This window comes from Mesorhizobium sp. M0047 (assembly GCF_040323315.1).
Classification (GTDB): Bacteria; Pseudomonadota; Alphaproteobacteria; order Rhizobiales; family Rhizobiaceae; genus Mesorhizobium.
In genome coordinates this window covers 1-57,065 of record NZ_JAMYUW010000016.1, presented here as the reverse complement: position 1 = coordinate 57,065, position 57,065 = coordinate 1, and the positions used below count along the sequence as shown (strand labels likewise).

The 57,065-nt window shown below is 63.5% G+C and carries 50 protein-coding genes and 1 other RNA gene (1 of these 51 running past the window's edge); 39 read left to right on the top strand and 12 right to left on the bottom strand.

The window, feature by feature from the left end; all coding sequences use genetic code 11:
* Both NKJ89_RS17370 and NKJ89_RS17365 read right to left on the bottom strand, forming a co-directional pair.
* Positions 1–637 carry the 5' portion of a BtaA family protein gene (locus tag NKJ89_RS17370; protein ID WP_352604201.1) on the bottom strand. 611 nt of this gene lie to the left of the window's left edge, so 637 of the gene's 1,248 nt are visible here — the first part of the coding sequence; its start codon is at positions 635–637; its stop codon lies off the left edge, out of view.
* A gap of 83 nt (positions 638–720) precedes the next feature.
* Positions 721–4,551 (bottom strand): hydantoinase B/oxoprolinase family protein, encoded by a 3,831-nt coding sequence (locus NKJ89_RS17365; protein ID WP_352604199.1) that lies wholly within the window; start codon positions 4,549–4,551, stop codon positions 721–723.
* A 193-nt stretch (positions 4,552–4,744) separates the two neighbouring features.
* Here NKJ89_RS17365 and NKJ89_RS17360 point away from each other — a divergent pair, with 193 nt between their 5' ends.
* From NKJ89_RS17360 to NKJ89_RS17335, 6 genes are all read left to right on the top strand, one after another.
* Positions 4,745–4,990, top strand: a complete 246-nt coding sequence (locus NKJ89_RS17360; protein ID WP_084025055.1) for a hypothetical protein — start codon at positions 4,745–4,747, stop codon at positions 4,988–4,990.
* A 174-nt stretch (positions 4,991–5,164) separates the two neighbouring features.
* Positions 5,165–5,884 carry a TerB family tellurite resistance protein gene (locus NKJ89_RS17355; RefSeq protein ID WP_352604197.1) on the top strand — a complete coding sequence of 240 codons (720 nt, stop codon included), beginning with the start codon at positions 5,165–5,167 and terminating at the stop codon, positions 5,882–5,884.
* Positions 5,881–6,636, top strand: a complete 756-nt coding sequence (locus NKJ89_RS17350) for an N-acetylmuramoyl-L-alanine amidase (RefSeq protein ID WP_352604195.1) — start codon at positions 5,881–5,883, stop codon at positions 6,634–6,636. The genes NKJ89_RS17355 and NKJ89_RS17350 overlap by 4 nt, the downstream gene beginning before the upstream one ends.
* A gap of 209 nt (positions 6,637–6,845) precedes the next feature.
* Positions 6,846–7,574 (top strand): lytic transglycosylase domain-containing protein, encoded by a 729-nt coding sequence (locus tag NKJ89_RS17345; RefSeq protein ID WP_352604193.1) that lies wholly within the window; start codon positions 6,846–6,848, stop codon positions 7,572–7,574.
* Between the two features lie 50 nt (positions 7,575–7,624).
* Positions 7,625–8,035, top strand: an RNA gene (rnpB, locus tag NKJ89_RS17340) — RNase P RNA component class A.
* Positions 8,036–8,203: 168 nt separating this feature from the next.
* Entirely contained in the window at positions 8,204–8,437 is a 234-nt protein-coding gene (locus tag NKJ89_RS17335) for a type II toxin-antitoxin system ParD family antitoxin (RefSeq protein ID WP_352604191.1), read from the top strand.
* A 54-nt stretch (positions 8,438–8,491) separates the two neighbouring features.
* On the opposite strand, the gene NKJ89_RS17330 is transcribed toward NKJ89_RS17335, so the two are convergent.
* On the bottom strand, positions 8,492–9,607 hold the full coding sequence (locus tag NKJ89_RS17330) for a cystathionine gamma-lyase (protein WP_352604189.1): 1,116 nt from the start codon (positions 9,605–9,607) through the stop codon (positions 8,492–8,494).
* Between the two features lie 407 nt (positions 9,608–10,014).
* Between NKJ89_RS17330 and mraZ the strand changes: the two genes are divergently transcribed.
* From mraZ to NKJ89_RS17215, 23 genes are all read left to right on the top strand, one after another.
* Entirely contained in the window at positions 10,015–10,473 is a 459-nt protein-coding gene (gene mraZ, locus NKJ89_RS17325) for a division/cell wall cluster transcriptional repressor MraZ (RefSeq protein WP_352604187.1), read from the top strand.
* Positions 10,470–11,504: a 16S rRNA (cytosine(1402)-N(4))-methyltransferase RsmH gene (rsmH, locus tag NKJ89_RS17320; RefSeq protein ID WP_352604185.1), complete on the top strand. Its 1,035-nt coding sequence runs from the start codon at positions 10,470–10,472 to the stop codon at positions 11,502–11,504. Before mraZ ends, rsmH begins: the two co-directional genes overlap by 4 nt.
* Before the next feature lie 4 nt (positions 11,505–11,508).
* Positions 11,509–11,904, top strand: a complete 396-nt coding sequence (ftsL, locus tag NKJ89_RS17315) for a cell division protein FtsL (protein ID WP_352604183.1) — start codon at positions 11,509–11,511, stop codon at positions 11,902–11,904.
* Entirely contained in the window at positions 11,901–13,610 is a 1,710-nt protein-coding gene (locus NKJ89_RS17310) for a peptidoglycan D,D-transpeptidase FtsI family protein (RefSeq protein ID WP_023757004.1), read from the top strand. The genes ftsL and NKJ89_RS17310 overlap by 4 nt, the downstream gene beginning before the upstream one ends.
* A gap of 54 nt (positions 13,611–13,664) precedes the next feature.
* Entirely contained in the window at positions 13,665–15,119 is a 1,455-nt protein-coding gene (locus tag NKJ89_RS17305; protein WP_352604181.1) for a UDP-N-acetylmuramoyl-L-alanyl-D-glutamate--2,6-diaminopimelate ligase, read from the top strand.
* On the top strand, positions 15,116–16,588 hold the full coding sequence (locus tag NKJ89_RS17300) for a UDP-N-acetylmuramoylalanyl-D-glutamyl-2,6-diaminopimelate--D-alanyl-D-alanine ligase (RefSeq protein WP_352604179.1): 1,473 nt from the start codon (positions 15,116–15,118) through the stop codon (positions 16,586–16,588). The genes NKJ89_RS17305 and NKJ89_RS17300 overlap by 4 nt, the downstream gene beginning before the upstream one ends.
* Before the next feature lie 3 nt (positions 16,589–16,591).
* The gene (mraY, locus tag NKJ89_RS17295; RefSeq protein ID WP_023757007.1) at positions 16,592–17,674 is read left to right on the top strand and encodes a phospho-N-acetylmuramoyl-pentapeptide-transferase; all 1,083 of its coding nucleotides are present in this window, start codon (positions 16,592–16,594) and stop codon (positions 17,672–17,674) included.
* Between the two features lie 8 nt (positions 17,675–17,682).
* Positions 17,683–19,083: a UDP-N-acetylmuramoyl-L-alanine--D-glutamate ligase gene (gene murD / locus NKJ89_RS17290; protein WP_352604177.1), complete on the top strand. Its 1,401-nt coding sequence runs from the start codon at positions 17,683–17,685 to the stop codon at positions 19,081–19,083.
* Entirely contained in the window at positions 19,083–20,234 is a 1,152-nt protein-coding gene (gene ftsW / locus NKJ89_RS17285) for a putative lipid II flippase FtsW (protein WP_023757009.1), read from the top strand. Before murD ends, ftsW begins: the two co-directional genes overlap by 1 nt.
* A 1-nt stretch (position 20,235) precedes the next feature.
* Positions 20,236–21,363: an undecaprenyldiphospho-muramoylpentapeptide beta-N-acetylglucosaminyltransferase gene (murG, locus tag NKJ89_RS17280; protein WP_352604175.1), complete on the top strand. Its 1,128-nt coding sequence runs from the start codon at positions 20,236–20,238 to the stop codon at positions 21,361–21,363.
* Positions 21,360–22,766 carry a UDP-N-acetylmuramate--L-alanine ligase gene (murC, locus tag NKJ89_RS17275; protein ID WP_352604173.1) on the top strand — a complete coding sequence of 469 codons (1,407 nt, stop codon included), beginning with the start codon at positions 21,360–21,362 and terminating at the stop codon, positions 22,764–22,766. The genes murG and murC overlap by 4 nt, the downstream gene beginning before the upstream one ends.
* Positions 22,763–23,728, top strand: coding sequence for a UDP-N-acetylmuramate dehydrogenase (murB, locus tag NKJ89_RS17270; RefSeq protein WP_352604171.1), 966 nt, complete (start codon positions 22,763–22,765; stop codon positions 23,726–23,728). Before murC ends, murB begins: the two co-directional genes overlap by 4 nt.
* A 445-nt stretch (positions 23,729–24,173) precedes the next feature.
* Positions 24,174–25,100, top strand: a complete 927-nt coding sequence (locus tag NKJ89_RS17265) for a D-alanine--D-alanine ligase (RefSeq protein WP_023757013.1) — start codon at positions 24,174–24,176, stop codon at positions 25,098–25,100.
* On the top strand, positions 25,088–26,029 hold the full coding sequence (locus NKJ89_RS17260; protein WP_352604169.1) for a cell division protein FtsQ/DivIB: 942 nt from the start codon (positions 25,088–25,090) through the stop codon (positions 26,027–26,029). Before NKJ89_RS17265 ends, NKJ89_RS17260 begins: the two co-directional genes overlap by 13 nt.
* Entirely contained in the window at positions 26,026–27,333 is a 1,308-nt protein-coding gene (gene ftsA / locus NKJ89_RS17255) for a cell division protein FtsA (RefSeq protein ID WP_023757015.1), read from the top strand. The genes NKJ89_RS17260 and ftsA overlap by 4 nt, the downstream gene beginning before the upstream one ends.
* A 66-nt stretch (positions 27,334–27,399) precedes the next feature.
* Complete coding sequence (gene ftsZ, locus NKJ89_RS17250) at positions 27,400–29,079, top strand: cell division protein FtsZ (protein ID WP_023757016.1); 1,680 nt, start codon at positions 27,400–27,402, stop codon at positions 29,077–29,079.
* A gap of 281 nt (positions 29,080–29,360) precedes the next feature.
* Positions 29,361–30,311 carry a UDP-3-O-acyl-N-acetylglucosamine deacetylase gene (lpxC, locus tag NKJ89_RS17245; protein ID WP_352604167.1) on the top strand — a complete coding sequence of 317 codons (951 nt, stop codon included), beginning with the start codon at positions 29,361–29,363 and terminating at the stop codon, positions 30,309–30,311.
* A gap of 264 nt (positions 30,312–30,575) precedes the next feature.
* Complete coding sequence (locus NKJ89_RS17240) at positions 30,576–31,445, top strand: outer membrane protein assembly factor BamD (RefSeq protein ID WP_023757017.1); 870 nt, start codon at positions 30,576–30,578, stop codon at positions 31,443–31,445.
* Positions 31,446–31,662: 217 nt separating this feature from the next.
* On the top strand, positions 31,663–33,336 hold the full coding sequence (gene recN, locus NKJ89_RS17235; protein ID WP_352604165.1) for a DNA repair protein RecN: 1,674 nt from the start codon (positions 31,663–31,665) through the stop codon (positions 33,334–33,336).
* A 172-nt stretch (positions 33,337–33,508) separates the two neighbouring features.
* Complete coding sequence (gene ligA / locus NKJ89_RS17230) at positions 33,509–35,713, top strand: NAD-dependent DNA ligase LigA (protein ID WP_352604163.1); 2,205 nt, start codon at positions 33,509–33,511, stop codon at positions 35,711–35,713.
* Positions 35,710–36,414, top strand: coding sequence for a DUF2461 domain-containing protein (locus NKJ89_RS17225; RefSeq protein WP_352604161.1), 705 nt, complete (start codon positions 35,710–35,712; stop codon positions 36,412–36,414). Before ligA ends, NKJ89_RS17225 begins: the two co-directional genes overlap by 4 nt.
* Before the next feature lie 333 nt (positions 36,415–36,747).
* Positions 36,748–37,476, top strand: a complete 729-nt coding sequence (locus NKJ89_RS17220) for an AzlC family ABC transporter permease (RefSeq protein WP_352604159.1) — start codon at positions 36,748–36,750, stop codon at positions 37,474–37,476.
* Positions 37,473–37,769: an AzlD family protein gene (locus NKJ89_RS17215; RefSeq protein ID WP_023757022.1), complete on the top strand. Its 297-nt coding sequence runs from the start codon at positions 37,473–37,475 to the stop codon at positions 37,767–37,769. The genes NKJ89_RS17220 and NKJ89_RS17215 overlap by 4 nt, the downstream gene beginning before the upstream one ends.
* Positions 37,770–38,009: 240 nt before the next feature.
* Here the strand turns inward: NKJ89_RS17215 and NKJ89_RS17210 are convergent, their stop codons facing one another.
* From NKJ89_RS17210 to NKJ89_RS17200, 3 genes are all read right to left on the bottom strand, one after another.
* Positions 38,010–39,854 (bottom strand): aminopeptidase P family protein, encoded by a 1,845-nt coding sequence (locus NKJ89_RS17210; RefSeq protein ID WP_352604157.1) that lies wholly within the window; start codon positions 39,852–39,854, stop codon positions 38,010–38,012.
* A 132-nt stretch (positions 39,855–39,986) separates the two neighbouring features.
* Positions 39,987–40,859, bottom strand: coding sequence for a 50S ribosomal protein L11 methyltransferase (locus NKJ89_RS17205; RefSeq protein WP_023757024.1), 873 nt, complete (start codon positions 40,857–40,859; stop codon positions 39,987–39,989).
* A gap of 10 nt (positions 40,860–40,869) precedes the next feature.
* The gene (locus NKJ89_RS17200; protein WP_352604155.1) at positions 40,870–41,448 is read right to left on the bottom strand and encodes an SCO family protein; all 579 of its coding nucleotides are present in this window, start codon (positions 41,446–41,448) and stop codon (positions 40,870–40,872) included.
* A gap of 219 nt (positions 41,449–41,667) precedes the next feature.
* Here NKJ89_RS17200 and NKJ89_RS17195 point away from each other — a divergent pair, with 219 nt between their 5' ends.
* Both NKJ89_RS17195 and NKJ89_RS17190 read left to right on the top strand, forming a co-directional pair.
* The gene (locus NKJ89_RS17195) at positions 41,668–42,171 is read left to right on the top strand and encodes a CreA family protein (RefSeq protein WP_352604153.1); all 504 of its coding nucleotides are present in this window, start codon (positions 41,668–41,670) and stop codon (positions 42,169–42,171) included.
* A gap of 83 nt (positions 42,172–42,254) precedes the next feature.
* The gene (locus NKJ89_RS17190; protein ID WP_352604151.1) at positions 42,255–42,896 is read left to right on the top strand and encodes a DapH/DapD/GlmU-related protein; all 642 of its coding nucleotides are present in this window, start codon (positions 42,255–42,257) and stop codon (positions 42,894–42,896) included.
* Positions 42,897–42,942: 46 nt separating this feature from the next.
* On the opposite strand, the gene NKJ89_RS17185 is transcribed toward NKJ89_RS17190, so the two are convergent.
* Complete coding sequence (locus tag NKJ89_RS17185) at positions 42,943–43,812, bottom strand: LysR family transcriptional regulator (protein WP_352604149.1); 870 nt, start codon at positions 43,810–43,812, stop codon at positions 42,943–42,945.
* A gap of 63 nt (positions 43,813–43,875) precedes the next feature.
* Here NKJ89_RS17185 and NKJ89_RS17180 point away from each other — a divergent pair, with 63 nt between their 5' ends.
* Positions 43,876–44,202 carry a DUF1127 domain-containing protein gene (locus tag NKJ89_RS17180; RefSeq protein WP_352604147.1) on the top strand — a complete coding sequence of 109 codons (327 nt, stop codon included), beginning with the start codon at positions 43,876–43,878 and terminating at the stop codon, positions 44,200–44,202.
* Positions 44,203–44,542: 340 nt separating this feature from the next.
* On the top strand, positions 44,543–44,968 hold the full coding sequence (locus tag NKJ89_RS17175) for a low affinity iron permease family protein (RefSeq protein WP_352604145.1): 426 nt from the start codon (positions 44,543–44,545) through the stop codon (positions 44,966–44,968).
* Positions 44,969–44,971: 3 nt separating this feature from the next.
* Here the strand turns inward: NKJ89_RS17175 and NKJ89_RS17170 are convergent, their stop codons facing one another.
* A complete protein-coding gene (locus NKJ89_RS17170) occupies positions 44,972–45,838 on the bottom strand; it encodes an SDR family NAD(P)-dependent oxidoreductase (protein WP_352604143.1) in 867 nt (288 codons plus the stop codon).
* Positions 45,839–45,996: 158 nt separating this feature from the next.
* Between NKJ89_RS17170 and NKJ89_RS17165 the strand changes: the two genes are divergently transcribed.
* Positions 45,997–46,278, top strand: a complete 282-nt coding sequence (locus tag NKJ89_RS17165; protein ID WP_352604141.1) for a hypothetical protein — start codon at positions 45,997–45,999, stop codon at positions 46,276–46,278.
* 3 nt (positions 46,279–46,281) lie between these two features.
* Here the strand turns inward: NKJ89_RS17165 and NKJ89_RS17160 are convergent, their stop codons facing one another.
* Positions 46,282–46,857, bottom strand: a complete 576-nt coding sequence (locus tag NKJ89_RS17160) for a TMEM175 family protein (RefSeq protein ID WP_352604140.1) — start codon at positions 46,855–46,857, stop codon at positions 46,282–46,284.
* A 193-nt stretch (positions 46,858–47,050) separates the two neighbouring features.
* On the opposite strand from NKJ89_RS17160, the gene NKJ89_RS17155 reads away from it, so the two are divergent.
* The gene (locus NKJ89_RS17155) at positions 47,051–48,259 is read left to right on the top strand and encodes an MFS transporter (RefSeq protein ID WP_352604138.1); all 1,209 of its coding nucleotides are present in this window, start codon (positions 47,051–47,053) and stop codon (positions 48,257–48,259) included.
* Between the two features lie 19 nt (positions 48,260–48,278).
* Here NKJ89_RS17155 and NKJ89_RS17150 read toward each other — a convergent pair whose 3' ends face one another.
* Complete coding sequence (locus NKJ89_RS17150) at positions 48,279–49,751, bottom strand: MATE family efflux transporter (protein WP_352604136.1); 1,473 nt, start codon at positions 49,749–49,751, stop codon at positions 48,279–48,281.
* A 269-nt stretch (positions 49,752–50,020) separates the two neighbouring features.
* On the opposite strand from NKJ89_RS17150, the gene NKJ89_RS17145 reads away from it, so the two are divergent.
* Positions 50,021–50,809, top strand: a complete 789-nt coding sequence (locus NKJ89_RS17145; protein WP_352604135.1) for a L,D-transpeptidase — start codon at positions 50,021–50,023, stop codon at positions 50,807–50,809.
* 54 nt (positions 50,810–50,863) lie between these two features.
* Here NKJ89_RS17145 and NKJ89_RS17140 read toward each other — a convergent pair whose 3' ends face one another.
* A complete protein-coding gene (locus NKJ89_RS17140) occupies positions 50,864–52,339 on the bottom strand; it encodes an esterase-like activity of phytase family protein (protein WP_352604133.1) in 1,476 nt (491 codons plus the stop codon).
* 337 nt (positions 52,340–52,676) lie between these two features.
* Positions 52,677–53,702 (bottom strand): LacI family DNA-binding transcriptional regulator, encoded by a 1,026-nt coding sequence (locus NKJ89_RS17135; protein WP_352604131.1) that lies wholly within the window; start codon positions 53,700–53,702, stop codon positions 52,677–52,679.
* 195 nt (positions 53,703–53,897) lie between these two features.
* On the opposite strand from NKJ89_RS17135, the gene NKJ89_RS17130 reads away from it, so the two are divergent.
* From NKJ89_RS17130 to NKJ89_RS17120, 3 genes are all read left to right on the top strand, one after another.
* Positions 53,898–54,929: a Gfo/Idh/MocA family protein gene (locus NKJ89_RS17130; protein ID WP_352604129.1), complete on the top strand. Its 1,032-nt coding sequence runs from the start codon at positions 53,898–53,900 to the stop codon at positions 54,927–54,929.
* The gene (locus NKJ89_RS17125) at positions 54,926–55,834 is read left to right on the top strand and encodes a sugar phosphate isomerase/epimerase family protein (RefSeq protein WP_352604127.1); all 909 of its coding nucleotides are present in this window, start codon (positions 54,926–54,928) and stop codon (positions 55,832–55,834) included. The genes NKJ89_RS17130 and NKJ89_RS17125 overlap by 4 nt, the downstream gene beginning before the upstream one ends.
* 99 nt (positions 55,835–55,933) lie before the next feature.
* A complete protein-coding gene (locus NKJ89_RS17120) occupies positions 55,934–56,947 on the top strand; it encodes a substrate-binding domain-containing protein (RefSeq protein WP_023757039.1) in 1,014 nt (337 codons plus the stop codon).
* The last annotated feature ends 118 nt before the right edge of the window (positions 56,948–57,065 follow it).

Sequence of the window (57,065 nt, the reverse complement as noted above, 5' to 3'; positions counted from 1 at the left end):
GTGCCAACTCCTCTTGGAAGAAGCGACGCTGCTCGCCTGGGTTGCGAGCCTGCATAATGCCGGCTGGGTCGACGCCGAAGAACTTTGCCGTGCGATGGCCCATGGCGATGAACAGGCCAAGCAGGCCGGTCTGGTAAAAATTGCGATCGAAGACGGCGATGCGCCTGATGCCGCGCCAGTTGCGGCGCTCCCAATAGTGACGGCTGACCGGGTCGAGATACGGCGCGATGAAGCGGTCGTAGGCTTGCGAATTGTGGCTGGTGTCGGCGGCGCCGAAGAAGCGGAACAGGTCGCCTTGCGAAGGCAGCTGGCGCACTGCCTCCAGCTTCATGCGATTCAACGCGACATGGGCGGCATTGAGATCTACGGCATCGATCTGTGCCGGCGAACGGGTGAGGTAGGCCAGGATATTGCAACCGCCCGAGGCGATGGTGACGACGCGGTGACCCCGGCCAAGCTGCATCGCCTCCATGTCGACGTCGGGGTCTTCCCAGATCTGCGGATAGACGAGGCCGGAAAACAGGAAGGCGAACAGCCGCTCCGAAATGCCTGCCTTCGACAGTGGGCGGTTCTGGTAGACGGCCTTTCCCACTTCCTTGCCGCGGCGAAAGACCAGATCTGCGGAGACGTCCGTCATGGCAAAGATGATTCCCCATTTGCTTTGCCGCAAGCGGGTAACCCAGGGTGATGACAGGCCGGTGACAGCCTGTTGATGCCTGCTTACGTCTTGCCGAACCCGCCCGGCGTCGGCGTCGTCAGGATGACGGCGTCGCCGGCTTGCAGCACCGTCTGGTCGCAGGCTTTCAGCATCTCGATCGTGCCGTCCTTGCGGCGGATCTTGGTCGAGCCGACCTCGCCATCGCCGCCGCCGTTCAGGCCTTGCGGCGGGCGGTTGCGGTGCGAGGACAGGATCGCGCATTCCATCTTTTCGAGGAAGCGGATGGTGCGTTTGGTGCCGTCGCCGGCGCTCCATTTGCCCTTGCCGCCGGAACCTTCCCGGATGTGGAAATCCTCGAGCAGCACGGGAAAACGCAGCTCCAGCACTTCCGGATCGGTGAGGCGCGAATTGGTCATGTGGGTGTGAACCCCGGAGGTGCCGGCAAAGCCGCGGCCGGAGTTCATTTGACCGGCCGGCGAGCCGGAACAGATCGTCTCGTAATATTGGTACGTCTTGTTGCCGAAGGTCAGGTTGTTCATCGTGCCTTGCGCGTTGGCCATGGCGCCCATGGCGCCGAACAGCGCGTTAGTGACGTGCTGCGAGGTCTCGACATTGCCGGCGACGACAGCGGCGGGGTAAGCGGGTTTGAGCATGCAGCCGTCGGGAATGATGATGTTGATTGGCCGTAGGCACCCGGCATTCATCGGGATCATGTCCTCGACCATGACGCGGAACGCGTAGAGCACGGCGGCGCGGGCGACCGGCTCGGGTGCGTTGAAATTGTTCTTCATGACCGGCGATGTGCCGGTGAAGTCGACCGTCGCCTCGCGCTTTTGGCGGTCGACCGTGATCTTGACCTTGATGATCTGGCCGGTGTCGGTCGGGTATTCGTACTGCGAACTGTCGGGCAGCCGCTCCAGCACGCGGCGCACGCTTTCGGCGGCATTGTCCTGGACATGGCCCATATAGGCCTCGACCACATCGAGGCCGAAATGGGTGACCATCTTGCGCAGTTCGGCGACGCCCTTCTCGTTGGCGGCGATCTGCGCCTTGAGGTCGGCGATGTTCTGGTGCGGGTTGCGGGCCGGGTATCGGTGGTCGGTGAGCAGCGTTTCCAGCTCCTTCTCGCGGAAGTGGCCGCGATCGACGATGCGGAAATTGTCGAACAGCACGCCTTCCTCGTCGACGGTGGTGGCAAGCGGCGTCATCGAACCGGGTGCCGTGCCGCCAATATCCGCATGATGGCCGCGCGAGGCGGCCCAGAAAAGGATTTCGTGTTGGGCGTCGTCGAACACCGGCGTCACCACCGTGATGTCGGGCAGGTGCGTGCCGCCATTGTAGGGGGCGTTGAGCGCAAAGACGTCGCCAGGGTGGATATCGCCGGAATTCAGCCGGATGATGGTTTCGACCGAACGGTCCATCGAGCCCAGATGCACCGGCATATGCGGGGCGTTGGCAACCAGCGCGCCCGTGCGGTCGAAGACTGCGCAGGAGAAATCCAGCCTTTCCTTGATGTTGACCGAATAGGCGGTGTTCTGCAGCGTCACGCCCATCTGTTCGGCAATCGACATGAACAGATTGTTGAAGACCTCCAGCATGACCGGGTCGGCCTCGGTGCCGAGTGCGGCCTGCCTGCGCTTTTTCTCGACACGGCGCAGGAGCACATGGTTCCTGGCGGTGATTTCGGCCTGCCAGCCCGGCTCGATGACGATCGTCTGGTTCGGCTCGATGATCAAGGCAGGACCCGCAACCGTGTTTCCCGGCCTCAGCGCCTCGCGGCGGAAGATGCCTGAAGCACGCCACTCTCCCTCGGTGAAGATTTCGCGGGTTTGCGAATGGCTTACGGCGAGGTCTTCGGTTTGCGATTCAGTTTCGTCGCGGCCGTTGCCGCCGGTGTCGATGCCTTCGACGCCGACGGTCTCGACGATCATCGGCTTGTCGTCATAGACGAAACCGAACTGTGCTCTGTGGGCGATTTCGAAATCGCGCTTGGCCTGGAAAATCGAGTCTTCCTCAAAATTCACCGGCAATGTCGTGTCGGTGCCGTCGTAACGGATGTGCAGCACCGGCTTCGCGGCAACCGCGTCCTCGGCGATGCCTTGTGCCGCGAGTTCGGCGATGACGGCTTTTTTCAAGGTGGTAATAAGGTTGTCGATCTCCGTTCTGGACTCTTCGGCAAGCGGCTTCAGCAACGCCTGCTGGCGCGAGGCAAAAACCGAAGACAGGCCAATGCCGTAGGCCGACAGCAGGCCGGAGAAGGGATGGATCAATACCGCCTCCATGCCGAGCGCGTCAGCGACCAGGCAAGCGTGCTGGCCGCCAGCGCCACCGAAGCAGTTCAAGAGATATTCGGTGACATCGTAGCCGCGCTGAACGGAGATTTTCTTGATGGCGTTCGCCATGTTCTCAACGGCGATGGTGACGAACCCTTCGGCGACAGCCTCGGGCGTGCGGCCGTCGCCAATTTCGACTGCCAGCATGGCGAATTTTGCCCGTACCGTCTCGACATCGAGCGGCTGGTCCTGGCCGGGCCCGAAAATGGCGGGAAAGAAATCGGGCTGCAGCTTGCCCAGCATGACATTGGCGTCGGTGACGGCGAGCGGCCCGCCGCGCCGGTAGGCGGCCGGGCCGGGATTGGCGCCAGCCGAGTCCGGTCCGGCACGGAAGCGGCCGGCCTCGTAATGCAGGATCGAGCCGCCACCGGCGGCGACGGTGTGGATGCGCATCATCGGCGCGCGGATGCGCACGCCGGCGACCTCGGTGTCGAAGGCGCGCTCATATTCGCCGTCATAATGGGCGACATCGGTGGAGGTGCCGCCCATGTCGAAGCCGATGACCTTGCCGAAACCGGCGAGCCTGGCCGTCTCGACCATGCCGACGACGCCGCCGGCTGGGCCCGACAGCAGCGCGTCCTTGCCCTGGAACATGTCGGCAGCGGTCAGCCCGCCGGAGGACATCATGAACATGAGGCGAGGGGATTCCCTCCCCCTCAAGGGGAGGGTGGCGGCAAAGCCGCCGGGTGGGGTCGGCTCGACTGGGTTCGACGCATCGGCGGTGCCTTCTGATAGGACCCCCTCTGGCCGCTTTGCCGACTGCCCTTCGCTATGGCTTCGGGCGTTCGTTGCTGAAAAAGCCAAATCGCTGGCTTTTTCTCTACCTTCGGTCGACCGCCCCTCACCCCCCTCGAGGGGGGAGAGGACGCCCAACTCTCCCGCCACCCTTTGCACATACCTCGACAGGATCGGCGACAAATAGGCGTCGACTACAGTGGTGTCGCCACGGCCGACCAACTTGATCAGCGGCGAGACCTCATGGCTGACCGAAACCTGGCTGAAACCAAGTTTGCGGCAGACCTTTGCCACCGCCTTCTCGTGGTCGGGATACTTCCACGCATGCATGAAGACGATAGCCACGGCATCGATGCCATCGGCCCTGGCCTGTTCGATTGCCGGCCGGCAGGCGGCGATGTCGAGCAATTGTTCGACACGGCCATCAGCGCGTACGCGCTCGTTGACCTCGATGACGCGCTCGTAGAGCTGTTCGGGAAGGATGATCTCCTTGGCGAAGATGTCCGGGCGCGCCTGATAGGCGATCCTCAGCGCATCGCGAAAACCCTTGGTGATGAGCAAAAGAACGCGGTCGCCCTTGCGCTCCAGCAGCGCATTGGTGGCGACCGTGGTGCCCATCTTGATGTCGCCGATCAGGCCGGGCGGGATGGCATCGCCGGAGGATAGACCGAGAAGGCCGCGAATGCCCTGGATGGCGGCATCGGCATAGGCCTCGGGATTTTCGGAGAGAAGCTTGCGGGGATGCAGCCCGCCTTCCGGATCCTTGCCGATGACGTCGGTGAATGTGCCGCCGCGGTCGATCCAGAAATCCCATTTTTCGGTCATGACAGCCCTGGTACTTTTCTGTTCGATCTGTGGTTCAGCACATTCTGTTAGTTCGCCATCGTTCGACCGGCAATCGCAAATGGACCAGACGATGTTACATGCGGAAACGCAACGTTACGAAACTCATGGCTATCTGATGCATTTCCCTTCGACCGTTCACGGCAACGTGAGCGTGTATCGAAGGAGAGATAATATGAAAAAGCTCATTCTTGCGTCCGTTTCCGCTTTGGCCTTGCTTGGCGTTGCCGCCTGCAGTGACAACGGTACGGATAACACCACCACCCAGAGCACCCCACCGCCGGCCGAACAGCCGATGAAGCCGGCTACGCCGCCGGCCGCGACGCCTCCGGCTACCGACAACTCGACTACGAAGAGCATCACACCCGAGAAGCCTGCCGAGCCGGCTCCGGCAAAACCAGCTCCTGCGCCCGCGCAGTAGTCGGGAACGCGGTACTTTCGCGTGAAGGCTGAGAAAGGCCGTCTGGTATCGGCCTTTCTCGTTAGTCCGACCGCCGCGGCCACATCCCGCGCCAAAGTCGGGCCGATTGTCGTGCGGAGCCTGCGGCACTGTCCCGGCTTGATAGCAAGGGGCGGTGGCACTAAGAAGCAGGCTATGTCCATTTGGGATCGCCTCGGCGAGTTCATCACCCGCGTTTCATCTTCAACCTCGTCGGGTGTTGCCGACGTCGTCGAGGCCGTGCGTACGGTTTTTTCGGGCGATGCGGATCTGCGCCGGCGTGTCGCCTTTTCGGTGGCGATGATCGCGCTGTCGGCCAAGATGGCCAAGGCCGATGGCATCGTCACCCAAGACGAGGTGCGCGCCTTCCAGGAAATCTTCGACGTGCCGCCGAAGGAGACGCGCAATGTGGCGCGGCTGTTCGATCTCGCCCAGCGCGACGTGGCCGGTTTCGAGACCTATGCCGAGCGGATGGCGCAGCTATGCGGCTCGGGGCATTCCAACTGCGTGATGCTGGAAGACATACTCGACGGCCTGTTCCACATCGCCAAGGCCGACGGGCTGGTGCATGAGCGCGAAGGCCACTTTCTGCACCGCATCGCCGAGATTTTCCGCATCGAGGAGGCACATTACGAAAGCATCATGGCGCGGCACGTCAATCTGGGCGCCGGGGATCCCTATGTCGTGCTCGGCATCGAGCGCGGCAAGCCGTTCGAAGAGGTCAGGAAGCGCTATCGAAAGCTGGTTTCCGACAATCATCCGGACCGGCTGATCGCGCGCGGCCTGCCGCAGGAATTCATCAAGATCGCAACGACCAGGGTGGCGGCGATCAATGCCGCCTATGAGATGATCGAGCGGGGTCTGCGCCACGCATGAGCGGTTTCCTGCCCGACGAGCCATGTGCCGAGGTCAGGGTATCGCCGAATTTCGGCCCGCGGCGCGAGACACTCAAGCCTGACATGATCGTGCTGCACTACACCGGCATGGCGACTGGCATTGGCGCCGAGGCGTGGCTGTGCGATCCGGCCAGCGAGGTGTCGTCGCATTATCTCGTCCATGAGAATGGCCACACCGTGCAAATGGTCAGGGAAAGCGACCGCGCTTGGCACGCCGGCAAGAGTTCGTGGTTCGGACGCGCCGACATCAATTCCTGTTCCGTCGGCATCGAGATCGTCAATCCGGGACATACGTTGGGCTATCCCGGTTTTCCCAAGCGGCAGATCGATGCGGTAATCGGGCTGTGCAGGGGGATCGCCGGGCGGCATTCGATTGCCGCCGAGCGGGTGCTCGCACATTCCGATGTGGCGCCGGGACGCAAAATCGATCCGGGCGAGAAGTTCCCCTGGAAGACGCTGTTCGAGGCCGGAGTCGGCCATCTCGTGGCGGCCGCACCGATCCGGCGAGGAGCCGTGCTCAGGCTCGGCGATGCCGGCGGTGACGTCGAGGCGTTGCAGTCGATGCTGGCGCTCTACGGCTATGGCGTCGAAATAACGAGCATTTTCGACCGACAGACGGAGTTCGTCGTCGAGGCGTTTCAGAGGCATTTCCGGCCGCGCAGGGTGGACGGCATTGCCGATGGCTCGACACTGCGGACACTGCAAAAGCTGCTTGCCTCCGTGAGACGCTGACCTGAGGGAAGCCTCTTCCAAGCAACCCCTTCCAATCTTTAAATTACAAGCTGTCACTCAAAGTGACTTGCCTGGCCTTGTTTGACACCAAATCGAGCGTCAAACGGCTGGCGTGCAGATGTCGGACCCCCAGCCCCCCGGGTTGTTCCGATATTGATTAGGCGTTGCTGCGTGAACATCTTCACGCGGTCCAGACAGAACAGGATCACATGCAGAAATTGACCGTTTTAACGGCAGCTCTTGCTGCCGGCGTAATGACTTTTGCCTTCGGTACGGCGCAAGCCGCGCCACTCAGCCCGCGGGCCGATCAAGGGCTTTCCGCCGTACCCGCAAAAAGCGGCAAGGCCACGCTGGCCACAAGCGACAAGGCAAGCCACGGCGCCGAGGCGACGAAGCGGGTTTCCGCCAAAGTGGAAAAGGCAAGCTGGTCCAAGCCCAAGAAGTCTACCGCCAAAAGGCAGACGAAGCGCGGTCGCAAGACCGTCGACATGACGACAACGGCGTCGGTTGGTCTGAGGAAGGCGGCGGCATCGACGGCCGCGGTGGCCAGCAGCGGCCAGTATTCCGCAATCGTTGCCCGCTATGCGGCGATCGAAGGCGTGCCGGTGTCGCTCGCCACTGCCGTCATCAAGATCGAGAGCAACTACCGGCCCGACATCGTCGGCAGCGCCGGCGAGATCGGCCTGATGCAGATCAAGCCGGCAACAGCGCGGATGATGGGATATAGCGGTGCCGCCAAGGGCCTGTTCGATCCCGACACCAACATCAAATACGGCATGAAATATCTTGCCATGGCGCGGAGCCTCGGCGGCGGCACGACCTGTGGTACGATTCTGAAATACAATGCCGGGCACGCCGCAACGCGGATGAACCCGGTGTCGGCCGCCTATTGCGGCAAGGTCAAAGTGCAGATGGCTGCGCTTGGATCGCCTGCATAAGTCTGCTTTTTCGTTTGCGTTTTCGAGCGTGAACCCCTTTATACGCCTTGCCAGCTGGCCGGGCGGCCGCACCCGCAAACGCCGAAAGGCCGCGGGTGAGGAAAGTCCGGGCTCCATGGAAACACGGTGCCGGTTAATGGCCGGCGGGGGCGACCCCAGGGAAAGTGCCACAGAAAGCAAACCGCCACGGTTCGGCTTTGCCGGATCCGGGGCAAGGGTGAAAGGGTGGGGTAAGAGCCCACCGCGCGACTGGCAACAGGAGCGGCACGGTAAACCCCACCGGGAGCAAGACCGAATAGGGGCGGTGCGAGGGGAAACCCTCGAGGGCTGTTTCCGGCCCACCGTCCGGGTAGGTTGCGTGAGGCGCATGGCAACATGCGCCCAAGATGAATGGCCGCCACGTTCTCGCTCCGCAAGGGGCGAGGGCCATACAAAACCCGGCTTATAGGCCAGCTGGCAATTTTTCTCGCGCGAGATCGAAGAGAACTCTTCAGCAGGTTGCGCCCTCGGGCGCGCCTGGTGATTCAAGGTTTGTTCAACGATCCACCACGCAAGCCTGGACCGGCGATTGCTTGAACTTGGGTGCGATTAAATCGTACCGTGAATCGGCAATATTTTCGGGAGCCGTCATGGGACAGGTCGATAAACGCAGCATAACGCTGTCGCCGGAATTGGCGCAGGCGGTGGATGACGTGGTCGCCGCCGGCGAATATGCATCGGCGAGCGAGGTGATCCGTGATGCGCTCAGGCAATGGAAAGACCGGCGCGACCTGCATGGCTATACGGTCGAGGAATTGCGCAAACTTGTGCAGGAAGGGATCGACAGCGGGCCCGCTCTTGAGGGGCCGCCGATTATCGAATGAGCGCGCGCCAGATATCTCAAAATGGCAGAGGCAAAAAGCTCTTAGCCGATTTTGTCAGCCGCCGATCTTGTCCAGCGACGTCTCGATTGCCTTCCAAAGCTCTTCCACCGGCTCGCAGCCGACCGAAAGGCGCACGAAGCCGGCGGGAACCGCATCGCCTCGCTTCAAGCGCCGCTCGGCAGAGGTGTGGACGCCGCCGAAGGATGTCGCGGCCTGGATCAGGTCGCAATTGTTGATGAAATCCTCTGCCTTGTCCTCCGATGCGAGCTCGAAAGAGATGAGAAAGCCGAAGCGCTCCATCTGGGCGCGAGCAAGGTTATGCGACGGATCGCTTTCCAGTCCGGGGAACCGCAGGCCGCTGATCGCGCGGTGATCCTTCAGCCGCCGCGCGATCACTTCCGCCGAGGAACACATGCGATCGAAGCGCACGTCCAGTGTCTCCAAGCCGCGATGCACCAGCCAAGCTTCGAACGGACCGGGAATGCTTCCGGAAACCTCGCGCCAGCCGGTCACGGCGGCGATGATTTCGGCATTGCGGCTGGCGACATGGCCGAACAGCACATCGGAATGGCCATTGGGTGCCTTGGTGTCGGCGGCAACGACGATATCGGCGCCATGGTCGAGTGGGCGCTGGCCAAAGGGTGTCATCGTGGTGTTGTCGACCACCAGCAGCGCGCCGGCTTTGTGAACAGCATCGGCTACGGCCGCGATATCGCAGATATCCAGCCCGGGATTGGCGGGGGTTTCGACGAAGGCGAGGCGGTATCCTTCGAAGCCGCCATCGAGGAAGGTCGAGGTCGGCCTCACATCATAGGTGACGCCAAGGGGCTTCAGGAAGCGTTCTGCCAAAGCCCGTGTCGTGTGATAGCCGTCCGAAGGCAGCAGGATGCGATCGCCGGCCTTGAGCACGGCAAAAAATGCTGCCGAGATCGCCGCCATTCCCGAAGGAAAGGCGACGCAGGGCGCGTCCTCCAGATGGGCCAGCACATGTTCGACCGCATCCCAGGTCGGGTTGCTGAAGCGGCCGTACTGGTTGAAACCGGTGGCGTCACCGGGCGCGTGAAAAATGGCGGCCATGGTCAGGGGCAGAGGGATGGAATCGCCCGTGGCAAGCCCGCTGCTACGCAGATGGGACAGTGCTGCAGCGCGACTGTTCGCTGTTTCAGACATCGATTCTCAACCCTTTAACGACGTACCGGATGCGGCGAAACGCTATGCTGGGTAGCGCCTCGCGGCAAGGCGCGTCTGGTTGGGCCAAGCGCCTCTAAACGCTTCGTTAGGCTTAATGATCCATAAAGACGAGACGTGCCGTCAAGGCTGCTCTCATTGGTCGCGGCGTGCGTGTTTGTGAAGCTCTTCCCGTTGACGCCCATAGTACCCCATGATATCCCATACAGACATCAAAGCCTTCGTTCCGCGTCAGGGTAATGCGTACGCCAATCGGGCAGCCGCGGCGGCTGCGCGTTTGCCGGTTTTTGCCCGTGCTAACGAGATTGATGCGGGGCAGCGAACGTGCCGCGGCGGCGCGTGCGACACGATGAAGAGGGGTGCGGCGGCGCAAGCGGCCGTGGCATTTAATGGACCGGTTTCTCTCGAACACGGTGAGCAGGATCGATGCGAAGGGACGGGTATCCGTTCCGGCGCATTTCCGCGCCGTTGTGCAGAAGCGCGGCTATTCGGAACTCTATGCGCTGCGCTGTCTCGATCTGCCGGCAATGGATGTCGGCGGGCTCGACCTGCTCGACCGCTACGAGCAGCGCATCGCACTCGAGGATCCCTTCCTGCAGACGGCGGACGATATGTCATTCTTCTGCCATGGCGACGGAACATTCTTGAAACTCGACCAGGACGGTCGCATCACGATGAGCGATTTTATTCGCGAACACACCGGCATTTCGGCGGAAGTGGCCTTTGTCGGACGCGGCAATTTCTTTCAGGTCTGGGAGCCGGGACGGCTTGCTGCCTATGGGGCGCAGGCGCGGGCTCGGCTTTTGCAGCTTCGGCAGGGGACGAAGGCTGGGGAGCGACCGGAATGACGGTGGGCCACGGCGATGACCTTCCTCACGCCGTCGATGGGCACGCCGTTGGCGGATCGGCCCGCCACATTCCGGTCCTCCTTGGCGAAGTGCTGGAAGCACTGTCGCCAGCGGAGGGCGACATCATCATCGACGGCACGTTCGGCGCCGGCGGTTACACCAGGGCCATTCTGGCGACGGGCGCCTCCGTGGTGGCGATCGACCGCGATCCGGATGCCATCGCCGCCGGGCGCGATCTCGAGGCGCAGTCGGGCGGCCGCCTGCGGCTGGTGCAGGCGCCGTTCTCGACGCTGGACGAACATGTCGAGAGCGCCGACGGCGTCGTGCTCGACATCGGTGTGTCCTCGATGCAGCTCGACCAGGCCGAGCGCGGGTTCTCGTTCCGCGCCGACGGGCCGCTCGACATGCGCATGGCGCAAGCTGGTTTGAGCGCCGCCGACGTCGTCAACAGCTTCAAGCCCGGCGACCTCGCCCGCATCTTCGGCTTCCTCGGCGAGGAGCGTCACGCCGGACGCATAGCTCGCATGATCGAGGCTCGCCGCGAAAAGCGTCCGTTCGAGCGCACGCTGGAATTGGCCGACGCCATAGAGACGCATATCGGCCGTGCGCCGAAGGACAAAATCCATCCGGCGACGCGCGTTTTCCAGGCGCTGCGCATCTTCGTCAATGACGAGCTTGGCGAACTGGCCAAGGCCTTGTTCGCGGCCGAGCGTGCGCTGAAGCCGGGCGGACGGCTCGCCGTGGTGACGTTCCATTCGCTGGAAGACCGCATCGTCAAGCGTTTCATCGCCGACCGTGCCGACGTCGCGACCGGCTCGCGACACCTGCCCGAGGCTCATGCGCGCACCGCGACCTTCCGCAAGGCGGGCGGCGGCGTGACCGCCGGCGATGCCGAGGTGGCGGCCAATCCTCGCGCCCGTTCGGCCAGGCTGCGCGCGGCAATCCGCACGGAGGCGCCGGCGCGCAGCAGCGACTTTTCGATTTTCGGCCTTCCAAAGCTTCCCGGTATCGACCGGCCGGGGGAGAGGTAAGCACGTGTTTCGTACCAGCGACATCGTCCTGATCGCCGTCATGGTTGGGGCGGCTGCCCTTACCTACAAGGCCAAGCGCGAGGCCGAGGAACAATTGGCTTCGGTGCAGAAGATCCATGCGCAGATTCGCTATGAGGAGGACACGATCGACCTGCTCAAGGCTGACTGGAGCCTGCTCACCCAGCCATCGCGGCTGCAGAAGCTGGCCGAACTCTACAAGTCACAGCTCGAACTCGAGCCGGTTAGCGCTCGCCAGATCGTCGGCATCGGCGACCTGCCGGCCAAATCCCTGGACATCCAGGACATCCTGTCCGGACGCCAGGGCGGCATGGCCGACAATTCCGATCAAGCGCCTCCTGGCAGCAAGGATCCCGTGGTGACCGGAGGCATCGCCCAATGATCGGCAAACTGCTGAAGCGTCGCGTGAGGACGGGTGAAGGCGGTTCGATCGTCGTCGAGGGCGCCCGCAAGGCGACCGGCGGCAAGGGCAGGACGCGCATCGTCATGACGATGGCGGTGTTCTTCGGGATCTTCTCGACGATTTCCGGGCGCCTGGTCTATCTCGGCTTCCAAACCCCGGACATGTCGGGCGGTCCGCAAAGCCGGGTGACGGCATCGCGGCCCGACATTGTCGACCGCAACGGCGAAGTTCTGGCGACGGACATCAAGACAGCGTCGCTGTTTGCCGAGCCGCGCCGCATCGTCGACGCCGACGAGGCGATCGAGAAGCTGTCGACGGTGCTTCCGGACATCGACTATGAGCAGACCTACCATAAGCTGAAGAGCGGTGCTGGTTTCGTTTGGCTGCAGCGTCAGCTGACCCCCAAGCAGCAGTCCGACATCATGCAGCTCGGCATTCCCGGCTTCGGTTTCCGCACCGAGAAGCGCCGCTTCTATCCGAGCGGCGAGACCTCGTCCTACATTGTCGGGCTTACCAACATCGACAACCAGGGCATCTCCGGGATGGAGAAATATGTCGATGAGCAGGGTTTGAGCGACCTGCAGGCATCGGGCCTCGCGGTGGCCAAGGATCTCAAGCCGGTGAGGCTTTCGATCGATTTGCGCGTCCAGCATGTGGTGCGCGACGAGATCGCCGCCGGCTTGGAGCGCTATCGCGCCATGGGCGCTGGCGCCGTTGTGCTCAACGTCAAGACCGGTGAAGTGGTGGCCATGGCCTCGGTCCCGGATTTTGATCCTAACAATCCTTATAATGCGCAAGACAAGGACCGGCTGAACCGGATGTCGGCAGGCCTCTACGAGATGGGCTCGACCTTCAAGAGCTTTACCTCTGCCATGGCGCTCGATTCGGGCAAGGCGACGATGGCGAGCCGCTTCGATGCTTCGCATCCAATCCGGGTCGGCCATCAGGCCATTCACGACTTCCACGGCAAGAACCGTGTGCTGTCGTTGCCGGAGGTGTTCCTCTATTCGTCCAACATCGGGTCGGCCAGGGAGGCCGAAATGGTCGGCATCGCGGGGCACCGCGAATTCCTGCATCGCCTTGGAATTTTGGATAAGATGCAGACCGAACTGCCGGAAGTCGCCCGCCCGACCGAACCGAAGGTCTGGAAACAGGTCAATTCGTTCACAATCGCCTTCGGTCACGGCGTGTCGACGACGCCGCTGCAAGCGGCTGTCGGCTGCGCCGCGCTGATGAATGGCGGCTTCCTGATGAACCCCACCTTCCTGATCCGTACACAGGAAGAAGCGATGGCCATGGCCAAGAAAGTGGTCAGCGAAAAGACGGTCGACGGCATGCGCTACCTGTATACGCTCAACGCGGAGAAGGGCTCGGCCAGAAACGCCAGAGTGCCCGGCTATCGCGTTGGCGGTAAGACCGGAACAGCCGAGAAGGTCATCAATGGCCGCTACTCGAAGGAATTGAATTTCAATACATTCGTCGCCGCCTTTCCGATGGACGATCCACAATACCTGGTGTTTACGATTGCCGACGCCCCGCACCCTGAAAAGCCGGGCATGACAGACGTCGCGGCATCGAACGCGGGCGTTATGGCGGGCAACATTATCCGGCGTGCGGCTGCCATGCTTGGCGTGAAGCCAGATTTCAGCCATGAAAATGGTGCAACGCTGGTTTCCTATCAGTGATTCTTAGGGCGCGCCGGTAACTGCGCGCTATTTTGTTGCGGTGAACGGGGTTCGATGAAACTAAGAGACCTAGCCGGTATCCTGCCAGTCGAAGGAATAACTTCCGCCGATCTGGAGGTCATCGGGATTTCGTCGGATTCCCGCCAGGTAAGATCGGGCGTTGTCTTTTTTGCGCTCGCCGGAACCAAGGCCGATGGTGCCGTTTATGCCGCCGACGCCGCCGCGCGTGGTGCGGCCGCGATTGTGGCCGGCAAGGGCAGCGCCATTGCTGGACTGTCGGTTCCGCTATTGGCGGTCGACGATCCGCGCCTGGCACTGGCGCTGAGCGCGGCCCGCTATTTCGGCAAGCAGCCGCAGACCATGGTCGCGGTGACCGGTACCAGCGGCAAGACGTCGGTCGCGGCCTTCACCAGGCAGATCTGGGAGCAGGCGGGTTGTGCCGCCGCTTCGATCGGCACCACCGGCGTGGTAGCACCGGGCCGCAACGATTATGGCTCGCTGACGACGCCCGATCCGGTCGCCTTGCACCAGTTGCTGCGGGAATTGGCCGATGCCGGCGTCACCCACGCCGCCATGGAAGCCTCCAGCCATGGGCTCGACCAGCGCCGCCTCGACGGTGTGAAGCTGGCAGCCGGCGGGTTCACCAATCTCGGCCGCGACCATATGGACTACCATCCGACCATCGAGGACTATCACCGCGCCAAACTGCGCCTGTTCGACACGCTGCTGCCGAAGGGCGCTCCGGCCGTGATCTTCGCCGACGATCCATGGTCGGCGCCGACGATCGAAGCGGCGCGGGCTGCCGGGCTCGAAGTGCTGACGGTTGGCCGTCATGGCGATTTCCTCAGGCTGAAGCGGGTCGAGCACGAGCGCCACCGCCAACGCGCCGAGGTCGAGGCCGACGGCGTGCTCTACGAGATCGACCTGCCGCTGGCCGGCGACTTCCAGATATCGAACGCGCTGGTTTCGGCGGGACTGGCCATTTCCACGGCAACGCCAGTTGCCAAGGCCTTGATGGCGTTGGAGAAACTGAAGGGTGCGCCGGGCCGGCTCGACCTCGTCGGCACCACCGCCAATGGCGCGCCGGTCTATGTCGATTATGCCCACAAGCCGGACGCGCTGGAAAACGTGCTGGCCTCGGTGCGCCCATTCACCACCGGTCGCGTCGTCGTCGTGTTCGGCTGCGGCGGCGACCGTGACCGCGGAAAAAGGCCGATCATGGGGGAGATCGCGACGCGGCTTGCCGATGTCGTGATCGTCACCGACGACAATCCGCGTTCTGAAGTACCGGAAACAATCCGCGCTGCGATCCTCGCCGCTGCTCCTGGTGCCATAGAGATAGGCGACCGGCGCCAGGCGATCCGCGAGGCGGTCGCCATGCTGCATGCCGGCGACACGCTGATCGTAGCCGGCAAGGGCCACGAGGAAGGCCAGACGATCGGCTCCGAGACCTTGCATTTCTCCGATCATGAGGAAGTTCGCGCAGCACTCGTAGAGCGTGCCGCATGAGCTTGTTGTGGACCTCCGAGGCGCTGGTCACCGCCATGGACGGGCGGCCGCTCGGGCCGATGCCGGACGGCATATCGGGTATTTCGATCGACAGCCGCAGCTTGCAGCCGGGCGACGCCTTCTTCGCCATCAAGGGCGAGGCGATGGATGGGCATGACTTCGCCACATCAGCCATCAAGGCCGGCGCCGGAGTGCTGGTGGTGGCTGAAGGCAAGCTGCCGTCGCTCGGCAGGCTGACGGCGCCGATCATCGTCGTCGATGATGTGCTGGTCGCGCTGGAAAAGCTCGGAGTGGCCTCCCGCGCGCGCTCCCAAGCCAAAATCATCGCGGTGACCGGTTCGGCTGGCAAGACCACCACCAAGGAAGCGCTGCGTCATGTGCTGCAAGCCGTCGGCAAGACGCACGCCTCGGCGCAGTCGTTCAACAATCACTGGGGCGTGCCGCTGACATTGGCGCGCATGCCCGCCGATTGCGACTATGCCGTTTTCGAAATCGGCATGAACCATCCTGACGAGATACGGCCGCTGGTGAAAATGGTGAGGCCGCACGTCGCCATCGTGACCATGATCGCGGCCGCCCACCTTGGCTTCTTCCGCAACCTGGACGAGATCGCCAAGGCCAAGGCCGAGATTTTCGAAGGGCTGGAGCCTAAGGGTGCCGCTGTCCTCAACCGCGACGATGCGCGCTTCAAGATTCTCGACAAAATGGCGCATGCCGCCGGCGTCGAGCACGTCTACGGCTTCGGCGAGAATGCGCGTTCGACCTTCAAGCTGGTCCAATGCGAACTGCACGCAGACCATTCCGACATCACCGCAAGGATCAGCGGCCACGAAGTGTCGGCTCGGATCGGTGCGCCCGGCCGCCATATGGTGCAGAACGTGTTGGCGGTGCTGGGAGCGGCGCATCTGATCGGGGCCGATCTCGACAAAGTGGCCCTGGCACTGACCGATCTCTCGGCCGAGCGCGGGCGCGGCAAGCGCCATGTGCTGCGCCACCCCGGTGGCTCGATTTCTAGCTACCCCGGCGGGCCGATCACGCTGATCGACGAGAGCTACAACGCCAATCCGGCGTCGATGGCTGCCGCGATGGCATTGCTCAACGCGACGCCGGTTACGGGCGAGGGCCGCCGCATCGCCGTGCTCGGCGACATGCTCGAACTCGGCGACCATTCGGCCAAGCTGCACGCCGCTCTCGCCGACCTTATCGTTGGCACCGGGACACAGACCGTCTTCCTCGGTGGCCCGGAAATGCGGGCGCTGGCCGAGATACTGCCCGGTGAAGTCAAGACGGAATACCGTGCCGGTGTCGAGGAACTGAAGCCGGTGCTGCTGGCCGCGCTGAGGCCAGGCGACGTGGTGATGATCAAATCGTCGAAAGGCATCGGCTTTACAAAACTGGTCGATGCGGTGCTGGGCAAATTCCCGCCTGAATCGACAACCAGAAAACAGACCCAGGTCGGGGGACGATAACGCATGTTCACATTACTCGTCGATTTTGCGGACAAGATCTCGGCCTTCAACGTCTTCCGCTACATCACCTTCCGCACCGGCGGGGCGTTGATCACGTCGGCGCTGATCGTCTTCATCTTCGGACCGACCATCATCAATTCGCTGCGCCTGCGGCAAGGCAAGGGCCAGCCGATCCGGGCCGACGGGCCGCAGACGCATTTCAAGAAGGCTGGTACGCCGACCATGGGCGGCCTGATGATCCTGTCCGGCATCATCGGTTCGTCGCTGCTGTGGGCGAACCTGTCGAGCATCTACGTCTGGGTGGTACTGCTGGTGACTGTGGGCTTCGGCTCGATCGGCTTCTACGACGACTATCTCAAGGTGACCAAGCAGTCGCATCTCGGCTTTTCCGGCAAGGCGCGGCTGGCGCTCGAATTCGTCATCGCCGGTATTGCCGCATGGGTGATCATGCATAACGGCCAGGCGCCGTTCTCCTCGTCGCTGACATTTCCCTTCGCCAAGGAATTCATCGTCAATCTCGGCTGGTTCTTCATTCCGTTCTCCTGCTTCGTCATCGTCGGCGCCGGCAATGCGGTGAACCTGACCGATGGTCTGGACGGGCTGGCGATCGTGCCGATCATGATCGCGGCGGCCTCCTTCGGCGTCATCGCCTATCTCTCCGGCAACGCTGTCTTCGCCGAATATCTGCAGATCCATTTCGTGCCTGGCACCGGCGAACTGGCGGTCGTGCTTGGCGCGGTCATCGGTGCCGGCCTCGGCTTTCTCTGGTTCAACGCGCCGCCGGCGGCGATCTTCATGGGCGACACCGGTTCGCTGGCCATGGGTGGCCTGATCGGCACCGTGGCCGTCGCCACCAAACACGAGATCGTGCTTGTCATCGTCGGCGGATTGTTCGTCGTGGAAATCCTGTCGGTCATCATCCAGGTCGGCTACTTCAAGATGACCGGTAAGCGGGTGTTCCTGATGGCGCCGATCCACCATCATTTCGAAAAGCTGGGCTGGACCGAAAGCCAGGTGGTGATCCGCTTCTGGATCATCGCCGTCATCCTGGCGCTGGTCGGCCTGTCAACCCTGAAGCTGAGATAGGAGTCCGCTTGGTCCCCGCCGCATCCTTTTCAGGCAAGCGCGTTTCGCTCTTTGGGCTCGGTGGTTCGGGGATTGCGACGGCGCGCGCGCTTATCGAGGGCGGCGCGGATGTGCTGGCCTGGGACGACAATCCCGAAAGCGTCGCCAAGGCCGCCGCCACCGGGATTGCAACAGCCGATCTGCGCGGCGCCGACTGGGCGAAGTTCTCGGCCTTCGTGCTCTCGCCGGGCGTTCCGCTGACGCATCCCAAGCCGCATTGGACGGTGGAGCTGGCGCGCGGTTCGGGTGTCGAGATCATCGGCGACATCGAGCTTTTCTGCCGCGAACGGATGCTCAAGGCGCCGATATCGCCCTTCATCGCCATCACCGGCACCAACGGCAAGTCGACGACGACCGCGCTGACGGCGCATATCCTGAAAGCGGCGGGACGAGACACCCAGATGGGCGGCAACATCGGCCGCGCGGTGATGACGCTCGATCCGCCTGAGCCCGATCGGCACTATGTGGTCGAATGCTCGTCCTACCAGATCGATCTCGCGCCTTCGATCAACCCGACGGCCGGAATCCTGCTCAATCTGACGCCCGACCATCTCGACCGTCACGGCACCATGCAGCACTACGCCTCAATCAAGGAACGGCTGGTGGCCGGCAGCGAGACGGCAATCGTCGGCATCGACGATTCCTGGTGCGCGCAGATCGCCGAGCGGCTGGAGCGGGCGGGGCGTCATGTCATCCGGATTTCCAAGCGGCTGCCGCTGACCGACGGCTATTTCGCCGACGGCAGCTACCTGATGGAGGCTGTGCACGGCCGCTACAGCCGCGTCGCTTTCCTCGAAGGCATCGGCTCGCTGCGAGGCCAGCACAACGCGCAGAACGCGCTGGCTGCGGTCGCCGCTTGCCTCAAGGTCGGACTGGAGCTCGGCGAGATACAGTCGGGGCTGGAGAGCTTTCCCGGCCTCGCCCACCGCATGGAGCAGGTCGGCCGCAAGGACCATGTGCTGTTCATCAACGATTCCAAGGCGACCAATGCCGATGCAGCGGCACCGGCGCTGTCCAGCTTTGCGCGCATTTACTGGATCGCCGGCGGCCTGCCCAAGGAAGGCGGGATCGAGCCGTTGCGCGGTTTCTTTCCGCGGATCGCAAAGGCCTATCTGATCGGCGAGGCCGCCCCTGCCTTTTCGGCGACGCTGGGCGAGGCCGTGCCTTACGAAATATCCGGCACGCTGGCCGCAGCGGTCGAGCACGCCTCGCATGATGCGGCACTGGACGACAGCGGCGAGGCGGTGGTGCTGTTGTCGCCGGCCTGCGCCAGTTTCGACCAGTTCAAGAATTTCGAAGTCCGCGGCGAAGCCTTCAGGCAAGCTGCGCATGCTATCGAGGGCGTGAAACCCATCGGAGGGACACGATAATGCAAAGCCGTCTCGACAAAAGTCCGGTTGCGACCTGGTGGTGGACGATCGATCGCTGGTTCCTGGCAGCGTTCCTGTCGCTGATGGGGCTCGGCATCGTGCTGTCCTTTGCCGCCAGCCCGGCGGTGGCCGAGCGCATCGGTCTCGACAGTTTCCACTTCGCCACCAGGCAGATCATCTTCACCGTGCCGGCGCTCGGCGTGATGCTGGCCGTGTCGTTCCTCGATTCCCGGCAGATCCGGCGCATGGCGCTGATCATGCTTTGCCTGATGCTGGTGCTGATGGTGGCGGTGCTCTATGTCGGCGTCGAGGTGAAGGGGGCGCGCCGTTGGGTATCGCTTGCCGGCCTGTCCATCCAGCCCTCTGAATTTCTGAAACCCGCCTTCGTCATCATGTGCGCGTGGCTGTTTGCCGAGCACAAGCGCCAGCCCGACATTCCGGGCAATCTGTTCGCCATGCTGTTGCTGGTGCTGGTCGTGTCGCTGCTGGTGGCGCAACCGGATCTTGGCCAGACCATGCTGACAACCGGCACCTGGGGCATCATGTTCTTCATGGCGGGGCTGCCCTGGCTGTGGATCGTCGCGCTGGGTGCCGCCGGCGTCGGCGGCGTCTTTGCCGCCTATACGGTGTTTCCGCACGTTGCCTTGCGCATCGACAAGTTCCTCACCGGCGAAGGCGACACGTTCCAGGTCGACATGGGGCGCGAGGCGCTGATCAATGGCGGCTGGTTTGGCGTCGGGCCGGGCGAGGGCACCGTCAAGCGGGTCATCCCGGACAGCCATGCCGACTTCGTCTTCTCGGTCGCCGGCGAAGAATTCGGATTGATCATGTGCTTCTTCATCATGTCGATCTTCGCCTTCATCGTTTTGCGCGGCCTCAACACGGCGCTGAAGGAGCATGACGATTTCACCCGTTATGCGGTCGGTGGCCTCGTCACCGTGTTCGGCCTGCAGGCCGTCATCAATATGTGCGTCAACCTGCAGCTTGTGCCGGCCAAGGGCATGACGCTGCCGTTCATCTCCTATGGCGGCTCCTCGCAGATCGCCATCGCCATCTCGATGGGCATGGTGCTGGCTTTGACACGCAAGAGGCCGGAGAAGCGCAAGCAGATGGGCTTTGCGCTGCCGCAGCGCGCGCTGCCGGCGGAGTGATATGGCCAGAGGCGTCATCCTTCTCGCGGCGGGCGGAACCGGTGGGCATCTTTTCCCGGCCGAAGCGCTGGCGCACGAGCTGAACGAGCGCGGCTGGTCGGTGCACCTGGCAACCGACGACCGTGCCGAACGGTTCGCCGGCCATTTTCCGGCCGCCGCCGTCCATCCGATCCAGTCGGCGACGATGGGTTCGAAAAATCCGTTTGCCCTGCTTGGCGCCTTCTGGAAAATCTGGCGCGGCGTGCGCCAGGCTTCCGCCATCATTGCCAGGATCAAGCCGGATGCCGTCGTCGGCTTCGGCGGCTACCCGACCCTGCCGCCGCTCTACGCGGCGACGCGTCGCAAGGTGCCGACGCTGATCCACGAGCAGAACGCGGTGATGGGCCGCGCTAACCGGGCGCTGGCCGGGCGTGTCGATGCGATCGCCGGCGGCTTCCTGCCGCAGGACACCAATGCTGCCGGCGCCAAGACGGTGACGACGGGCAATCCGGTCAGGCCTGCCGTGCTGGAAGCGGCCAAGACGGCTTATGCGGTGTCGGTCGGGGAACAGCCGTTCCGCCTGCTGGTGTTCGGCGGCAGCCAGGGCGCCCAGTTCTTTTCAGACGCCGTCCCGGGGGCGATTGCGCTGCTTTCCGATGCCCAGCGCAAGCGGCTGGTGATCACGCAGCAGGCGCGCGCGGATGACGTGGCGCGGGTCAAGGCTGCCTATGCCGCCCTCGGCGTAGCCGTCGAGGTTTCGCCGTTCTTCACCGACATGGCGGTACGCATGGCGGCCGCGCATCTGGTGATCTCGCGTTCCGGCGCTTCGACAGTCTCGGAGATCGCCGTTATCGGCCGGCCGGCACTGCTGGTGCCTTACCCGCACGCGCTCGACCACGACCAAGCGGCGAATGCAGCGGCCCTTGCCGCCGCCGGCGGTGGCGAAGTGCACCCGCAATCCTCGCTTTCGCCCGAACGCATCGCAGCCCTCGTCGGCGGGCTGATGGACGCCCCCGAGCGGCTGGTGGCGATGGCCGCGGGCGCGAAATCGGCGGGCAGGCCCGACGCGGCACGGTTGCTCGCCGATCTCACAGAGGCTATTGCGTCCAAAAAAGCCGTTTCGGATTTCAGGAAGGGGACGCAAGCATGAAGATGCCGCAGACCATAGGCCTTGTGCATTTCATCGGCATTGGCGGCATCGGCATGAGCGGCATTGCCGAAGTGCTGCACAATCTCGGCTACAAGGTGCAAGGCTCCGACCAGGCCGAGAGCGCCAATGTCCAGCGGCTGCGCGACAAGGGCATCGAATGCTTTGTCGGCCACAAGCCCGAAAACCTCGGCGATGCCGAGGTGGTGGTCGTCTCGACGGCAATCAAGAAATCCAATCCGGAACTCAAGGCCGCGCGCGAAAAGCTGCTGCCGATCGTGCGCCGGGCCGAGATGCTGGCCGAGCTGATGCGCTTCCGCCAGGCGGTGGCCATCGGCGGCACGCATGGCAAGACGACGACGACCTCGATGGTGGCGACCTTGCTCGATGCCGGCGGGCTCGATCCGACCGTCATCAATGGCGGCATCATCAATGCCTATGGCACCAACGCCCGCATGGGCGATGGCGAGTGGATGGTGGTCGAGGCCGATGAGAGCGACGGCACCTTCCTGAAGCTGCCGGCCGAGATCGCGGTCGTCACCAACATCGATCCCGAGCATCTCGATCACTATGGTAGCTTCGACAAAGTACGCGAGGCGTTCCGCCAGTTCGTCGAAAACGTGCCGTTCTATGGTTTTGGCGTGATGTGCACCGATCATCCCGAGGTGCAGGCGCTGGTCAGCCGTATCGAGGACCGCCGCATCGTCACCTATGGCGAGAACGCGCAGGCCGATGTGCGCTTCACCAACCATCGCATGGCGGGTGCCATTTCGGAATTCGACGTGGTGATCCGTGACCGCAAGACCGGCGACCAGACGACGATAGCAGGCTTGCGGCTGCCGATGCCCGGTCGTCACAACGTCTCCAACGCGACCGCCGCGATCGCGGTCGCGCATCAACTCGGCCTGTCGGCCGAGGCGATCAAGAGGGGCTTGTCGTCCTTCGCCGGCGTCAAGCGCCGCTTTACCCATACCGGGTCGTGGAACGGCGTGGACGTGTTCGACGATTACGGCCACCATCCGGTCGAGATCTCTGCGGTGCTGAAGGCGGCGCGCAGCGCCACCAAGGGGCGCGTCATCGCCATCGCCCAGCCGCATCGCTTCACCCGTCTGCATGATCTGTTCAACGAGTTTTCCGCCTGCTTCAACGACGCCGACACGGTGATGGTGGCGCCGGTCTATGCGGCCGGCGAGGAGCCGATCGAAGGCGTCAGCTCGGACGCGCTGGTGTCGCGCATCCGCGCCGGCGGCCATCGCGATGCGCGCTACATCGAGGGTCCGGTGGCGATTGCGCCCATCATCCGCGATCTGGCCAAACCAGGCGACTTCGTCGTGTTCCTGGGCGCCGGCAACATCACTCAATGGGCCTATGCGTTGCCCAAGGAGCTTGGCGGGACGGTCTCATGATGCACGGCCAGGCCCTGATCGACAGACTTGGCGACCGGCTTGCCGGCCTGCGCGGGCGCGTCACGCCGAATGCCGAGATGGACAAGATCACCTGGTTCCGTGCGGGTGGTCTGGCGGAAGTGCTGTTCCAGCCGGCGGACGAAGAGGACCTTGCCACGTTCCTCAAAGCCGTTCCGGAGGAAATACCGCTGACCATCGTCGGCGTCGGATCCAACCTTCTGGTCCGTGACGGCGGCATTCCGGGCTTTGTCATCAGGCTTTCGGCCAAGGGGTTTGGCGAAGCGGAAGTCATTTCGCCAATCAGGATCAAGGCCGGCGCGGCCACGCCCGACAAGCGCGTCGCCGCGGTGGCGCTCGAGGCCGGCATTGGCGGTTTTCATTTCTACCATGGCATTCCGGGCGCCGTCGGCGGCGCACTGCGGATGAATGCCGGTGCCAATGGCGTCGAGACGCGCGAGCGCGTCGTCGAGGTGCGCGCGCTCGACCGCAAGGGCAATGTGCAGACGCTCAGCAATGCCGACATGGGCTACGCCTATCGTCATTCGGCGGCACCTGCGGGGCTGATCTTCACCTCGGCCGTGTTCGAAGGCTTTGCCGAGGACAAGGCCGTGATCAAGGCAGCGATGGATGCCGTGCAGAACCATCGCGAGACTGTGCAGCCGATCCGCGAGAAGACAGGTGGCTCGACCTTCAAGAATCCCGAAGGCACGTCGGCCTGGAAGGAGATCGACAAGGCCGGCTGCCGCGGCCTGATGATCGGCGGCGCGCAGATGTCGCCGATGCATTGCAACTTCATGATCAACACGGGAACCGCGACCGGCTACGACCTTGAATATCTCGGCGAGACGGTGCGCACGCGGGTGCTGGAGAATTCCGGTATCCGGCTGCAATGGGAAATCAAGCGCATCGGCAATTTCCGGCCGGGACATGCCGTGCAGGAGTTTCTCGGGCAGCTGCTTTAAGGTGCGCTGATATTCAGGTGATGCCGGCCTGCAAACGACGGCTTTCTACGCTTCCGGTGCTCACGGACCCGAATGTCCGCTCCGCTCCGGTTCTCGAAAACCATCATTTTCGACTCGGCCTGACCTGAATCTCAACACATCTTACGCACGTCGAACTTCATGTGACACATTAAGTTCGACGGTGCCAAAACGGCCCGCAACCGTTGCCCCGAAGAACTCAACGACACGCTTTTCGCATTATTTTCTCAGAAAGTGAATCTCTCGGAATCGTAAGTACTTGCCAGTGAATCAACTCTCTGATTCTCTGTTCGAAAGCGTTTCCTGATTTGAGTCGTTCGACGCGTCACCCGCGTTTTCCGTCTGGGGGGCAACCTGCCGGGAGACTCGGACTCAATGTTGCGGAAAATCTTGGTTTTTGGTCCGCCGTGAGAGGGGATACCGGGGAATGAAAAGCAAGCATGTGGCTGTCCTGCTGGGTGGTTTTTCGTCCGAGCGGCCCGTGTCTTTGTCTTCGGGAAAGGCTTGTGCCGATGCGCTCGAGCAGGAAGGCTACCCGGTCACCCGCGTCGATGTCGGGCGCGATGTCGGCTCCGTACTTGCCGAGCTCAAGCCCGATGTCGTCTTCAACGCGCTGCATGGTCCCTTTGGCGAGGACGGAACCGTCCAGGGCATCCTCGAGTATCTCGGCATTCCCTACACTCATTCCGGCGTGCTCGCCTCGGCTCTGGCCATGAACAAGGAGCAGGCCAAGCGGGTTGCCAAATCGGTCGGTATCCCGGTCGCTGAATCGAAGGTCGCCAGCCGCTTCGCCATTCAGAACAAGCACCCGATGAAGCCGCCCTATGTGGTCAAGCCGGTCAATGAAGGCTCGAGCTTTGGCGTCGTCATCGTGCATGAAGGTCAGTCGCATCCGCCGCAGGTGATAGGCTCTTCCGAATGGAAATATGGCGACACCGTCATGGTCGAGCGCTACATCCACGGCCGTGAGCTGACCTGTGCGGTGATGGGCGATGTGGCGCTGGGGGTCTGCGAGATCATCCCGACCGGCCATTCTTTCTACGACTATGATTCAAAATATGTCGCTGGGGGATCAAAGCACGAATGCCCCGCAAAAGTTTCACCGAATATTTACCAAAAAATACAAACACTGGCGCTTAAGGCTCACCAAGCGATCGGCTGTCGGGGCGTTTCCCGATCGGATTTCCGTTATGACGATCGGCATTCCGAAAACGGCGAGATTGTCTGGCTCGAGGTCAACACCCAGCCGGGTATGACGCCGACGTCCTTGGTGCCTGAAATCGCCGCCCAGGCCGGGCACTCGTTTGGCGATTTGTTGAGTTGGATGGTGGAGGACGCTTCGTGTCTGCGTTGAAATGGGGACAGGGTAAGGAGAGGGGCGCGGCCGAGCCGGCGCTGTTCGGCCTGCCGTTGTCATCAGGCCATTTCGTGCTGCCGCGCGTACTTCGCCGCCCTGTGCGTATTCTGGCCCGTCTCGGTGTTGGGGAATTCCAGGCGCCGCGCTTTTCCGCGGCGATGATGTCGGCCGTTCTGATCGCCTCGAGCAGTGCCTACGGCGCCTATCTCGGCGGCCACGTCGACGGCATCGTCCAGAGCATCACCGCCCGCACCGGCTTTGCCGTCGACCAGGTCAAGGTGGTCGGCAATCGCCAGACCTCGGAGATCGATATCCTCGACAGGCTCGAACTCGACGGCTGGACGTCGTTGATCGGCTTCGATGCGGCGGCGGCGCGCGAGCGTATTTCCGGCCTGCCGTGGATCGAGGTCGCGGCGGTGCGCAAGGTCTATCCGCACACGCTGGAAGTGCGTGTCGAGGAGCGCGCCGCCTTCGCGCTTTGGCAGCAGGGTGACGAGTTGTCCGTCATCGAGAGGAATGGCGCCGTGATCGCGCCGTTCTCGGGCGGCAAGCAGGTGCTGTTGCCGCTGCTGATCGGCACCGGCGCGCCGGCGAGCGCGCCCGACTTTCTGGCCAAGATCGAAAAATATCCCGATCTCGCGAGCCGGATCAAAGGCTATGTCCGCGTCGGTGAGCGACGTTGGGACCTGAAGCTGGACAATGGCATCACCGTCAAGCTTCCCGAGGACGGCGAGGATCAGGCGCTCGCCGAACTCGTCAAGATGGACCATGACAAGGGCCTGTTGTCGCGCGATATCGCCGCCGTCGACATGCGTCTGACCGACCGGCTGGTCGTGCAGTTGACGCCCGAGGCGGCGACGCAGCGCGAAGCCGCACTCAACGAAAAGCCCAAGAGCCTGAAGCGCAAGCCGGAGACGAAGATATGAGCTGGCTTGGCGGTCATGGCGATGCCTCGTCGCGCCGGTCCGGCACCCTGACGGTGCTGGATGTCGGTTCGAGCAAGGTCTGCTGCATGGTGGCCAAGCTGAAGCCGAGCGATGACGGCAAGCTGCTGCGCGGCCGCTCGCACCGGATCCAGGTGATCGGCATCGGCCATCAGAAATCGCAAGGCGTGAAGTCGGGCGTCGTCGTCGATCTCGATCGCGCCGAGCATGCCATCCGCCTTTCCGTCGATGCGGCCGAGCGCATGGCTGGCCTGACGGTCGATTCGCTGATCGTCAACATGACCGCCGGCCGGCTGAAGAGCGAAGCCTTCTCCGCCACCATCAACCTTGGCGGCCACGAGGCCGACGAGGCCGATATCAAGCGCGTTCTGGGCGCCGGCGCCAAGCAGGCGCTGAAGGCCGAGCGCGAGGTGATCCATTCGCTACCCGTCGGCTTCTCGCTGGATGCCGAACGCGGCGTGCGCGATCCGCGCGGCATGGTCGGCGATGCACTCGGCGTCGACATGCATGTGCTGACCGGCGATGCCGCTCCGATGCGCAACCTGGAGCTTTCCATCAACCGTTCGCATCTGTCGGTCGAGCGCATGGTGGCGACACCCTATGCCAGCGGCTTGGCGGCCCTGGTGGACGACGAACTGGAAATGGGCGCTGCCTGCATCGACATGGGCGGCGGCACGACGACGATCTCGGTGTTTTCGGAAGGCAAGTTCGTCCATGGCGATGCCATCGCCATCGGCGGCAATCACGTCACGCTTGATATGGCCAAGGGGCTTTCGACCTCGCTCGATGCCGCCGAACGGCTGAAGGTGATGCATGGTTCGGCGCTGCCCGGCAGCGCCGACGACCGCGACCTGGTCTCGATCCAGCCGATCGGCGACGATGGCGACGTGCCTTTGCAGATCCCGCGCTCGGTGATGACGCGCATCGTGCGCGCGCGCATCGACGAGACGCTGGAATTGCTGCGCGACCGGTTGAACAAGTCCGGCTACGGCAATGCGGTGGGCAAGCGTGTGGTGCTCACTGGTGGCGCCAGCCAGCTTGCCGGCCTGCCGGAGGCAGCGCGCCGCATCCTGGGGCGTAATGTGCGCATCGGCCGTCCACTCGGCGTGGCCGGCCTGCCCGAAGCGGCGAAGGGGCCGGCCTTCTCGGCCGCGGTGGGGCTTCTGATCTACCCGCAGATGGCGAGTTTCGAGAGCCATCCGGCGAAAGGAATTTCCGGTCTCAGAATGACTGGAACGGGCGGAAAACTGCATCGCATGAGTCAGTGGTTGAGAGACAGTTTCTAATTGACGGGGACAGCCCCATAGGCGGCCGCGGCGGCGAAGCGGCGTGAAAGGCAAAGGACGGAGACAATGACCATCAATCTGCAAAAGCCGGACATCACCGAGCTTAAGCCGCGCATCACCGTGTTCGGTGTCGGCGGCGGCGGCGGCAATGCCGTCAACAACATGATCACCGCCGGGTTGCGCGGTGTCGAGTTCGTGGTGGCCAACACCGACGCGCAGGCGCTGACCATGTCGAAGGCAGGCCGCCTGATCCAGCTCGGCGCGCATGTCACCGAGGGCCTCGGCGCCGGCTCGCAGCCGGAAGTCGGCCGTGCGGCGGCGGAAGAGTGCATCGACGAGATCCTCGATCACTTGACCAACACCCATATGTGCTTCGTCACCGCCGGCATGGGCGGCGGCACCGGCACAGGTGCTGCTCCGGTCGTTGCCCGCGCAGCGCGCGAAAAGGGTATCCTCACCGTCGGCGTCGTCACCAAGCCGTTCCATTTCGAAGGCCAGCGCCGCATGAAGACAGCGGACTTCGGCATCGAGGAACTGCAGAAGTGCGTCGATACGCTGATCGTCATCCCCAACCAGAACCTGTTCCGGCTGGCCAATGACAAGACCACCTTCGCCGACGCCTTCGCCATGGCCGACCAGGTGCTCTATTCCGGTGTTGCCTGCATCACCGACCTGATGGTCAAGGAAGGCCTGATCAATCTCGACTTCGCCGACGTGCGCTCCGTCATGCGCGAGATGGGCAAGGCGATGATGGGCACCGGCGAAGCTTCGGGCGAGGGCCGTGCGATGGCCGCCGCCGAAGCGGCGATTGCCAACCCGCTTCTCGACGAGACCTCGATGAAGGGCGCAAAGGGCCTGCTGATCTCGATCACCGGCGGCCGCGACCTGACGCTGTTCGAAGTCGATGAGGCCGCAACCCGTATCCGCGAGGAAGTCGACCAGGACGCCAACATCATCCTGGGCGCCACCTTCGACGAGGAACTCGAGGGCGTCATCCGCGTCTCGGTGGTTGCTACCGGCATCGACAAGTCGGCGGCTGAAATCGCCGCGGCGCCGATCTCGATCCGCACGGCGCCTCCGAAGCCGGCCAGCCGCCCGGCCGTTGCCGCACCGGAAAGCCGCCCGGCTCCGGTCCAGCAGACCGCGTACGAACCGCGTGCCATCGACCCGGTCGCCGAAGCCATCCAGTTGGCCGAGGCAAATGCCGCGGCCATGGCACAGGCGCGTCCGGCTCCGGTCGCTCACGCCGAAGATTTCCGCCCGCAGAGCAAGATCTTCCAGGCGCCGCCAGCACAGCCGATGCCGCAGCCGGTGGTCCAGCAGATGCAGCCGGCTCCGCAGCCGCGCGAGATGCTGCGCGAAGCCCCGCAGCCGGTTGCCATGGCGCCGCAGCGCATGCCGCGCGTCGAGGACTTTCCGCCCGTCGTCAAGGCCGAGGTGGATGCCAAGAGCCGCCCGGCCGACCACGAGAACAACAGCGGACCGATGGGCCTGCTGAAGCGCCTGACCAACGGACTGACCCGCCGCGAAGAAGAGCCTGCACGGCTGCAGCCGGCGCAGCCACGCGAACCCAAGCTGCGCCAGGCCGCACCCGAAGTGCGCCGTCTTGCCAGCCAGGACGCGCAGCTCTACGCACCGCGCCGTGGCCAGCTCGACGACCAGGGCCGCCTGACACCGCAGGTGAGGGCGACTCAGGAAGACGATCAGCTGGAGATTCCGGCGTTCCTGCGCCGCCAGGCCAACTGATTGGTAAACGGACTGTAATAGTTGTTAACAGGCAAGCGAGGAATCGCTTGCCTGTTAACGTTTTAAATGGTGTGATTTCAATCACTTACAAAGTCATGTCTATCCCGGTTCGCGGTTACACAGAGTAAGAAACCGTGATTTGGAGTCTCCCTGCACGAACACTATCTTCGCTGCCTACCATCGTCGGTTTGCCGGGATTTCGGGGGAAGTTGCCCTGCCTGCCGATTCACACAAGAGCCGCGCCCTCGGGCTGGAGAAGCGGACCTAGGCATTACGGGCTTATGGGGATTGTTTTGCACGACTATCAGACGACATTGAAGACGCGCGCGTCGCTTACCGGCACCGGCGTCCACAGCGGCAAGGAAGTTTCCATCAGCTTCGTGCCGGCGGATGCCGACACTGGCATCATTTTTCAGCTTTTCAACGGTGTAGAGCAGGGCAGCGAGTTTCGCGCCGTGGTCTCGGAAGTCGGCGCAACCGACCTGTGCACCATGCTTGGTGATCCCGCCGGCGAGCACATCGCCACGGTCGAGCACATCATGGCGGCGCTGTTCGGGCTCGGCATCGACAATGTCGCCATCGAGATCGACGGTTCCGAGGTTCCGATCTTCGATGGCAGCGCCATGGCGTTTGTCGAGGCCATCGACCAAGCCGGCATCGAGACGCTTACCGTCAAGCGTCGCTATATCAGGATCATCAAGCCGGTGCGCATCGAGAACGGCGCCTCCTGGGCAGAGTTCAGGCCCTATGACGGCACCCGTTTCGAGATCGAGATCGACTTCGAAAGTCCGGCAATCGGCCGTCAGCTGTTCGCGTCCGACCTCAATGCCGATATTTTCCGCCGCGACATCGCGCGCGCCCGCACCTTCGGCTTCATGAAGGACGTCGAGCGGTTGTGGGCTGCCGGCTATGCGCTCGGCTCCTCGCTGGAGAACTCGCTGGTGATCGGTGACGACAACCGCGTCATCAACATGGGCGGCCTGCGCTATCCCAACGAATTCGTGCGCCACAAGACACTGGACGCGGTGGGCGACCTGGCGCTGGCCGGCGCCCGCTTCATCGGCTGCTTCCGCTCCTATCGCGGCGGCCACAGGATGAATGCCGCGGCGCTGCGCCGCCTGCTGTCCGACCGCACCGCGTTCGAGATCGTCGAGACGACACGCCGCGAGCGCGGCCGCAGTGCCGAGATGAATGCCGTCAACGCGCCGCTCTATGCGCCCTGGATGATCTGATTTTCTTCATTTCTTTCAAGTTTCGTGGCGGGCGGCTGGTGTTGCAGGAATGCACCACCTGTCGGTGAAATTGCACCGATGTTCAAGCTGTGTCTGGCCGCCATAAAAATGTGCGATTGGCCGGAGATAGCGTTGCCGGGCAAGGCGGTAATGGTTTATGGCTGCTGCCGTCGATTAGTGCATGGCGCTCAAAAGTGGGGACCAGTTTTGAGACAACGGCATGCAGCAGACATTTAAATAACGCCGAAAGGGCGGAATCCAATCATGTTCTTCAAGCGAGTCGGTCAATCGAAAGCGCCGCAGAGGGCTGTTTTCCTGGCGCTTTCGGTGGTTGTTCCATCGCTCTTCCTGTCGGCCTGCATGTCGTCGGAGAAAGATATCGACCTGTCGACCTATGTCGACCAGACCGAACCGGCCGATGTTCTCTACAATCAGGGCCTTGCCAACCTCAACGCCGGACGCCTTCAAGAGGCGAGCCGCAAGTTCGACGCTGTCGACCGCCAGCATCCCTATTCGGAGTGGGCCCGCAAATCGATGGTGATGGGCGCTTTCGCCGACTATCGCCAGGGAAATTACGACGAGGCGATCGGCTCGGCCAAGCGCTATCTCACGCTCTACCCGTCGACCGATGACGCGGCTTACGCGCAGTACATCATCGGCTTGAGCTACTACCGCCAGATCAAGGACGTGACGCAGGACCAGAAGGAAGCGCGTCAGACCGTCCAGACGATGCAGGATCTTGTGACGCGCTGGCCGACATCGGAATATGTCGACGACGCCAAGGAAAAGATCCGCTTCGCCAACGATCAGTTGGCCGGCAAGGAAATGCAGATCGGCCGCTACTATCTCGAGCGCCGTGAATACATCGCCGCCGTCAAGCGCTTCCGCACCGTTGTCGAGAACTATTCCAACACGCGCCATGTCGAGGAGGCACTCGCCCGCCTGACCGAAAGCTATTACGCGATGGGCCTGACCTCCGAGGCGCAGACCGCCGCCGCGGTGCTCGGTACCAACTACCCCGACAGCTCGTGGTACAAGGACTCCTACAAGCTCTTGCAGAGCAATGGGCTTGCACCGCGCGAAAATGCCGGCTCGTGGATATCCAAGGCCGGGAAGATGATCACCGGCGCCTGACCCTAAGCGGATTTCGCCTACGCGCAGTCCGCTTGGTTTTCCTGGTTTGTCGCGGGTTGTTGTCGCAAAACCGCAAGGCACTTTTGAGTAACCTGCTTGGAGCCATTCGGACCGAAGCGTGCATGGCGCTTTTTCGGATTGATCCGGTGCTCAAACAAAAAGATAGTGCGGCGCTGCGACTGCAAATGGTCGCGTGCCGTTCTAGATTCGGGTTCTGATGCTTTCCAGACTGTCGATCCGCGATATCGTCCTGATCGAGAAGCTGGATATCGACTTCCAGCCGGGTCTTTCCGTGCTGACCGGCGAAACCGGTGCCGGCAAATCCATCCTGCTCGATGCCTTGTCGCTGGCGCTCGGCGCGCGCGGCGACGCATCGCTTGTGCGCCATGGCGCTGCGCAAGGACAGGTCATCGCCGTCTTCGACGTGCCGCGCAACCATCCGGCCCGCATGCTGCTTGCCGACAACGCCATCGAGGATGACGGCGACATCATCCTGCGCCGCTTGCAGACGGCGGATGGCCGCACCCGCGTTTTCGTCAACGATCAGCCCTCAAGCGTCACCTTGATGCGCGATGTCGGCCGCGCGCTGGTCGAGATCCATGGCCAGCACGATGAACGCGCGCTGGTCGATCCCGGCGCGCACCGCGAGGTGCTCGACGCCTTCGGCGGCCATCTCGGCGCTGTTCGCTCGACGGGCGAGGCATGGCGGCACTGGCGCGCCTGCGAGCAGGAGCTGTCGCGACACCGTGCCAAGGTGGCGGCGGCCGCGCGCGAGGCCGACTATTTGCGCGCAGCGGTCGCGGAGCTGACAAAGCTCGATCCGCAGCCGGGCGAGGAGACCGACCTCGCAGAATTGCGCGCGTCGATGATGCGGGCCGAAAAGATCGCATCGGAAATCCATGATGCGGAGGATGTGCTGTCCGGCCCGTCCTCGCCCTTGCCGCAATTGGCGAGCCTGCTGAGGCGGCTGCAGCGCAAGGTGACGGAGGCGCCGGGCTTGCTCGATGACGTGGTCAAGTCGCTCGACGAGGCGATGCTGTCGCTCGACGCGGCGCAATCGGGCGTCGAGGCAGCGTTGCGCGCCACCGAATATGATCCGCAACGGCTGGAGAAGGCGGAGGAGCGGCTGTTTTCGCTGCGCGCCGCCTCGCGCAAGCACAGCGTCGCCGTCGATGACCTGGCGCAGCTGCGCGACACGATGGTTGCCGACCTTGCCGATCTCGATGCCGGCGAGGAACGCCTGCACGGGCTGGAAAGGCAGGCCGCAGCGGCGCGCGAGACCTATGACATTGCCGCCGCGCAGCTATCCTCGCTTCGTCATGCGGCGGCTATCGGTCTGACCAAGGCTGTCATGGCGGAATTGCCGGCACTGAAGCTCGAACGTGCCGCCTTTATCGTGGAAATGACGAGCGAGGCCGAGAGCCGCATGGAAGACGGCATCGACCAGATCGAATTCTGGGTGCGCACCAATCCAGGCACGCGGCCCGGGCCGATGATGAAGGTGGCTTCCGGCGGCGAGCTTTCGCGCTTCCTTTTGGCGCTGAAGGTGGCGCTGGCCGATCGTGGCTCGGCGCCGACGCTGGTCTTCGATGAAATCGACACCGGCGTGGGCGGCGCCGTCGCGGACGCCATCGGCCAGCGGCTGGCGCGATTGTCGAAGCGCGTCCAGGTGCTCTCGGTCACGCACGCGCCACAGGTAGCGGCGCGCGCGGCGACGCATTTCCTGATCTCCAAATCCGGTACCACCGACCGTGTCGCCACCGGCATTGCCGAGATGGACCGGCCGGCGCGGCAGGAAGAGATCGCGCGCATGCTGGCCGGTGCCACCATCACCGACGAGGCCCGCGCCGCCGCCGAGCGGCTGCTGCGTGAGAACACCGTCGCTTCCTGACGGCGCTGCTTGCGGATCGGGAATTGCTTCCAGCTGGTCAAATCCGGCGGCCCAACAGAGTCAGCATATGGCTCCATCCCGCTGTTTAGGCGTGGTTTTGTCAGAATTTCAGCTCCCGTCCATCCGAATCCTGATCTATTGTCCCGAGCCAACAGCAGCCAGGTGCAAAACCATGTCCGAGAAGCCAGTTGATGCCCTGACCGAAATCGAGGCCGAAGCCGAGCTGAAGCGCCTGGCGGAACAGATCGCCGAGCACGACCGGCGTTACCACACCGAAGACGCGCCTGTTATCTCGGACGCCGAGTATGACGCGCTGGCGCGGCGCAATCTCGCCATCGAGGAGCGCTTTCCGGCGCTGGTGCGCGAAGATTCGCCCTCGCGCAGAGTTGGCGCGGCACCGGCGGAAGGCTTTACCAAGGTGCGCCATGCGGTGCCGATGCTCAGCCTCGCCAAGGCCTATACCGACCAGGATGTCATCGATTTCATCGAGCGCGGCCGGCGGTTCTTCGACCGCGACAAGGACCTCGACATCGCCTTCACGGCCGAGCCGAAGATCGACGGGCTGTCGGCTTCGCTGCGCTACGAAAAGGGCGTGTTCGTGCAGGGTGCGACGCGCGGCGACGGTGCCGTCGGTGAGGACATCACCGCCAATTTGAGGACGATCGCCGACATCCCTGCGAAACTGAAAGGCTCGGGCTGGCCCGAAATCATCGAGATCCGTGGCGAGGTCTACATGACCTATGCGGAATTCGAAGCGTTGAAGCAACGCTCGGCGGCAGTCGGCGGCCAGGACTACGTCAATCCGCGCAACACGGCGGCCGGGTCGCTGCGCCAGAAGGATCCGTCCGTCACCGCCAGCCGCAACCTCAAATTCTTCGCCTATGCCTGGGGCTACACGACAGCGGATCCTGCTCCGACCCAGTATGATTCGGTGCAGAAGTTCGCGGAGTGGGGATTCAAGATCAGTCCTCTGATGGTACGGGCGAAATCGGCGGATGACCTGATCGAGCATTATCATCGGATCGAGGAGCAGCGCTCGGCGCTGGGCTACGACATCGACGGCGTCGTCTACAAGGTCGACCAGTTGGAGCTGCAGCGCAGATGGGGGTTCGTCACAGGCGAGCCGCGCTGGGCCGTCGCGCACAAATTTCCGGCCGAACAGGCGATGACGACCGTGCTCAAGATCGATATCCAGGTCGGCCGCACGGGGACGCTGGCGCCGGTTGCGCGGCTGGCGCCGGTCACGGTCGGCGGCGTCGTGGTCGAGAACGTCACGCTGCACAATGAGGATTACATCAAGGGCTTGGACAGCACCGGCCAGCCGATCCGCGACGGCATCGACGTGCGCATCGGCGACACGGTGGTGATCCAGCGGGCCGGCGATGTCATTCCGCAGATCGTCAGCGTCGTCATCGACAAGCGGCCGCCCGACGCCGTGCCATACGAGTTCCCGCACACCTGTCCGATCTGCGGTTCGCCGGCGACGCGCGAGATCAACGAGAAGACCGGCAAGGAAGATTCCCGCCGGCGCTGCACCGGCGAACTGATTTGTCCGGCGCAGGCGGTGGAAGGATTGCGCCACTTCGTGTCACGTGGCGCCCTGGATATCGAAGGCCTGGGGGCGGAGAACATAGACATTTTCTTCAATGCGGGATTGATCAAGACTGCCGCCGATATCTTCACGCTCAGGGATCGGCGCCCGGCGGTCACCAGGGCACTCGCTGAACGGCGCGAGGAGCAGGCGAGGCAGCGCGAGGCCGCATCGGGCAAGACGCGCAAGAATGTACGCAGCGTCGAGGATCGCAATTACGAAGGGTTAGACAAGCTGTTCGCGGCGATCGACTCGCGCCGCGAGCCGGAACTCGACCGTTTCATCTTCGCACTCGGCATCCGCCATATTGGCGAAACGACGGCCGCAGTGCTTGCCCGGACGTTCTCGACCATCGAGGAGTTGATCCGCGTCGGCAAGGAAACAGCGGCCGCTGCCGATCCGCACAGTGTCTTCCCGTCGGTCAACGGCATCGGCGACACGGTTATCAATGCGCTGCGCGATTTCTTCGGCAATCAACGCAATGACGACGCGCTCGACGCGCTGCTCAAGCAGGTCAAGCCGAAGCCTTATATCGTCAACGTCTCGGCCGACAGCGAGGTCGCCGGCAAGACGATCGTATTCACAGGCTCGCTGGAGAAGATGACACGCTCCGAAGCCAAGGCGATGGCGGAGCGTCTCGGCGCCAAGGTTGCAGGCTCGGTTTCGGCGAAGACCGATCTCGTCGTGGCCGGGCCCGGTGCCGGCTCCAAGCTGAAGCTCGCCAGCGAACACGGCATCGAGGTGATCGACGAGGACGCCTGGCTGGCGCGGATCGGCAAGGCATGACTGGATCGTTCACCGGCTTCGGCGCCAAAGCCATTCCGTTCCTTAAGGCACTGGATTTCCACCAGAGCCGCGAGTGGTTCCTGGCGAATCGCGACATTTTCGAAAAGGATTTGCGCGATCCCTTCGGCGATCTTGTCGAGACGCTGACGGAGCGCTTCGCGAAGGCCGGCATCGGCCTGCGCGGCGACCGCAAGAAATCACTGTTCCGGATCAATCGCGACGTGCGCTTCGCCAAGGACAAGCGGCCCTACAACCGGCATCTGTCGGCCATCCTGTCGCCCGACGGCACCAAGATGGAGCAAGGGGTGTTCTACGTGCATATCGGGCTGGAGCGCTGCTTTGCCGGCGTCGCCTGGTGGCAGCCGGAGCCGGCGCTGCTGCTGGCGATGCGAAAAGCCATCGCGACAAGGCCGGACGATTTTCGCGCCCTGGTGGCGGCGTTGAAGAAGAACCGTCTTGAACTCGAGACCGAAGGCCGCATGAAGCGCACCCCACGCGGCTTCGAGCATATCAGCGATGCAGATCTGGTCGCCGCTATCGGCAACCGGCATTTTGTCGTCCAGCACCTCATCGATCAGGAGGGAATTCATGAGGCTGATCTGGTCGACGAGCTCGTCGATTTCACCTTGCGTGCCAAGCCGCTGCTCGACTGGGGCCGAGCGATCGAGGGCAAGGTTTCGGAGCATTGGGCCACCCCATAGCCGTTTCGGCTTTCAAGTCGAAGCGAAGGCCGATGCACGGCCTGGTTGCTTTGTGAGTGCAGCTATGTATTTAGCCATGGTGCTGATTTGCGCCAGTAACCCGCCGCAGAGGCGGGTTTTGCGTTTCGGGTCCTGGCGCCGTCCTGCACAGCCGATGAAGCACAGGCGAGTGCGCCTGTAGGGCGCCAACTGAATCAGGGAATCACACGGCGCGCGTATCGCGGCCTTGCTAGATCAGGACATATCAGTTTCGCTGATTTGTTGGCTCAAGCGAATTCGTCTGACTTTTCAACCGCGCACCCCTAAATACCGGCGCGACGTTAGGAATGTGACATGTCGGCTGAGACCTTGACTACGAATTCCGTGAACAGCGATTTCTGGCAAGGTGTTCGGCTCTCGATGCCTGTCGTGGTGGCGTCGGCGCCGTTCGCGGTGTTGTTCGGCGCGCTCGCCGTCGACAATGGCTTCTCGGTCCTCGAAGCCTTCCTGATGAGCGCGCTGATCTTCGGTGGCGCCAGCCAGATGGTCGGCATCCAGCTGTTTGGCCAGCATGTGGCGCCGTGGTTGATCGTGCTGTCGATCTTTGCCGTCAATTTCCGCCATGTGCTCTATTCCGCCGGCATCGGCCGGCGCATCGCGCACTGGCCCGTCATCAGCCAAGCGCTCGGCTATTTCATCCTTACCGATCCGCAGTTCGCGGTGGCCGAGGCGAGGGCGCAATCCGGCCAGACGGTCGGCTTTGCCTGGTATCTGGGACTTGGACTGCCGGTCTACCTGTTCTGGATCGTCGAAAGTGCGCTTGGCGCGGTGTTCGGCAAGCTTATCCCCGACACGCATGCGCTGGGCATCGACTTCCTGCTGCCGATCTACTTTCTTGGTCTCGTGCTGGGCTTCCGCAAGCGGCCGCTGTGGCTGCCGGTGGTCATCGCCAGTGGCGCCACATCGATCATCGCCTACAAGACCGTTGGCTCGCCCTGGCATGTCTCGATCGGCGCGATTGCCGGTGTGCTGCTGGCGGTCATCCTGCCTCCCCACCACAGCGGCGTGAAGGCACGGCCATGAGCACGACATTCTGGATCATCATCGCCGGCGCGATCGCCACCTATCTCACGCGCATTGGTGGGCATCTGGTCATCTCCCGCTTCGACACCATCCATCCGCGCGTCGAGGCAGGCCTCAATGCCGTGCCGGCGGCGGTGCTGACGACGCTTGTGGCGCCGGAGCTGTTGAATGCCGGACCGGCGGAATGGGCAGCGTTGGTCGTCACATCAGTGGTTTCGCTGCGTGGCGGACTGATGTCGATGTTCCTGGCGGGGGCTGCGGTGTTGATTTTGGCGCGGCAGGTTGTGGGGTAGCTGCTCCTCAAGGAGATTTGCGAAGGTCGCGAAACTGCCAATCTCCCCCCATGTGGGGGAGATGTCCGGCAGGACAGAGGGGGGCGTGAAGGATCGCCAACGTCATTTGTCCCACGACCAAGCCAAAATAATCCCAGGGCGCAATTGCAAATCGATCGAGAGGTCGGCGGGACAGCGCCCCCCTCTGCCCTGCCGGGCATCTCCCCCACGAGGGGGGAGATTGGCTGCCTCACCGTTCAATCAAATCTTGGCGTCGTGGGGCAGCGGCGCCGTCGCTTTCTCCAGCCAGGCCAGCGTCTCGCCGTCGAGCATCGGTCCGATCTCGGCCAGCACGCGCGCATGATAGGTGTCGAGCCAATGCAGCTCGTCGCGCGTCAGCAAATCCGATCGCACCAGCCTGGTATCGATCGGCGCCAGCGTCAGCGTCTCGAAGCCGTGCATGGCGATATCGCCGCCCTCGATCGCTTCGGCCGGCGTGACCAGAATGAGGTTCTCGATGCGAATGCCGTAGGCACCTTCCTTGTAGTAGCCCGGCTCGTTGGACAGCATCATGCCTTCCAACAGTTTTTCGGTGCCGGTGCGGGCAATGCGCTGCGGCCCTTCATGCACGGCCAGATACGAGCCGACGCCGTGGCCGGTGCCATGGGCGAAGTCGCAGCCGTGCTTCCACAGCGCCATGCGGGCGACGGCATCGATTTCCGAGCCGCGCGTGCCGGCGGGGAAGCGCAGTGTGGAAATGCCGATCATGCCTTTCAGCACCAGCGTGAAACGCTCGCGCATCTCCTCAGTCGGCTGGCCGATCGGCACGGTGCGCGTGATGTCGGTGGTGCCGTCCTGATACTGCGCACCGGAATCGAGCAGGAACAGTTCGCCGGCCTTAAGCTTTCGGTTGGTGGCGCGCGATACGCGGTAGTGCATGATGGCGCCGTTCGGGCCGGCGCCGGAAATGGTGTCGAAGGCGACGTCGCGCAGCGGCATCTGGGTTTCTTCACCTGTCTGCCGGCGCGTCTCCTCCAGCCTGGTGACGACGGATATCTCGTCGAGCGAGCCGGGCTTCTGCCGCTCCAGCCAGCACAAAAGCTTCGCCACGGCGGCGCCATCACGGCGATGCGCGGCGCGCGAGCCGTTGATCTCGGCCTGGTTCTTGGTGGCGCGCGGGATGCGGGCGGGGTCGGGTGCCGCAACCACCGTGCCACCATTGGCCTCGACCAGCATGCGCAGCCTGTCAGCGGCCAGCACGGGGTCGAGCGCGATTTTCGCGCCACTCTTGGCGAGGGCCACGATCGCCGCTTCGAATTCGCTGGGCTCATGCGGTTCGGCGAGCTGGGTGAGGTAGGCCGCGACCTGACGCGAGAATTTGCGCCGGTCCATGAAAAGCTGGTGCGACCCGCCGGCGGCGAGGATGGAGAAACCAAGCGCCAGCGGCGTGTGCGGCACGTCGCCGCCACGGATATTGAAGGCCCAGGCGATGGAGGAGGGGTCGGTGAGCACCGCGTGGGTGGCGCCGTCCTTGGCGATCGCGGCCGCCAGCCGCGCCAGCTTGTCCTTGGCGAGTTCGCCGGCAAAGCCGATCGGGTGAAGTTCGACGGGTGCCACCGGCGCGTCCGGCTGATCCTTCCAGATGATGTCGATCGGGCTCTTGTCGAGCGGCACCAGCACCGCGCCCGACTTGTCGGCCGAAGCCTGCAGCGCCTTGACCTCGCTGATCGTGTGCAGCCACGGGTCGAAGCCGAGCCGCGCGCCCTTGCCTAGATTGTCCTTGAGCCAGACGGCGGGCGGGTTATCGACCAGGCTTTCGATTGCAAAAATGTCGAGATCGACCTCGCCCCGCACCTGCAGCGTGTAGCGCCCATCGACGAAGACGAAGGCGCGGTCGCGCAGGACGATGGCGACGCCGGCCGAGCCACTGAAGCCGGTCAGCCATTTCAACCGCGCCGAACGATCGGCGACATATTCACCCTGGTGCTCGTCGGCGCGCGGCACGATGAAGCCATCCAGCCCGTTGGCTTCAAGCCATTGGCGCAGCAGCCCCACGCGCGGTTTGCCGACGGCCGGGTCGCCCGCGGAATCGAAGGTCTGGAACATGGTGGCCTCCTGCAGTCAGCACAACCGTAGCGTAAGGTCGCGGAAACCGGAATCGATTTCCGGCAGCGGCAAATTGCTACGGCATCGCTTGGCTGACAACCGGCGGACCTTGGTCCAAGCTCGTTGTCGGCTTCAATGTTTGAGGTGGATCGTCACCCAGCCTTCGCGATGCAGGGTCCTGACATGCCGGAAGTTCTGGCCGACATAGGCCGAGACGACGGCGTCGCGCTGCCGCTCGAGGATGCCCGACAGCACGATCGAGCCACCGAGGGCGATGTGATCTGCCATTTGCGGGGCCAGCCGCATCAGCGGCCGTGCCAGTATGTTGGCGACGATGAGATCGAAAGGCGCGCGTTTGCCGAAGATCGGGTGGTGAAAGCCTGGAGCGGTCACCGTTTCCACCAGCGCCTTGACGTGGTTGAGCCGCGCATTGGCGGCCGCCACTCTCACCGCCACAGGATCGATGTCGGTGGCCAACACGGGAATACGCGCCAGCTTGGCGACGGCAATTGCCAGCACAGCACTACCGGTGCCGAGGTCGAGCGCGTTGCGCGGGTGCTCGCGCCGGACCACTTTTTCCAGCATTTCCAGGCAGCCGGCCGTGGTGCCGTGGTGACCGGTGCCGAAGGCGAGGCCGGCCTCTATCTCGATTGCGAACTCGCCGCTATGGCGTTTTTTGCGATCATGCGAGCCGTGGACGAAGAAACGGCCAGCGCGCACCGGCTTCAGCCCTTCCAGCGAGCGTGCCACCCAGTCGATGTCAGGCAGGCTCTCGCGCTCGATCGGCTTCGACAGGGAAAGGCCAGCAAGGATGTCCTTCAAGCGGGCCTCGACCGCATCGACGTCGCCATCGGCGTAGAGCGACACTTCGTGGATGTCATTGTCCTCGTCGACCTCAAGCAGGGCGATTGGCAGGCCTTCATCCTCGAAGGCCGCTTCGAGCGCATCGAAAATGCGGATCGACTCGATCTTTCCGATGGAGAAGTAGAGGCGCGTCTGGGTCATGAAATGATGATCAGCTTTTCGCCGCCAGCAGCTTCAGCTTGGTCATGGCCGTTTCCGAACTTTCGCCATAGGCGATGGTGCCGGCAAAGTCACCCTTGGCGTTGAGCAGCAGCACCGAAGCCGTGTGGTCCATCGTGTAGTCGCCGTCGCCCGTGTCGACCTTCTTCCAGTAGATGCCGAACGACTTGGCCATGGCATGGACCTTGTCTGGATCGCCTGTGATGCCTGTGATCCGATCGGAGAAATTGCTGACATAGGCGTTCACCACCTCTGGCGTGTCGCGCTCCGGATCGATCGAGACGAAATAGGCGTGCAGGTTCTTGCCGTTGTCGCCGAGCGTCTTCAGCCAACCGGCCAACTCGAACAGCGTGGTCGGGCAGACCTCGGGGCAATGGGTGAAGCCGAAGAAGACGACGCTGGGCTGACCCCTGAAGGCAGCCTCGGTGATCGGCGCGCCTTTCTGGTCGACCAAGGTAAAGGCGGCGCCGAAAGGCTCGCCGCCATAGTGGCCGCGGTACCAGTCGAAGGTCAGCCAGCCGATGCCGGCCGCCATCAGGACGAGAATGCCGATCAGGATAGAACGCATCATCAGTAAGGTCCGTCTTGCAATTTCTTCGGCGTGCCGGCCAAGACCAGGCGAGCCCTTGGTTCGGCGAACAGTCTTAGCGGTTTGACCGGGTACACGCAAAGGTGCCGCGTTGACGCAACCGGCCATGGCGGATGCGGCGTTTTCATCCGGAGCCGCCGCTTGCAATGCCGTGCTCTTCGCCCCACCTGAGACCGGCAAACTCGAACCCCGGAGGCTATCTTGCAAGGATCGATTGGGCGAAAACTGCTCGGCGGCGCCCTAGCCGCGTGCCTTGTCCTCGGCGCCGGTGCGGCCCTTGCCGATGAAGTCGGCAAGGTCGGGGTCGACTGGCTCGGCAACGACATCGTCGTCGAGGCGATCAAGGATCCGAAGGTGGAGGGCGTGACCTGCCACGTCTCCTATTTCGATCGCGGCATCATCGATCGCCTGCACAAGGGCAACTGGTTCGAGGATCCGTCCGATTCCTCGATCTCCTGCCGCCAGACCGGTCCGATCATCATCGGTGACATCGACGTGAGCGAGAGCGGCGAGGAAGTGTTCAAGCAAGGCATCAGCCTGATCTGGAAGAAGCAGGTGGTGAACCGCATCTACGACGAGGCCAACGAGACGCTGATCTATCTCTCGCATTCGCGCCAGGTGCAGAACGGCTCGGCCAAAATGTCGGTCACCACCGTGCCGCTCTATGGCCAGAACGTGGTCTGGAGCAAAGGCAAGCCTCAATAGGGGCTTCAGCTCTTTCGCGGAACCGGTAGACGGACGATTGGTCCCGCTTGCGGGACCAATCGCTCTGACGTAAAGCCGCCGGCATGGATCGTTCCGAAAATCTCGTCCCGAAGGATTCCGAGCCGCGCATCCATCCGACCGCGGAACTGAAGGCGTGCAAGCTTGGCCGCTATGCCTCGATCGGTGAGCGGGTGGTGCTGCGCGAGGTGAGCGTCGGCGACTTCTCCTATTTCGAACGCCATTCGGAAGCGATCTACACGACGATCGGAAAATTCTGCTCGATCGCCGCCAACAGCCGCATCAATGCTCTGGAGCATCCCATCGAGCGGCTGACACAGCACAAGGTCGGCTACCGGCCGAACGAGTATTTTCGCTGGCTGGGCGTCGATGCTGCATTCCGCGCACGGCGGCAGGCGAAAGCAGTCACCATCGGCCACGATGTCTGGATCGGCCATGGTGCGGTGATCATGCCCGGCGTCACCATCGGCAATGGCGCCGTCATTGGTGCCAACGCGGTGGTGACGCAGGACGTGGCGTCCTATGCAATCGTTGCAGGCGTGCCGGCGAAGGCGCTCAGATCTCGCTTTCCGGCCGTCATCGCGGCCCGGATCGAAGCTCTCGCCTGGTGGGATTGGCCGGTCGAAAAGCTCGCCAGAGCGGTTCCCGACATGCAGGCAATGCCGATCGAGGCATTCCTTGACCGCTGGGAAAACGAGGGGGCCTGACCTTCCGCAGATGCGGCTCAGTTGGCGGCCAATCGACGCCCAAGGCTTACCGGATCGGCGTCTCGCCACGAAACAGCGGCTGGTGCGCCCGCATCAAGGCGGCAATCCGGTCGGCTATCTTTCGTACCGGCGGGGAGTGACGTTCCTCGTGATGGGTGACGATCCATTGGTCGGTTTCGAGTTCGGAGATAGGCTGAGCGACGCGAACCAGGCGTGGGTCGCCGTCACCGACGAAGCAGGGAAAGACCGAAAGGCCGGCGCCGGCGGCCACCAGTTCGCGCACCGAATGGGTGTTGTTGCCGCGCACGGCGATGCGGTCGCCGTGATGGGCCTGTAGCCAGCGCGCTGAGGCAATGTTCGCCCCTTCGCCGGTGACGCCGACGAACAACCCGGCGGCGATGCCGTTGATCAGGTGGCGCCCGGAATAAATGGCGTGGGCGACCTTGCCGCTCTGACGGCCGGCCAGCCACTGCTCGGTCGGGCGGTCGCTGCGGATACCGATGTCGGCGGCACGGCGACCGATGTCGACCCGGTCGGTGGTGGTGACGAGCTCCACCCTTATGCCGTCGTCGACTGTCCAGATCTCGCCGATATGGGCGGAAACGAAGGCCGAAGTCCACGGCCCGGCAGACACACGGACAATGCGGTCGGGCAGGCTTCCTTCGCGCCAGCGGGTCAGCGACTGCATCGCTGCCTCGACGTCTTCGGCGCGCCGCAGCAGTTCTTCACCGACCGGGGTCAGCCGGTAGCCGGTCTGCTGACGCACGAACAGCGGTTCGCCGATTTGCCTTTCGAGCGCGGTGACGCGTCGTCCAAGGGTGGCTGCGCTGAGGCGCGTGGTTCCTGTCGCTGCACTCAAGCCACCCAGCCGCGCAACGACGAGAAACAATCTTAGATCGTCCCAGCCGATGTCCATTTTGCAGAAATGAAAAACTCCTTGCGACCGTGGCTGTAGCGCGAGCCGGTATCACGCGCAAGTATGCAGGCATTGGAAGCATTGGACAATCCTGCTTGGCGGGATAGCGACAAGCGCCTCGGCTGGCTGACGAGCCAGCGCAATCCTTTCGATCGCGCATGCGCTTCGCGCAGATGCTTTGCGCTTTCGACCAACCCGAGCGCGCGGCCACTTTGCGCGCCAAAGGAGACGATCATGTTGTACGAACTTCGATCCCATTTCGCCCGCTGGCTTGCCTATCGCCGGACGCTTGCGAGCTTGAGGCGGGCCCCGGACAGCACATTGGCAGACGCCGGCATTTCTCGCGAAGAGATCCGCGAGCGTGCCCGCCACGCCAGCTTGCGACTTTGAGACAAAGGAGGCGGGCAGATGATGGTGCTTTGGGAAGATCGCTCGGTACCACGCATCGGGATCTGGCGGTCGTGGTGCCGTCCGGCGCTTCAGGGGAACCGTTCTGCGCACTCTCCGGAGTGAAACCCCTTCCGCCATGCGGGGGTGGCGCGGCGGAAGGGGCCGCCGTGAAGCGGGAGGAGCAGGCACTCTTGCCTGCACCGTTACTGTGCCAGTAAACTCATAAAGTGTGTCTTTGCCGCTATTCTCCCTATGCGTGTGTTCAATTGTATTTTGTTTGCGCCGGGAACCTCGTGCGGTCGCCGGTTGTTTCTCATCGCGCGGCAAGGGACTTCGATAGATGGAAAAGCACTTCACCAAGATCGCCAACTGGGTCGCTCATGTAGCCGGCCTGCCGCTGACATTTGCCGTCTGCTGCCTGATCGTCGTCGTCTGGGCGATGACCGGTCCGTTCTTCGGCTTTTCGGATACCTGGCAACTGGTGATCAATACTGGCACAACCATCATCACCTTCCTGATGGTGTTTCTCATACAGAACACCCAGAACCGCGACGGCGCAGCGATCCAGGCCAAACTCGACGAACTGATCCGGGTCGGCAAGGGCCACAACCACTTCATCGGTATCGAACACCTGACCGAATCCGAAGTCGAGGAAATTCGCGAAAAATGCGAGCGTGCGGCGAAGCGGCATGACGAGAACATCGCCGCCATGGCGGCCAAGAAGGCCGTGGAGCAGAAGCGCGGGTCGAAAAAGCACGCGGCCTGAAGATCAGCCTTTCATGAACGCCGCGAACGACTCCTTGTAGTCCGGGTGCCAGCGCGAAAGGGCAGGGCGGTTTTCGATGATGTCGCCGATCGCCCACGCCATGCGCTTCTCATCCAACGGCCGCGCCGCCTCATTGTCCGGGCACAAGATGTAAAAGTCGCCCCTGGTCAGCGATTCCAGCATGAAATCAATGACCTGTTCGCCGGTCCAGGCGCCAGCCGGTTTTTCCGTCGCGCCTTCGGTCAGGCCAGTATAGGTGAAGCCGGGGATCAGCAGATGGGCTGCGACATGGGCGCCGGGTTCGTTGCGTAGTGCATGCGCCAGGCCCTCGGTGTAGGTCTTCACCGCGGCCTTGGAGACATTGTAGGCGAGGTTGCCGGGCGGCGTGGTGATGCCTTGCTTGGAGCCGGTATTGACGATCAGGCCTGGCTTGGCCGAGGCCAGCATACGCGGCGCGAAGGCCCCGACGCCATGCATGATGCCCCAGAAATTGATGTCCAGCAGTCGTTTCCAGGCATCGCGGTTTTCCCAGGGCTTTCCGGGATTGTCGCCGACGCCGGCATTGTTCATCAGCAGCGACACATCGTCGAAGGCGCCGAACGCCCTTTCGGCGAGGCGGTCCACCTCATCCGCCTTCGAAACGTCGGCGGCGACGGCAAGCACGGCATCATCTCCGGCAATCGCGGCGACGGCTCGCGAGGCGTCGTCAAGGCGCGCGCCGCCAATGTCGGCCAGCACGATCTTCATGCCCATCAACGCAAGCCGCTTGGCGGCCGCAAGACCGATGCCGCTGGCGGCGCCAGTGATGACGGCGGCGTTGCCTCGGCCAAGCGCGGGCAGGACTGTCTGGATCTCGGCGTCGGTCATCATGGGCGATGGTTCCTTCTTTCGATGGCGCCGAACTTAGCGCCCGAACGGGCTTGCGCAAGCCTCTGATCGCCCTGTTTGGGTTGACCAGTCCGGTCGAGGCTGCGCATGTTGTCCCGGCAAAAAGGAGCTTTTGCCCGGGGCAAACGGAGATTTCCTGATTGACGGACTGGGTCGCAATTCTCAGGGAACAGACCACCATCGGTGACCAGATGGGGCGCGAGGTGCCGCAGATGCTGGCCAACCCCGACATTAGCGAAGCCCAGGTGAAGACGCTGTTCTCGGCGCTGGAAAAACAGGCCGAATTCGTCGAGAAGCTGCGCATGGCGCTGGAAAAGTTCGGCCATGATTTCTCGATCATCAAGGCCGCGGAACGGCTGGAGGAGCGCTATGCCGACCTTGCCGCAGCAGTGGCGGAAAAGCTGAAGGCAATGCGCAAGTAGGAACTATTTTTCGAGCACCCGTGCGAAACGCCTATCCGGCACGAGCCATATCGTTGCGACCAGCACATACAGCGCGACGCCGATCCACTGGCTGACGAAGGTCAGCACGACGGCTGCGACGTAGATAGCCAGCGAGATCTTTCCCTTGCGGTCACGGCCCAATGCCTTGGCAAAAGCGGTGTCGTTGCCGTGCAGGCGATGCAGCGCGGCGGCCAAGATCGAATAGGCGATGGCGCACAGCACCAAGTCGATGCCGTAGACGGCGACCGGCACCGGCGCAAAGTGGTTCTCGCCCATGAAGGCCGTCGTCACCGGCATCAGCGACAGCCAGAACAGCAGGTTGAGGTTCGCCCACAGCACGCGGCCGTCGACCCGCTGCACGGTGTGGAACATGTTGTGCAGATTGTTCCAGTAGATGCCGACATTGATGAAGGACAGCACGTAGCTGAAGAAGACCGGCCACAATGGCAACAAGGCTTCGACATCCTCGCCATGCGGCACTTTCAGCTCAAGTACCATGATGGTGATGATGATGGCCACGACGCCATCGGTGAACGCCTCGACCCTGCCTTTGCCCATAAATCCTCCCTTCTGCCGGCACAGGTTACGGTACGAAATCCAAAGACGCCATCTCTCGAGTTGAGTGTTCAACAACGAGCTTGTGGCTCGGGCAACGCCCACCGTGCTGTCAGGAGGCCGGCCTGCCGGTCGGAACGTCGCGGATGAACGTGCGTTAAGGTCGCGATCCCCGAAACCGGTAATGAGGTTGGCCATGGCCATTCGCGATTTGGCCCGTACGCACAATGAAACTCGCGGCGATGCTCTTGCAATCCCCACCGTCGCCGCGATGATTGCCGTGCTGTTTGCCGGCAGCACCATGCTGACGCCGCTCTACATCATCTACAAACAGCAATTCGGCTTTTCACAAATCACGCTGACGCTGATCTACGCGGTGTATGTCGTCGGCAACCTGGCAGCACTGCTGATGCTGGGCGGCATCTCGGATGTTGTCGGGCGCCGGCCCGCGAGCCTGGCGGCCATGCTTGTCGCCATCATCAGTGCGCTTGTCTTCCTGTTTGCCGGAAACGTCGTCTCGCTCGACGTGGCCCGCATTCTGAGCGGGCTCGGCATCGGCGTTGGCGCGGGGACCGGAACCGCATGGATTGCCGAGCTTCTTCCCGGCGCGGACAAGTCGCGCGCCAGCGTCATCGCCACCAGCACCAATTTCCTCGGCCTCGGTCTTGGCGCCTTGATTTCAGGACTTCTGGCTGAGTACGAGCCCTGGCCGTTGCGGCTGGTCTTCATCGTCTATCTGGCGGCACTCGCGGTGGTGACGATCCTGGTCTGGCGCACCCGTGAAACGGTGGCGAGGCCGGGTGGCCTCAAGCACGTTTCCATCCGGCCGCAGCTCTCCGTGCCGGAGGATATCCGCGCGCGCTTCGTCGCGCCGGCGGTCACCGGCTTTGGCGCGATGGCGCTGGTCGGCTTCTATGCCGCCGTGGCGCCGAGCATACTGGCACAGCAGCTGCATGAGACCAATCACGCCGTCGCCGGCGCGCTGTTCTTCGAACTGGCGATCGTCACAGCGATCGGCATCGTGGTTCTGATGCACATGAAGAGCAACAAAGCGATGCTGGTTGCGCTGGCATTGATGATCCCAAGCGTCTTGTTGGTGGTGGCGGCACAAATGCTGGCTTCGCTGGCGTTGATGATCGTGGCGACAGCCTGTTGCGGCGTGGTGGCGGCGCTCGGCTACCGTGGTGGCCTGCAGGTGGTAAACGAGATCGCGCCGCAGGATCGCCGCGCGGAGGTGGTGTCCAGCTTCTTCATCTGCTGCTTCGTCGGCAATGCCTTGCCCGTCATCGGCATCGGCATCGTTTCGACCTATGCCAATTCTATCGCCGCTAGCCTGGCCTTCGCCGGCATGATTATCATATTTGCGGTGGTGGCGCTGGCCTTCGGGCTGAAACACAGGCGTTGAGACGAGGCGACGCTCGGGCTCAGCCGTTCGGCATTTCGGGCGCCATGTTGGCGCGCTGGCGCGGCACGCCGAGCCCGGTATCCGGTGGCTCGCCGGCAGCTGGCCTGTTCTCGATCATGTGCAAGGTGCGCCAGCCGCCGAAGCGGTAGTAGGCGGCCGCCAGAACCAGCGAGGTGATCGAGCCGGCCGGAAAACTCCACCACAGAGCCTCCTCGCCGAACACGCCGCGCATGAAATAGGCAAAGCCGGTGCGCACGACCAGCACCGAGATCACCAGGATGATCAGCGGCGGCATCACGGCGCCCGTGGCGCGCACCGTGGCAAACAGCACGATGGTGATACCGAACAGGATGAACGACCACGACGCGATGGTGTTGACGTGGCTAGCGATATCGATCGCAGCACTATCGCTGCTCAGGAACAGGCTCAGCATCGGGCGGTCGAAAACGGAAAGCACGGCAACCAGTGCGCCCGTCAGGGCCAGGTTGAAGCCGACGCCGGAGGCGGCGATGCGACCGATCCGGTCCCAGCGCCCGGCGCCGACATTCTGCGCCGCCATCGAGGAGACCGCGGCGCCGATGGCGAGCGCCGGCATCTGGATGTAGGTCCATAGCTGCGCGGCGATGCCGTAGGCAGCGGCGACTTGCGAACCGTAGGAGTTGACCATGCCCATCACAGTCAGCGCTGCTGCCGAGATGACGATCATCTGCAACCCCATCGGCAAGCCCTTGAAGACGACGATGCGCAGCAAGGAGGGGTCGGGCCGCAGCAAAGCGAGATCGGCGCTGGCCAGCCGCAACGGATGCTTGCGCCCATAGAGCACGATGAGGATGGCGATCACGCTCACCGCCTGGCCGATCAGCGTGGACGTGGCGGAACCGGCGATTCCGAGTTCGGGAAACGGCCCTATGCCGCGGATGAGCAGCGGGTTGAGGATGATGTCGAGGACGACGGCCAGCGCCATGAAGAAGAAGGGCGTGCGTGAATCGCCGGCACCGCGCAACACGGTCATGACGAAGGACAGAAGGTTCATCATCGGCACGGCGATGAAGATGATGCGCAGGTAGGAGCGGGCCAGCGGCAGGGCGTCGGCCGGCGTGCCCAGCGCGCCCAGGATGGCGTCGACCCAGATCCAGCCGCAGACCGCGAACACCACCGAGACGAGGAAGAAGAAGGTAGCGCTGGTGCCGACGATACGGCGTGCCTCCGGAAGGTCGCGGGCGCCGACCGACCGGGCCACCAGGATGGTGGCCGCCATGCCGATGCCGAACACCGTGCCGAGGATCAGGAACAGGACCAGGTTGGCATTGGAGGTGGCGGTCAGCGCCGATTCGCCGAGGAAACGGCCGACCCAGACGGCGTTGATCGACCCGTTGAGCGACTGCAGCACGTTGGAGCCGAGCACCGGCAGTGCGAACAGCAGAAGCGTGCGCGGAATCGGCCCGCTGGTCAGGTCGCCGGTGCGGCGGCGCGAGGGCATTTTTTCGTCCATGGCTGGCAACTCGGCGAAGGTTTATCTCAAGAGCGGTTCACCGTTTCACGGAAACGGCGAACCGCTCTCTCTTTGTTTCGACGCAATTCCGGACGGAAAACCGCTACGCACTTTTCCTGGAATTGCTCAAGTCCGGTCCACGATGATCGCCGATTCCACGGGACAGTCATGCCGTGATCTAATCATGTTCTCAAAACTTCCGGAATGGGATATTGATCCTTGATGCGTGGGGCCGCATTCCTACTACATCTTGGATAGCCGGGGGGTTGATGTCCGATATTCCGCTGTTTTCTGAGCGCCTGAGCCGGCGTGCGTTTCTCGGTGCATCTGCTTTGGGGGCCGCCTCCGTGGCTCTTTCGGCGTGCACCACGACGGACGTTGCGCCGCCGCCGGTGGCCGCACCGCCAAGCGATCCGGGCTTCGGCGATACCGCAAGCATGTATGCGGCGCGCACCGACGAGGGCTATCAACTGCCTGCAATCCCGGTGGCCAAGCTCGATCCGAAATTCGTGCGCCAGATCGTGTCCGACCCGACCGGAGAGAAACCCGGCACGATCGTCGTCGATACGTCCGAGCACTTCCTCTATCTGGTGGGCGATGGCGGCAAGGCTATCCGTTATGGCGTCAGCCTCGGCAAGGCCGGTTTCGGATGGACCGGCAGTGCCGTGGTTCAGGCGCGGAAGAAATGGCCGGTCTGGACACCGCCGCCGGAAATGATCCTGCGCCGGCCGGAATTGGCGAAATACAAGGACGGCATGCCGCCAGGCCCGCAGAGCCCGCTCGGCGCCCGCGCGCTGTATCTGTTCCGGGACGGCAAGGACACGATGTACCGGCTGCACGGCACGCCGGAGTGGGATTCCATCGGCAAGAACGCATCGTCGGGCTGTGTGCGTTTCATGAACCAGGACATCATCGACCTTTACAGCCGGGTCAACGGCGTCGCGCCGGTCTTCGTGCGCCCCAATCTGTCGGCTGCCGGCAAGATCATGGCCGTTTCGAGCAGGACCGCCGAGCCGATCGATGCGGGCGTGCCAAGGGACGCGGAGATGTTGAAGTAAGCCGTCACGATCCCTCAGGCGGACGCGCTCAGCGCGCCCGCCTTTGTGTTGTCGTTACTTCTTGGCCAGACCCGGCAGCGTGACCTGGTAGACCAGGAACATGGTGTCGACATCGGCGCCGTCCTCGGCCTTGTAGGGCGCACCGATCTGGAAGCCGTCCTGGGCGAGGAAGTCGTTGTCGTTGGCGACGAACAGGAAATAGTCGTCGGGCAGTTTCGGATCGAGCACGCTGACCACCGACATCGCCTCCCACTTCTCCGACAGGTTGTTCTTGTCGTTTGGCGCGCCATTATGCAGGCCGAAGCGGCCGAGTTCGGCACTATCGTTGATATCGATGAACGGCGTCAGTTTTGCCGGCGTCACCGACGGGTCGAGCACGCCCTTGGGCGCCAGCGGCTTGTCGGCGGCATCGAAGGCGCCGCCGGCAATATCGGTCGCGGCCGAGACGTCGACGACGAAGATCTGGCGCACCAGCGAGGTGTCGCCTTTCACGCCCTGGCCGTTGCCGCTGTCGCGCGCCAGCATCAGGAAGGCCTGATCCGACAACGCCACGATCTCGCTTTGCGCGGCGATCTTGGTCTTGCCCTTGGCATCCTTGAACACCGGCAGCGGCACGACATACTCATGCGCTAGCTTGAGATGGGCGAGGTCGGAAGCGTCATAGACCAGCGCCCTGGTGTTCTGGCGGGTCGAGGCGGAATCGCCGCCATCCTGCCGGGGCGCCGACTGCAGCACGGCGATCAGGAACTTGCCGTCGGGCGTCATCGCCATGCCTTCGAGGCCCTGGTTGTTCTGGCGGCCGGTATCGGGATCCTTCGGATCGGGCTCGGCCGCACCCGGGCCGGGATTGTCGGAGGCGAAGTTCGGCGCGCCGTGGCGCATCGGCACGAGGGCGGCGGGCGGCTGGGTCGCCGACAGCAGATGTCCGTCGGCGGAGAACCGGTAGATGTTGGGGCCGTATTCGTCCGAGATGAACATGGTGCCGTCGGGCAGGCGCGCGATCGCCTCGTTGTCGAGCGCCAGCTTGCCGCTGGCTTCGGGCAGGATCGGCATGTCGCCGCTTGCCGCGCGCACGCCGTTGAGCGGATCGAGGCCGGTGGCATCGGCACCCTTGTCGTCGGTGAGAAGCATGGTGTCGGCAAGCGTTGCCTTGACGCCCGTCTGCTCCTGGCCGGCAGCCGGTGCGGTGCCTGGTGCTGCCGGGGTAAACTCGATGCCGATAGTGTTGAGGCGCGGCCGGTAGTCGGTGGTGCCGACGACATTGTAACCGCGGTCCGGCAGCAGCCAGAGCGAGCCTTTGTAGCCGCCCGCATCACGTGTCCAGCTGGCGGTGTCGATCGACATGCCGGAGCCCGAGCCGAAGGTCTCGCCGAACTTGTCGCGCTGGGCGGCCGGGATGCGGCCGACGCCGACCAGTCCCTTGTTGACGAGGCCGCCGATCGTCGCGGTGCTGTCGGCGAGCGCCGGCGTCAAGGCGGCGAACAAGGCCAGCGCGACGCCGAGCGACGCGGTTCGGTGCAGGTGTTTCATGGATGAACCTCTTTGTGAGATGCGCCGAAGCGGCCGCAGGACGAAAAGCTGATAGAGGTGCAACATTGATGATGCCGCGCGCTCCCGAAACGCGGTCTACGGCGCGAACATGATGCTTGCGTGACAGCGCACGATGCATGCCTGCCGTCTTTTCTACGCGACGACAAAAAAATGCGATTGGCGGAAAGAATTAATCACTTCGTCAGGACCTGGTCGACGACCGACATCTCGAATGCGCAGGCCGCGCACGGGACCCGTCATTCCCGGATATTCATGGAATTGGCCGAGGCGGGCGAGAAGCCGGTCGATCGAAACGCGTTTATCGGACCGCGCAGCATCAGTCGCTGTCGCGCGCCACCAGCTCCAGCGGCCAGACCTCGCGCATGATCCGCGGACCATCCGGGCCGGCGAAGGCGGGCAGCGACGCCAGCAGCATTTCGGCGAGCCGCTGTCCCATCGGCTCCAGCGCCGGGCGGAAGGCGGTCAGCGCCGGCGAGAAGTAGCGGCAGAGCGGCGTGTCGACGATGACGGTCACCGCCATGTCGTGACCCGGCCTGATGCCCATCTCGGCCAGCGCCTTGCAGCCGCCAAGCGCCATCGCGTCATTGTTGAAGATGATGGCGGTCGGCGGGTCCTTGGAGCGCATCACCTGCGGCGTCATTTCGTAGCCTGCGGCCTCGTTGATGAAGCCGGACGCAATCAGCTCGGGGTCGACCTCGATGCCATGCCGCCGCAAGGCCTTGCGGTAGCCGGTCAGGAACAGATAGCCGAAATTGAGGTCGAGCGACGGGCGGATGGCGGCGATGCGGCGGTGGCCGCGCGCCACGAGGCGGTCGACCGCATCGGCTCCGGCCTTTTCGAAATCGAGGTCGAGGGAAGGGTAGGACTTGGCTCCGGAGCGGCTGCGCCCGAGCGTGGCGAATGGGAAACCGACCTGGGTGAGATAGTCGATGCGCTCGTCCTCGCGCCGCGTCCAGGCCAGCACCACTGCATCGGCCCGGCGCGTCTCGACGACACGGCGCAGGCGCTCCTGCTGATAGTCGCCCGGAGCGCCCATGACCACGATCAGGTCGAGCCCGCTTTCGGCGAGCCTTGCCTGCAGCCCGATCAGGAGCGGAATGAAGAACGGCTCGCCATATTGCTGGTCGCCCGGATGCGGCTGCATCATGAAGGCGATCGAATGGGTGGCGCCTTGCCGCAAGCTGCGGCCGGATTGGTTCGGCGAGTAGTTGAGTGTCCTGGCCGCTTCGAGCACGCGTTGGCGCGTGTCGGCATTGACGTCGGCACGGCCGTTAAGGGCGCGCGACACCGTGCCGATCGAAATGTTCAGGTGACGGGCAAGATCGTGAATGCTGGATGCCAAATGACTGTTCTCCCCCTTATGTGGCTAGCACCGGCAGCCGCCCGGGCCAAGACGACAAGACGATTTTCGCGAGCGGCCAATTGACATTCTACGCCTTCGGGTGTGTTCTCGTAAACGTTTACGGAAAAACGTTTACGGCCATGCCGTGAATACCGTGACGATCGGTCTGGAGGGACCGAGAGGGAGGAGCACTGGATGATCAATGTCGTCTTGGTCGGCTGCGGAGCGATGAGCAAGGCCTGGCTCGATGCCGTGCGGCAGATCGACCGGCTCGCCATTGTCGGCCTTGTCGACCTCGACGCCGACAGGGCGCGAGCGAGGGCGCACGAATACGATCTCACCGGTGCCGTCATTGGAACCGATCTCGACGCCGTGCTCGACCAGACCCGGCCTGACGCGGTATTCGACGTGGTGGTTCCCGCCGCCCGGCGACAAGTCGCGCTTTCCGCCTTTGCCCATCATTGCCATCTCTTGACGGAAAAGCCGCTCGCCGACACTCCTGAGAATGCGCGGGCTATCGTCAAGGCCGCTCGCCAGGCCGGGCGCGTTCATGCCGTCGTCCAGAACCGCCGCTATGTCGCCAATGTCAGGCGCATCCGGAGGTTCCTGGACTCCGGCGCCATTGGTGCCGCCACCAGCATTCATGCCGACTTCTTCGTCGCGCCGCATTTCGGCGGCTTTCGCGAAGAGATGGCCCATGTCCTGCTGCTCGACATGGCGATCCACACTTTCGACGCCGCCCGTTACATGGTCGCCGGCGAGCCGGCCGGCGTCTATTGCCAGGAATGGGAGCCGGCCAATTCCTGGTACCGGCAGGGATCCTCGGCCAGCGCCGTCTTCGATCTCGGCGGCGGCAGACTGTTCACCTATGCCGGCTCATGGTGCGGCGCCGGTTTCCGCACAAGCTGGGAGGGCAGCTGGCGCATCGTTGCCGAGCGCGGCAGCCTCATTTGGGACGGCCATGACGTGCTGCAGGCAGAGGTCGTGGCGCCAGGCCGCGACGGCCTCTTCGACAAAACCCAGCCAATCGAAGTGCCGCCGCTCGATCCTGCCGACCGCGTCGACGGCCATCTCGGCATCATCCAGGATTTCATCCGCGCCATCGAGACCGGCACCGAGCCGGAGACGCGCGGTGCCGATAACATCAAGAGCCTGGCCATGGTTTTTGGCGCCATCGAGAGCGCCGAAACCGGCCGCCGGGTGACGATCGCAGAGGACGCACAATGACGCTAAACCCGCTTCTCGACATCAGGATAGGCACCATGGTGCGGGCCAACCTCGACGATCCGGCGGCCTACATCAAGGCGATCCTGCCGCTCGGTTTCGAGAGCATCCAGCCCTTCTTCTGGCAGACGCTGGGCGGCAAGGACTTGCCGCGTCTTGCCGGCCAGATCCGAGAGGCGATCGGCGATGCCGATGTCACCGTGTCCTCGCTCGGCGTATTCGGCAATCCGCTCGAGAGCGGCGATGTCGACCGCGGCGTGCTCCAGGCCTGGGAAACGGTGATCGACAACGCGCATCTGTTCGGCACCTCGATGGTCAGCGGCTTTACCGGCCGCCTGCGCGGCAAGCCGCTGACCGACAGCCTGCCGCGCTTCAAAGAGGTCTGGGGACCGCTGGCCAGGCGCGCCGCCGACAAGGGCGTGCGCATCGCTTTCGAGAATTGCGCAATGGACGGCAACTGGGCTCAAGGAGACTGGAACATTGCCCACAATCCCGACGCCTGGGAGCTGATGTTCAACGAATTGCCGAACGACAATCTGGGCCTCGAATGGGAGCCCTGCCACCAGCTTGTCTATTTGATCGATCCGATGCCGCAGATCCGCAAATGGGCGCCGCGCATCTTCCACGTCCACGGCAAGGACGCGACGGTACGCTGGGATGTCATCCGCGAGCACGGCGTGTTCGGTCGGCTGCCTTTCGTGCAGATGCGCACGCCGGGCTTCGGCGACAGCGACTGGACGCGGGTAATCAGCGAATTGCGGCTGGCCGGCTACAAGGGCGCCATCGACATCGAAGGCTGGCACGATCCGGTCTATCGCGGCGATCTGGAAATCACCGGGCAGGTGCGGGCGCTGGAATATCTGAAGCAATGCCGGGGAGGCGCCAGCTACCTGCCAAACCCGGTGTGAGAGCAGACCGGCGGGGGGAGCCAGCCGGAAAGTCTGCGGCATACTGCCGGAACGAATGTTGAAACCCTCGGATTGCGAGGACAAAAGGGAGGAACTTGCATGAGCATCGCGAAGAGAACGACACTTCTGCGCTCGACCGTCGTGGCGGCGGCCACGGCGCTTTGCGCCACAATTTCTACCTTGCCCGCACAGGCGCTCGACGCCCAATGGTGCAAGGATGTCCACATCCGTTTCTTTGTCGGCGGCGCCGAGGGCGACGCTTTCGGCACCATCGTCTACAATGGCGCCAAGCAGGCGGCGGCCGATCTCGGACCTAAGGTCGACTACATCTTCTCCCAGTGGGACGTTGAAAAGATGGTGCAGCAATTGCGAGAGGCGGTCGCGGTGAAGCCCAACGGCATCGCCATGATGGGCCATCCTGGCGACGGCGCGATCATGCCGCTGGCCGAGCAGGCGCACAAGGATGGCATCAAGATGATGTACCAGAACGTGCCGGTGCCGAAGGTGGTGGAAGCGTTCGGCGGCGGCTATGTCGGCGCCCAGCAGGAGCAACAGGGCCGCGCGCTCGGCGCCGAGGCGTTCAAGCTCGGCAAGCTCAAGGCCGGCGACAAGGCGATCATGATCGGCCCGTTCGAGAACGAGGCCCGCGGCGCGCGCGAGCGCGGCACGGTGGCGGCGCTCAAGGAGGCCGGCGTCGAAGTCATCCAGCTGTCGTCGCCGCCAAGTGGCGAATGGGCTTCCGATCCCAATCTGGCGATTCCGGTGATCACCGCGGCACTGCTCAACAATCCCGACGTCAAGGCGGTCGGTTATCCCGGCGGGCAGATGCTCGGCAATGTTCCGACCTACATGCAGGCGGCGGGACGCAAGGCGGGTGAGATCTTCAACTTCGGCTTCGACACCAGCCCTCAGATCGTCGAAGGTTTCAAGGGCGGCTGGGTGCAACTGACGGCCGACCAGCAGCCGTTCCTGCAAGGCTATCTGCCGATCCTCAGCCTCTGCCAGCAGGTGGTGCTCGGTCTGGCGCCGATGAATGTCGACACCGGCGCGGGTTTCGTCACGCCCGACAATTACGAGATCGTCGCCGAGCTTGCCAAGCAGGCGCTGCGCTGACCTCCCAAGCCGTGGGGGGGGGGGGGGGGGGGGCGCCGCGGGGGCGGGGCGGGGCCGCGCGGGCCACAGAGGAGGGGGGGGGCGCGGGGGCGGGGCGAGTCCTCCAGGGGGGCGCGAC

Excerpts from the sequence above, each read along its gene's own strand:
- NKJ89_RS17365 (WP_352604199.1), bottom strand. The coding sequence starts at position 4,551 with ATGACCGAAAAATGGGATTTCTGGATCGACCGCGGCGGCACATTCACC.
- NKJ89_RS17360 (WP_084025055.1), top strand. The coding sequence starts at position 4,745 with ATGAAAAAGCTCATTCTTGCGTCCGTTTCCGCTTTGGCCTTGCTTGGC.
- NKJ89_RS17355 (WP_352604197.1), top strand. The coding sequence starts at position 5,165 with ATGTCCATTTGGGATCGCCTCGGCGAGTTCATCACCCGCGTTTCATCT.
- NKJ89_RS17350 (WP_352604195.1), top strand. The coding sequence starts at position 5,881 with ATGAGCGGTTTCCTGCCCGACGAGCCATGTGCCGAGGTCAGGGTATCG.
- NKJ89_RS17345 (WP_352604193.1), top strand. The coding sequence starts at position 6,846 with ATGCAGAAATTGACCGTTTTAACGGCAGCTCTTGCTGCCGGCGTAATG.
- NKJ89_RS17335 (WP_352604191.1), top strand. The coding sequence starts at position 8,204 with ATGGGACAGGTCGATAAACGCAGCATAACGCTGTCGCCGGAATTGGCG.
- NKJ89_RS17330 (WP_352604189.1), bottom strand. The coding sequence starts at position 9,607 with ATGTCTGAAACAGCGAACAGTCGCGCTGCAGCACTGTCCCATCTGCGT.
- mraZ (WP_352604187.1), top strand. The coding sequence starts at position 10,015 with ATGGACCGGTTTCTCTCGAACACGGTGAGCAGGATCGATGCGAAGGGA.
- rsmH (WP_352604185.1), top strand. The coding sequence starts at position 10,470 with ATGACGGTGGGCCACGGCGATGACCTTCCTCACGCCGTCGATGGGCAC.
- NKJ89_RS17310 (WP_023757004.1), top strand. The coding sequence starts at position 11,901 with ATGATCGGCAAACTGCTGAAGCGTCGCGTGAGGACGGGTGAAGGCGGT.
- NKJ89_RS17305 (WP_352604181.1), top strand. The coding sequence starts at position 13,665 with ATGAAACTAAGAGACCTAGCCGGTATCCTGCCAGTCGAAGGAATAACT.
- NKJ89_RS17300 (WP_352604179.1), top strand. The coding sequence starts at position 15,116 with ATGAGCTTGTTGTGGACCTCCGAGGCGCTGGTCACCGCCATGGACGGG.
- mraY (WP_023757007.1), top strand. The coding sequence starts at position 16,592 with ATGTTCACATTACTCGTCGATTTTGCGGACAAGATCTCGGCCTTCAAC.
- ftsW (WP_023757009.1), top strand. The coding sequence starts at position 19,083 with ATGCAAAGCCGTCTCGACAAAAGTCCGGTTGCGACCTGGTGGTGGACG.
- murG (WP_352604175.1), top strand. The coding sequence starts at position 20,236 with ATGGCCAGAGGCGTCATCCTTCTCGCGGCGGGCGGAACCGGTGGGCAT.
- murC (WP_352604173.1), top strand. The coding sequence starts at position 21,360 with ATGAAGATGCCGCAGACCATAGGCCTTGTGCATTTCATCGGCATTGGC.
- murB (WP_352604171.1), top strand. The coding sequence starts at position 22,763 with ATGATGCACGGCCAGGCCCTGATCGACAGACTTGGCGACCGGCTTGCC.
- NKJ89_RS17265 (WP_023757013.1), top strand. The coding sequence starts at position 24,174 with ATGAAAAGCAAGCATGTGGCTGTCCTGCTGGGTGGTTTTTCGTCCGAG.
- ftsA (WP_023757015.1), top strand. The coding sequence starts at position 26,026 with ATGAGCTGGCTTGGCGGTCATGGCGATGCCTCGTCGCGCCGGTCCGGC.
- ftsZ (WP_023757016.1), top strand. The coding sequence starts at position 27,400 with ATGACCATCAATCTGCAAAAGCCGGACATCACCGAGCTTAAGCCGCGC.
- lpxC (WP_352604167.1), top strand. The coding sequence starts at position 29,361 with ATGGGGATTGTTTTGCACGACTATCAGACGACATTGAAGACGCGCGCG.
- NKJ89_RS17240 (WP_023757017.1), top strand. The coding sequence starts at position 30,576 with ATGTTCTTCAAGCGAGTCGGTCAATCGAAAGCGCCGCAGAGGGCTGTT.
- recN (WP_352604165.1), top strand. The coding sequence starts at position 31,663 with ATGCTTTCCAGACTGTCGATCCGCGATATCGTCCTGATCGAGAAGCTG.
- ligA (WP_352604163.1), top strand. The coding sequence starts at position 33,509 with ATGTCCGAGAAGCCAGTTGATGCCCTGACCGAAATCGAGGCCGAAGCC.
- NKJ89_RS17225 (WP_352604161.1), top strand. The coding sequence starts at position 35,710 with ATGACTGGATCGTTCACCGGCTTCGGCGCCAAAGCCATTCCGTTCCTT.
- NKJ89_RS17220 (WP_352604159.1), top strand. The coding sequence starts at position 36,748 with ATGTCGGCTGAGACCTTGACTACGAATTCCGTGAACAGCGATTTCTGG.
- NKJ89_RS17215 (WP_023757022.1), top strand. The coding sequence starts at position 37,473 with ATGAGCACGACATTCTGGATCATCATCGCCGGCGCGATCGCCACCTAT.
- NKJ89_RS17210 (WP_352604157.1), bottom strand. The coding sequence starts at position 39,854 with ATGTTCCAGACCTTCGATTCCGCGGGCGACCCGGCCGTCGGCAAACCG.
- NKJ89_RS17205 (WP_023757024.1), bottom strand. The coding sequence starts at position 40,859 with ATGACCCAGACGCGCCTCTACTTCTCCATCGGAAAGATCGAGTCGATC.
- NKJ89_RS17200 (WP_352604155.1), bottom strand. The coding sequence starts at position 41,448 with ATGATGCGTTCTATCCTGATCGGCATTCTCGTCCTGATGGCGGCCGGC.
- NKJ89_RS17190 (WP_352604151.1), top strand. The coding sequence starts at position 42,255 with ATGGATCGTTCCGAAAATCTCGTCCCGAAGGATTCCGAGCCGCGCATC.
- NKJ89_RS17185 (WP_352604149.1), bottom strand. The coding sequence starts at position 43,812 with ATGGACATCGGCTGGGACGATCTAAGATTGTTTCTCGTCGTTGCGCGG.
- NKJ89_RS17180 (WP_352604147.1), top strand. The coding sequence starts at position 43,876 with ATGCAGGCATTGGAAGCATTGGACAATCCTGCTTGGCGGGATAGCGAC.
- NKJ89_RS17175 (WP_352604145.1), top strand. The coding sequence starts at position 44,543 with ATGGAAAAGCACTTCACCAAGATCGCCAACTGGGTCGCTCATGTAGCC.
- NKJ89_RS17170 (WP_352604143.1), bottom strand. The coding sequence starts at position 45,838 with ATGATGACCGACGCCGAGATCCAGACAGTCCTGCCCGCGCTTGGCCGA.
- NKJ89_RS17160 (WP_352604140.1), bottom strand. The coding sequence starts at position 46,857 with ATGGGCAAAGGCAGGGTCGAGGCGTTCACCGATGGCGTCGTGGCCATC.
- NKJ89_RS17155 (WP_352604138.1), top strand. The coding sequence starts at position 47,051 with ATGGCCATTCGCGATTTGGCCCGTACGCACAATGAAACTCGCGGCGAT.
- NKJ89_RS17150 (WP_352604136.1), bottom strand. The coding sequence starts at position 49,751 with ATGGACGAAAAAATGCCCTCGCGCCGCCGCACCGGCGACCTGACCAGC.
- NKJ89_RS17145 (WP_352604135.1), top strand. The coding sequence starts at position 50,021 with ATGTCCGATATTCCGCTGTTTTCTGAGCGCCTGAGCCGGCGTGCGTTT.
- NKJ89_RS17140 (WP_352604133.1), bottom strand. The coding sequence starts at position 52,339 with ATGAAACACCTGCACCGAACCGCGTCGCTCGGCGTCGCGCTGGCCTTG.
- NKJ89_RS17130 (WP_352604129.1), top strand. The coding sequence starts at position 53,898 with ATGATCAATGTCGTCTTGGTCGGCTGCGGAGCGATGAGCAAGGCCTGG.
- NKJ89_RS17125 (WP_352604127.1), top strand. The coding sequence starts at position 54,926 with ATGACGCTAAACCCGCTTCTCGACATCAGGATAGGCACCATGGTGCGG.
- NKJ89_RS17120 (WP_023757039.1), top strand. The coding sequence starts at position 55,934 with ATGAGCATCGCGAAGAGAACGACACTTCTGCGCTCGACCGTCGTGGCG.